Raw genomic sequence first — 57,671 nt, forward strand, 5'->3', positions numbered from 1 at the left:
GGAAGCGGTGATCGTTTCGGCTGTGCGCACAGCCGTCGGCAAGGCTCCCAAGGGGACGCTCAGGCATACGCGGCCCGATGAGATGGGCGCGGCGGTGATTCGCGAGAGCATCGCGCGCGTGCCCAATCTTCAACCATCGGACATCGAAGATGTGATCATGGGTTGCGCGATGCCGGAAGCCGAGCAGGGGATGAACGTCGCGCGCGTGGCGGCGATTCGCGCCGGGCTTCCCGTGGAAGTGAGCGCGATGACGATTAATCGTTTTTGCTCTTCGGGGCTGCAAGCGATCGCCATCGCCGCCGACCGGATCAGGACGGGGCAGGCCGAATGCATCGTCGCCGGTGGGCTGGAGACGATGTCCATGATCCCGATGGGCGGCCACATCATCCGCCCAAACCCTTATTTGGTCGAGCACTACCCGGACTTTTACTTGAACATGGGGCTGGCGACGGAGAACGTGGCGCGCAAGTATGAGATCTCGCGCGAAGATCAAGATCGCTTCGCGCTTCGCTCGCACGAACGGGCCGCGCGCGCACAAGACGAAGGCAAATTCAAGGACGAGATCGTGCCGCTCAACGTCACGCTCGAAGAGCTGGACGAACGCGGAAAGAAGCAACGGCGCGAGATCATCTTCGACACGGATGAAGGCGTAAGGCGCGATACTTCCATGGAAGCGCTGGCGAAGTTGAAGCCCGCTTTTCACGCCAACGGCACGATCACAGCGGGCAACTCCTCGCAGATGTCCGACGGCGCGGCTGCCGTGGTCGTCATGTCCGCCGAAAGGGCCGAACAACTGGGCGCGCGTCCCTTGGCGCGCTTCGTCGCCTATGCGGTCGCCGGTTGCCCGCCCGAAGAGATGGGCATCGGTCCGGTCTATGCGATTCCGAAGGCGTTGAAGCTTGCCGGATTGAGGCTGGACCAGATAGATCTCATCGAGCTTAACGAAGCCTTCGCCGCGCAGAGTCTGGCCGTCATCCGAATGCTCGAGCTCGATCCCGAACGGGTCAACGTCAATGGCGGAGCCATCGCGCTTGGTCATCCATTGGGTTGCACGGGCGCGAAGCTGACGGCGACCATTTTGCGCGAGCTTGAGCGGCGCGGCGGGCGCTACGGGATGGTGACGATGTGCGTCGGCGGCGGCATGGGCGCCGCGGGGATTTTCGAAAGGATCGCATAAGCCGGCCACGAGGATGATAAGCATCGTTCAGTTGCTAATGGTGAAGAAGATGGAGTTCCGAATCGCAAGAAAGGAGCGAGCTTATGTCAGCCGTATTGGAGCATAAAGACCTGATCGCGGGTGGAAGCTTCTTGATCGAAGAGCGTGCGCCCGAGGAGATATTGACGCCGGAAGATTTCACCGAAGAGCAGCGGATGATCGCCGACACGACGCGCCAGTTCGTCGATTCGGAAGTACGTCCGGCGATCCCGCAACTCGAACGGCACGATTGGGATCTAGCGCGCGCGTTGCTGCGCAAAGCGGGCGAACTCGGCCTGCTCGGTGCCAACGTGCCCGAAGAGTATGGCGGCCTCGGGCTGGACCAGACGAGCGGCACGCTGATCTCCGAGAACGTCGGACGGTCGGCGTCATTCGCCGTCACCTTCGGCGCGCAGACCGGGATCGGCATGTTGCCCATCCTCTACTTCGGCACCGAAGAGGCCAAGCGCAAATATCTGCCGCGACTGGTGACGGGCGAACTTGTCGCCGCTTACGCGCTGACCGAAGCCGGCTCCGGCTCCGACGCGCTCGCCGCGAAAACTACCGCGCGACTGAGCGAAGACGGGCGCCACTACATCTTGAACGGCGAGAAGATGTGGATCAGCAACGGCGGTTTCGCCGACGTTTTCGTCGTCTTCGCCAAGGTGGACGGCGAAAAGTTTAGCGGCTTCATCGTCGAACGCGGACCGGGGCTGACTAACGGGGCCGAAGAGCATAAGATGGGGATCAAAGGCTCTTCGACGACGGCGCTCATCCTGTCGGATGTCAAAACGCCAGTGGAGAATCTGCTCGGCGAAGTCGGCAAGGGGCATAAGATCGCCTTCAACATCCTCAACATCGGGCGCTTCAAGTTGGGGGCTTCGTGCTTGGGCGGCATGAAGCTGATGCTTCACGAATCGATCCGCTACGCAAACGAACGGCATCAATTCGGGCGCCCCATCTCCTCTTTCGGCGCGATCAAGTCGAAGCTCGCGGAGATGGCGATCAAGACGTGGGTCGGCGAATCGGTCGTCTATCGCACAGTCGGATTGATCGAAGCGGCGATCAAGGCGACGGCGCATGATGCTGAATCGAAGCTCCGCGCCATCGAGGAATACGCCGCCGAATGCTCGATCATCAAGGTGATGCTTTCCGAGTATTGTGATGAGGTCGCCGACGAGATGGTCCAGATCTACGGCGGTTACGGCTACTCGGCTGATTACCCGGCGGAAAGAGCCTACCGCGATTCGCGCATCAACCGCATCTTCGAGGGCACGAATGAGATCAACCGTATGCTCATCCCCGGAATGCTCATGAAGCGCGCGATGCAAGGGCGGCTCGCGCTCCTTCCGGCGGCGCAACGGTTGATGGATGAAGTTCTGCAACCGGCACCCGCTTCCTTCGACGAAGAGGATGGATTGCTCGTCGCAGAACATAAACTCGCGCAAAATGCGAAGAAGATCGCCCTGATGACGCTCGGCACAGCGGTGCAGAAATACATGCAGGCGCTCGAAGATCAGCAAGAGATCCTGATGAGCGTTGCCGACATCATCATGGACGCATACGCGATGGAGACGGCTATCTTGCGCGCGCGCCGGATCGCCACGCGGGATGGCGAAGAGGCGGCTGCGCGCTACGTCGCGATGGCGCGCGTCTTCTGCCACGACGCCATCGAGCGCGTCGAGACGAACGCTCGGGTGGCGCTTGCCGCCATGAGCGAAGGCGATGAGTTGCGCACGTTGCTCGCCGCACTGCGGCGATTCGCAAAGCGCACACCGGCGAACGCGGTCGCTGCGCGACGGCGCATCGCTGACGCTTTCATCGAGGCGAATCGTTACCTCGATTAATGATCCGCGTCCGCGCGCCCGGCAAACGAGCGGTCAGTTATTGTCGCAACGTGGCTTTGCGCGTCGATTAGAGGCGACGGCGCGTGAGCAGGCTGATGAACGCGACAAACAGCGCCGCACCGATGATCGACCAGATCAAAGGGAAGCGCGTCCCGCCGATATCGATGATGAAGAGCTCAGGCAAACGGAGCATACGCGCGATCCAGAGCCCAATCAATGCGCCGATGAAACCGAGCGCGATTGAAACCAAGCAACCGCCGCGCGATGAACCGCTGATCGCTTGTCCGAGCGCGCCACATAACCCGGCGATGAGAAACAAAATGAGCAGATCGGTGAGCGTCATAAACACCCCAAGTTGAAAGAATAATCAAAGAGGGATACCTAAAGGAGGATCAAAGGACGGCCTCAGTTTGCTATCGTCGCTGTTTAAGATCAAGCGCCCGTACCACATAAGGCGCGAAGGAGCGTCTCTCGCTCTTAGCTTCGAAGGGATTCGCCTTCACCGAAGACGAATCCCTTCGAACTTCCCCGCGCATCTTTCAAGCCGCGTGTCCACCCGATGCTTCAAGCACTCGTTCGGCTGGTTGTGCGGCATCATGCGGCGGCTTGCCGGTTTCGATGAAGGTCTTCATTCGGATGAGATCATCATCCATTTCGCTCTTCGGATCGACGCCCAGAATCTCCGCGATAGCGTGACCGATGAGTCCAGCCGGCGGATTGTAGCTCAATTTTATATCGACGCTCGTCGTGCCATCGGCATTCCCGCTGAAATGGACCATTCCAGCTTGTCGGATGGTGGAGCCAGGCAGGCTCTTCCACGCGATCAGTTTGTTCGGTTCGTATCTGGTGACCATCGTTTCCCACTCGACCGGCACGCCGGCTGGACCATCCACCGTCCACCGGTAACGACCATCGCCGATCTTCCTCACTTCGCGCACGTGCTTCATGAAGTGCGGGAAATTCTCCGGATGCTCCCAGAACTGGAAGACCTTCTCGAGCGGCGCGGCGACGTTGATCGTCTTCTGGATATCGACGCCGCGGCGTCCGCCGCCAACCCCTAATAAGCGCGCGAAATCTTTATTCGTCACGGCGCGAGCAAGCAACCCCAAACCGACCACCCCCATCGCTGGACCATACGCGCCATTCCGGCGTAGACCATAGAACGCAGCCGCCCCACCAACCAGACCGGCCACCAAGCGCGCCGTCGGCGACCAGTTCTCCTGAAGCAAAGCGAAGCGCTGACCGGACCGCGCGCGCCCGCCTTGTAGGGCGGGGATATCTTGCTTTTCATGGATCTCCAAGCGGTTTTCGACCTCTTTCACCCCGCGCACCGCGGAGACTTGATCGAGCAACCTTTCGACCTCGTGGGCGAGTATCGGCCCTTCGAGAGTCACGCGACCGTCCTGCGCGTGAACCCTAATGGCATGTGGATGTGAGACCACCCGACCGAGTTTGGAACGAATGCGCGCCACCAGCACCTCATCCGATACGCGCTCTTCGTGAAGCAAGGACTCCGTTTCGGCGATCAGACCGCGCGTTCGATTCGCCACGTCGCGTGCCGTCTTATCCAAAGCCTGTCCGACCTCGTGCCAAGCATGCACCGCTTTGTCGCGCAACAGCGCGCGACGACGACGTCCGCGGTCGGGATCGAACAGATACATCAGTCCTGCTCCCAAACCCGCCACACACAAGATTTTCGCTCCGTCGTTCATACCGCCTCCTTTCCGCCGGCGCTCGAGGCGCCGACATCTTAACTTTAGAGAGGTGATCCGAGCGGAGGTTCAAAGAGTCTTCAAACGCCCGTTCGGGCTACGCTCGAAAAGGGGAAGATCGAATTGAGATTCTAACAGATGCGCCTTCAAGGTCAACTCGCGCGCCCGCCTCTCAACCGCCGGACGACGCTTCATCTAACGCCTGCGAGATCAAGGCAAACGACCGGTTGTAACGATAGCTCACGTTGAAATGACCGTCATCGAACTCCTCGTGAATGAATTCGATCCCGAACTGGCGCAGACGCGAAGCGAGTATCCGCGTGCCCAGATCGATGGCGAATTCATCTCGCGTGCCCGCGTCAAGATAGATCATCTTGAGTCGGCGCAAGTCTTCGACGTGCCGCTCGATCAAACGCACCGGATCGTGTTCGCGCCAGCGTTGCCAAACATCTTCGATCAGCTCGCCGGTCTGCAGATCGAAGGGCAAGCGGTAGCCGAGCGCCGTATCGGGATCGGGCGAGTAGCAAGCGCTCATGGCGATGATGTTGAGCGCCGCAAAATCATCTTTTCCCCTCTTCTCATCGCGCCAGAAGCGCTCGAGGAAAGAGGCGGGATCGCCTTTGATCGCGCGGAAAGCTTTGACGAAATCCGGCAAGTAACAATATTCGAAATAGCAATCGGCGCTGTGCGCGGCGACGACGCTAAAGACATCCGGATGGCGCATCGCTTGCACGAGCGCGCCGTAACCACCGGACGATTTGCCCATGATGGCGCGTCCAGCAGGCGCGGCGCGCGTGCGAAAATGGGCATCGACGAAGGGAACGATCTCATCGATCAGATAATCTTCGTAACGCCCAGTAGCCGTCGAATTGATATATTGCGAGCCGCCGAGCCGAGTAAAACAATCCGGCATGACGAGGATCACTTCGCCCACTTCACCACCGGCGATGAGCCGGTCCAGGCGTTCAACGATATTGGGAGCGAATGGATGGACGTTTAAAAGCGTTTCGCCGCGACCAGCGAAGCCTGCAAGCACATAAACTGTAGGATAACGGCGCGCAGGATCCCGATCATAGCTGGGCGGAAGATAGATGTAAAGATCGCGTTCCGCGGGATCCCCAAGCGGATTGCCGCGCAACAGATCGCTCGCTAACCGTTCGGCGACGATGCGCCCTTGTAATTCCATCTTTCTCCACCATCGACACGGATCGCGCGACTCTGCTATGGATGCGCGATCGCTTGAACCGTTCATCAACCTATCCGCAGCGGCGAGCCACGGGGCGGTTGACCTGCCGATCGCCAGCCCGAGATGATCGATTCGCCGGATCCGAGATTGTATGCTAAGCCCGGAGAGAGGCGAAGGGCGCAGGGCAGATTTCGCGATGGCGCGCCACTCATGCTATCGTTTCTTTCGCTTCCTCTTCGACGGGAAGTCAAACCGAATACCCTTCGAGCTTTATGCCGAACCATGCATGACGTTGGAACGACCGAAAACAAGGGGACGAGCGGCGAGATCGAAGAGAGGGCGAAAGAGGATTGGCGGACGCGCCTCATTCAATTCATCGCTGGCGCGATCGCCATCGCCTTCACCTTCTTCTATCTACAATTCCGCACGCAAGCGATCCTCGATGTCGATGGCTATTACCACATCAAGTGGAGCCGGTTGATCTGGGAAGGATTGCGACAGGGCCACTTCCCGCCCCCTTTTCCATATCTACCGCTGACGACGCTCAACCCGCAAAGCTACGTGGACCATCACCTGCTCTTTCACATCCTGCTGATCCCTTTCACGCTCTTCGGCGACATGCGCATCGGCGCGAAGATCGCGGCGGCGCTGTTCGGATCGCTGGCCGTCATCTCCTGCTACTGGCTCATCTTTCGCTACCGGATCAAATATCCGCTCGTCTGGCTGGTGGCGTTGCTCGCTTGCTCGGCGCCTTTCCTTTATCGTCTGAGCATGACGCGCGCGCAGAGCGTCTCGATCATCTTCATGGTGGTCGGGATCTACCTCCTTTTCGAACGCCGCTACCGATGGTTGGCGCCGCTGGCTTTCCTTTACGTTTGGACTTACAGTCTCTTCGTCACGCTGATCGCGGCGGCGGCGATCTGGGTTGCCGTCGTCTGGTGGAGCGAGCGGAGGTTTGAGTGGCGCGCTTTTCTGTGGACGATCATCGGGACGGTGGTCGGATTCGTCCTCAACCCCTATTTTCCGAAGAACATCTCGCTCTTCATCGAACATCTGTTGATGAAGTTGACGGCGAAGGATTTTGCCACGAGCGTCGGAGCGGAATGGTATCCTTATGAGAGTTGGTATCTGTTCTACAGCTCGCTCGTCGCTTTCACGGCGATGGTCGTCGGCTATGTCGCCACGGGACGGAGCGAACGCTCACAAGCCGCGCGTCCGGCTTTCTTCCTGCTCTTTTCGACCCTGCTTTTGATCATCACGGCAAGGTCCCGTCGGTTTGTCGAATACTGGCCGCCTTTCGCCATCCTTTTCGCCGCGTTCGCGCTCCAACCGCTCTTCGAACGAGCGCGTCACGCTTTCGGTTCGCTGCCCGCCGACGTGCTCGCCGATCTACAACCGCTGCTCGATCAACAGGCTGGCGACAAGAAGCGTCGTTTTCGTGAAGAGATCGCGCCGGGCCTTTTATGCGTCCTGCTCCTCATCCCGCTTGGATTCAACGTCTACGGCACGGCGCAGACTATCGCCGAAGACGAAAACCCATTCGCCTATCGCGGCGGGATGGAATGGATCAAACAGCATGTCCCGCCCGGTGAAATCATCTTCAACACGGATTGGGATGATTTTCCGAAACTCTTCTTTTACGATTCAATCCACCGATACGTCTCGGGTCTGGATCCAACCTATCTGCTCGACAAAGATCCGGAATTATCGCGCCTTTACGAAAACATCACGCTCGGGCGTGAACCGAATCCCGCGCCGCTGATCCGCGAGCGCTTTGGAGCCCGTTACATCTTCACAGACAATCAGGAAGTCCACGACGCATTCTATGACAACATCATCAACAGCGGCTGGGCGGAAGAGGTCTACTCCGACGATAACTGCACCGTGCTGCGCATCCTGGATGAACGACGCGAACCACCGCCGACCGAAGATGAACAACCGGATGAACCGACCGATGATGAGCCGCAGAATTAGAGGCATGATGATCGCCGCCTTCGTGTCGCTGCTCCTCTTCGGCTGCAGCGCGGAGCGTCGCAACAGGACTCAGACGATGGCTCAACCGACGCCGCGCACGCAATTCGAACAAGATCTAGATTACGTGCGCAAAGGCCAATTCATTCACATCTACGTCATCTCGCGTCTCGACGGAGAACCGTTCGATTCGAACGACATCGCTTATCTCAAAGCGAACGCGCATCCCGAGACGAACATGTGGGTGATGACCGATGATGGGCGGCGCGTGATCGCGGGGACCAATTTCGATTGGACGCGAGAGAATTTCGTGGCGCTCAGCAAGCGTTTCAAAATCGAGGATCGCACTGAAAGATGATCGCCAGACGCCCGAGCCGCATTCGCCAAAGAGGAGCCGCGATGAAGATGCTCGGATCGAAACGGATCGCTGCGCTGCTCGCCTTGACGTTGGCGCTTTCCTGCGCAAAGCATCAGACCGAACCTCGCGCCGAGAGAGCGGAGCTCTCGCCTTCGCTGGAGAATGCTTCATCGGCATCGAGAGAGTCGAACGGCGACGATTCGACGGCGAGCATCCCACCGCTTCCAACTGACGATATCCGTCGCATCACCGTCGCCGATCTTCGCGAGAGTTTGCGTCGCGGCGAGGCGATCGTCGTTGATGTGCGCAGCGAAGCGCAATATCGCGCAGGTCATATCAGCGGCGCGCGCTCGATCCCGACGAGCGAGTTGGCGAAACGCGCACGCCGCGAATTGCCGAAGAACCGCTTGATCGTCACCTACTGCTCTTGCCCGGCAGAACACACCAGCGCCCGCGCGGCGTCGGAATTGAAACGGTTGGGCTTCAAAGATGTGGCGGCGCTCCGCGGAGGTTACGAAGCATGGAAGCAGGCAGGGATGCCAACGAAGGAGGGCATGGAAGATCGCGCCTCGATCTCGCACCGTTGATCCGCCTGCGCTCAATCGCGGGCGCCTCACGCGAGAAGGCAACGCCGTCAACGGCGCGCCCCGAACGATCCGGATTTAGCCGCCTTTAACAGTAAAGCCTTATCATAATCCGCAGGAGGGATCATCCTGATGGCTCTTGGATCAAGCGAATCGTCAAAGGAGTTGGCTCAAGACAAACCGGCCATCGCGCTCGTCGCCCATGATGCGTGCAAAAAGGATCTCGTCGAATGGGCCCGTTTCAACCGCGGCACGCTCTCAGCCTTCACGCTTTACGCGACCGGGACCACCGGCGCGCGTTTGGAAGCCGAAACGGGATTGAAGGTGCGACGGCTGCTCAGCGGGCCTTACGGCGGCGACGCGCAGATCGGCGCGCTGGTATCGGAAAAGCGCGTATGCTGTCTGATCTTCTTCTGGGATCCGCTCACCCCTCAACCGCACGATGTGGATGTCAAGGCGCTGCTTCGCCTCGCCGTACTGCACAATATCCCGACGGCCTGTAATCGCGCGACGGCCGATTTTCTGATCTCCTCGCCGCTTTTGAAGCGACTCATCGCCGATCCTAACGGATGAGGCTGCCCGCTTTTCGCCGACGGCGCAAGCTCGCGCTTCAGCCGGGAAGAACTTCCGAGGACGGCCACTGAACACAACAAAGCCCGGAGGCTTAAGGCTTTAAGCCACCGGGCTTTGAGACAGATCGTCGCGCCTTCACTGCCGCGAGCCCTCGAGGAAGGCCTTCAGCTTACGCGAGCGCGACGGGTGGCGCAGCTTGCGCAGCGCCTTGGCTTCGATCTGACGGATACGCTCGCGCGTGACGGCGAAATGCTGGCCCACCTCTTCGAGCGTGTGCTCAGAACCGTTCGGCCCGAGCCCGAAGCGCATCTTGATGACTTTCTCCTCGCGCGGCGTGAGCGTCTTCAGAACCTCGTCGGTGATCTCGCGCAAGTTAGCGGCGACCACCGCATCCGCCGGATTTTGGATGGACTTATCCTCGATGAAATCGCCCAGATGCGAATCCTCCTCTTCGCCGATCGGCGTTTCGAGCGAGATCGGCTCTTGCGCGATCTTAAGCACTTTGCGCACCTTGGAGACAGGGATGTCCATCTTCTTGGCGATCTCTTCCGAGGTCGGTTCGCGCCCCAACTCCTGGACCAGCGCGCGGCTCGTGCGGATCAGCTTATTTATCGTCTCGATCATGTGGACCGGGATGCGGATCGTGCGCGCCTGATCGGCGATCGCGCGCGTGATCGCCTGTCGGATCCACCATGTCGCGTAAGTCGAGAACTTGTAGCCGCGGCGCCACTCGAATTTGTCCACGGCCTTCATCAAACCGATGTTCCCCTCCTGAATCAGATCGAGGAACTGGAGGCCGCGGTTCGTATACTTCTTGGCGATGGAGACAACCAAGCGCAAGTTGGCTTCGATCAACTCTTTCTTGGCCTGCGCCGTCTCCTGCTCGCCTGTGGTGATCGCCTGATACGAGCGCTTGATTTCGACCGGCGAGACGTAATGTTCGGCTTCGATCTGCTGCAGCCGTCGTTTCGCCGCGTTGATGTGGCGCCTGTACTCTTTCTCCTCTTCAGGTTTGAGCCGCTTCTTATTCAGCTTCTCGGTGTACTCTTCGATCTCCTGCTCGGCAGCACGCACTTCGTCGTGGACCTTACGGATCGCTTCGATCAAACGCTGCTTGGCCTTTTCGGTCAGATTGAGCTGTTTGATCTCTTGGGCGATTTCGAGCCGGATGCGCGCCACCTTCCGTCGCAGGCGAAGGAGTTTCTTAGTCTTCTTGCCGCGCGATACTTTCTGTTCGGCCCGCAGCTTCTCCCACTCCTTCAACCCCTGCTTGAAGAGCTTGCGGATGTTTTCGATCCCTTCGAGCGTCCACTGCAAGTATTCGTCGACTTTATCCACCTCTTGACCGGTGAACTCCGCCTGTTCGGCGAAGTTTACCACGTCACGAATATGGAGCGAACCGGCTTCGAGCTCTTCGCCGATCTTGAGCAATTCCTTGACGGCGATCGGCGAACGAGCAATCGCTTTCTGTGTCTTGATCTGCCCGCGCTCGATGCGCTTGGCGATAGCAACCTCGCCCTCACGGGTCAGAAGAGGCACCACCCCCATCTCGCGCAAGTAAAGACGAACCGGGTCGTTCGTCTTATCGAGCGCGCCCGCCGACAAATCGAGCTCGAGATCCTCTTCGATCGGCTCTTCCGTATCGTCGACTGTGGCGATCGCTGCTGCTTGTTCGAGCAGTCGCTCGTCGTCCGAGACGGCGATGTTTGACCCTTCGAGCTTCTGCAAAACGTCTTCGATATCATCCGGAGATACGATGCTATCCGGCAATTCGCGGTTCAGATCGTCGAAGGTCAAATATTTCTTCTCGCCGCCCAGTTCGAGCAAGCGCTGCATGACATCGTCCTGATCTTTATCGTGAATAGCCAATTTCATTCACCTCCCAATCGGCTGCTCCGATCTCAAAAATCGCTTCACAAGCAACCGCGCAACTTCATCTCCAGCGCGGCGAAGCGGCCTTAAGATAGAGCGCATTTCTTCGCCGCTGTAGATCCAAGTACTCGAGCGTGAGCTGGTCGCGCGCGTCCGAATCGCCGATCCGTTCGGCCCGCGCGATCTCGTTCTTCAACTCCCGTATGCGCCGCTCCAGATTCATGCGTCGCAGAGCGAGCAAGCAGTTCTCCGCCTCGGCGATCAGCTCTTCCGGAGACTCGCCTGCGCCGAGCTCGATTCCGCTCGCTGCAACGAGCGGCACGATCTTCTGGGCCACCGGATCGTCCGCGAGCAGGTCGGCCACCGCCGCCGCCTCGATCGTCTCTCCGCGCGCGAGGCGCTCCGATAGCGCGCGAAAGATCGGCGCGGTCGCTAACGCCTCATAATCGCTCGACTCTATCTGCGCGAGGATCGCGCGACCGACTTCTGGGACGGCGAAGATCAACTCGAGCAAGCGTCGCTCGGCCAATGTGACCGGTTGCTGTGCGGCGCGCTCGAATTGAACCTTCATCTCCGACGCATCTAATCGCGCCCCCGCGCGCATCGTTCCCCACAACTCGCGGCGGAGCGAGTCTTCGACTCGCAACACATCCATCGCGTGGTCGAAATACTCGCGCCGAAGCACGCCGTTGCGAACGACACGCAGCGACGTGAGAACGTCGTTGACGGCCGCCGCTTTGTCTTCCGGGCGAGCCAGATCGCGCTCTCGCGTCGCTTCTTCAAGCACAAACTGTAAGTGGGAAAGTGCCGCCCCCCGCCGCCGGTTGTACTCCTCAATGCCGAAACGTTTGATGAATTCATCAGGGTCAGCGTTGTCCGGCAACACCAGCACTTTCACCTCAAACCCTTCTGCCAAAAGGATTTCGATGGCCCGCCGAGCCGCTTCCCGACCCGCCTCGTCACCGTCATAATTTACCACAACTTTACGCGCAAAGCGCCCTAAGAGTTTCGCCTGTTCGCCGGTCAAAGCCGTCCCAAGGCTGGCCACGACATTGCGAATGCCGGCTTGATAAAGCGCGATCAGATCCAGATAGCCTTCGACTAGGATGGCAAATCCGCGCCGCCTGATCTGTTCACGCGTCAAATTGAGGCCAAATAGATGGCGTCCCTTTGAATAGACGGGCGTTTCCGGCGAGTTCAAATATTTCGGTTCGCCGTCGGGCGCAAGCGTCCGCCCGCCGAAGGCGATCGGGCGCCCCTGCAGATCTAAGACCGGGAAGATCAAACGCCCGCGGAAACGATCGTAACTGCCGCCCGTCTCCTTTTTGACGACGAGACCGCTTCGCTCGATCTCGGCCATCGTCGCCCCGCGCTCTTTCAGATGCGAGATCAACCCATCCCAGCCGTCCGGCGCATAGCCGAGTCGAAAAGCTCGCCGCGTCTCGTCGGTGATGCCCCTTTGCAGAAGATAGCGCAGCGCCTCGGGTCTGCTTTCGAGCTGCGCTTCCCACCACTCGAGCGCCCAGAGGTTGAGCGCGATGATCCGCTCGCGCTCGCGCCGTCGCAACATCTCTTCGCGCTCGTCTCGGGGCGAAGGCAGCGGCACGCCCGCCTTTTCGGCGACTAAGCGCACGGCCTCAGGGAAAGAGAGGTGCTCCATCTCCATGATGAAAGTGAAGACGCTCCCACCTTTCCCGCAGCCGAAGCAGTAGAAGATGTTCTTCGCTGGGCTGACGGAAAATGACGGGGTCTTCTCTTCATGGAACGGGCAACGGGCCATCCAATTCGCGCCGCGTTTCTTGAGCGGCACGTACTCGGAGATGATGCGGACGATGTCGGCCCGCTGTCGCAGATCGTCGATGAAGTTTTGCGGGAATTTAGCCATCTCTCGGCCCCCAAAGATGCCCTCGCCAAAGATCCGGCTCACGAGAGGCTCATCGCTTCGGCTCGACGATCGTCGCGATGACGAATTCGATGATTCGCTTTAGATGCAAAAGTCTCATCGCTTCAGCTCGACGATCGTCGCCCCGGCCCCACCCTCTTCAGGCGGAGCAAGCGAGAAGCGCGCGACATGCGGGTGGAATTGCAAAACCGCCGCCACCGCGCGGCGTAACGCGCCCGTCCCATGTCCATGGATGATCCGCACGCGATCCAAATCGTTCAAATAAGCCTCATCGAGGAATCTGTCCAATTCTTCGGCCACCTCATCAGTCGTGCGCCCGATCAAATTCAATTCTTCGCGCAACTGCCTGTCTGCGGCCCGCAACTTGAACTCCGTTCCGATCGAAGGGGCGTGCGGCTGCTCCTCGGCACCTTCGATGAGCTCTAGGTTCGCGACCTTTTCGCGAAAGCGCAAAGCGCCCGTGCGCACTTCGGCCTGTTCGCCGCTGAGGCTTTCGACAATTCCCACGGCTCCCCCCAACGCCACCAAACGCACGCGATCGCCGACGGCGATCGGTCGAGCTGGCGCGATCGCCCGCTCTTTGCGCCCGCGTCGAACGACGCGCACCTTGGTTTTGGCGCCCACCGCTTCCGTTTGAACCTCGCGTTGCGCTTCAACCGCGCGCGCCGTGCGACGCAGCTCGGCGGCGCGTTTTTCGGCTTCGCGCGCGGCGCGTTCGCGCGTTATGCGGTCTTCGATCTTAGCCACCAACGCGCGCGCGCGCCCTTCGAAATCGGCGACGACGCGCCGCAACTCGGCGGCGAACTCCTGCTGTCGTTCCCTCTCGCGTCGCTCGAACTCCGCTTCGAGGGCGTGATATTTCGCGGCGACCGCCTCGCGCTCCTCCTCCAACGCGCGGCGCAAATCCACGATCAACTCGGTCTCGCTCCTAAGATGCCGCAGGTATTCGCCGATGGCACGAGACTCCTCGCTGACGCGCCGCCGCGCCGCCTCGATCACGCCTTCAGGAAGGCCGAACCGGCGCGCGATCTCCAATCCGGCTGAAGCCCCTGGCAGGCCGATGATCAGACGATAAGTCGGCTGCAAAGTCTTCTCGTCGAATTCGACGCTGGCGTTTATGACGCCCGGTTCGCTCGCAGCATAGATCTTCAACCCGCTGTAGTGCGTCGTCGCGATCACGTGCGCGCCACAGACGCGCCGGAAATGGTCCACGATGGCGACACCCAAGGCGGAGCCTTCCTCCGGGTCAGTCCCGGTCCCAACCTCATCGAGCAAGACGAGCGCTGGCGCCTGACAGGACTCAATCATGTGACTGATGTTGGCGATGTGGGAAGTGAAGGTCGAAAGGTTCGCAGTGAGCGATTGTTGATCGCCGATGTCCGCAAGGATCGATCGGTAAAGCGGAAGATGCGCACGACGCGCCGGCACGTGAATGCCGCTCAAAGCCATGAGCGCAAGCAAGCCAGCCGTTTTAAGGACCACGGTCTTCCCGCCCGCATTGGCGCCCGAAATGATCATGACCGGATGTGCGGCATCGAGCTTAAACGAGACGGGGACGATCCGCCGCTCGCCCGCGCGCCGCAACTCTTCTTCAAGGAGCGGATGCCGCGCTTCGATGAGCTCCAGCGGCCCATCAGCTTCGACTACAGGTTCGATCGCGTCGAACTGTTCGGCAAAGAGCGCCTTGGCGCGCACGAGATCGAGTTCGGCCACCGCCTCGACCGCCTGTTCGAGCGCGATAAGGTGTCCGCGCAACTCATCGCTCAAAGCGAGCAGAATGCGCCCCTTCTCGCGTTCTTCCTCTTCGCGCAAAGCCTGCAGCTCATTGTTCGGCTCGACCGCTTCCAACGGTTCGAGGAAGACGGTCGCACCCGATGAGGAGAAACCGTGCGCGACGCCAGCGATCCGCCCCCGATGATCGACGCGAATGGGGATGACGAAACGGTCGTTGCGAACGGTGACAATCGCATCCTGCACCGCCTCGGGGAAGCGGCGGAGAACCCCTTCGAGCATGCGCGTAAGGCTGGACCGCACATGGTTGAGCCGCGCGCGAATGCGCGCAAGCTCGGGGCTCGCCCGATCATCGAGTTCACCGCTCGGCAAGATCTTCGCCGTGATCTGCGCAGCGATGGACGCAAGCGCTGGCGAGATCGCTGCCGCGATCTGCCATAACGTGGGACAAAGCTCGCGTTCGGCTTGCATGGCGGCCCGCACATCCAAGGCGCGCGCGCAAAGGTGCGCGAGATTGAGCAATGAGGCCGGATCGAGCGCCGTCCCTTCGACGCGCAAGCGAGCGAGCGCTTCCGTCGGATCGGCAAGATCGGCGAAGGACCACCGCACGCCACGCCCATGCAGGGCGCGACACTCGGAGACCGCGCGCAACGCGCAGCGCACCGTCTCCAGATCCGCGAGCGGGGCGAGCCGATCCACCAGCGATCGCCCCAGCGCCGTTTGCGCATGCTGCCGCACGAGCGCACGCAATCCGTCGTATTCAAGCGCAGCAAAAGACCGCTCGTTCATAAACAGATGAAGCGAAGAACAGGCCGCTCATCTCGGATCGCCGATCCTTTAAAAATTACCGCCTATTTGCACCGCATCACCAATTCGAGGAATGCGCGCCATGTCAACATCGCCGATTAAAATTACCACCTATTTGCACAGAAGCGAAAGCGTCGTGACGATGGATAGAAGATCCAGCTCAGCGGAAGCTAGCCCAGCCTCGGCGACGGCGCGCGGCATGCCCCAGATCAAGGCCGACTCCTTCGACTCGACGATAACCGTGCCGCCGCGCGCGCGTATCGCGTGCGCCCCTTTCACTCCATCCTGCCCCATCCCGGTCACCACCACCCCCAAGGCCTTCTCGCCACACGCTTCGGCCAGCGATTGGAGCAGTAGATCCGCCGACGGAGCGAACCTATCCTCCGTCCGCGCATGTTTGACTCGCAGAATGAGATCGCCCTCTTTATCGAGAGCGACGGTCGTCTGCCATCCGCCCGGCGCGACATAGATGCGCGAAGCGACGATCTTCTCGCCATCTTTGGCTTCGCCCGCCTCGACGCGCCCGATCCGTTTTAACCGTTCCGCGAAAGAGCGGGTGAACCCGGCAGGCATATGAAGCGCGATGATCACGGGCGTGCGGAAAGAGGCGGGAAGCGCCGAGATGATGCGCGAGACGGCGGTCGGTCCGCCAGCCGAACCGACGATCCCCACGATGCGCGTATCAGCTAGATGCGTGCGCGCAAGTTGCGCCGCGGCGACGATCGCCTGACTGTCGCGCCTGACCTTCGCTGAAGGCAAGCGCGCCTGCGCCGCTGCTTCCATCCGTTGCCTTAGATTCGTAGCGAACTGCTCGGATCGCACCGCATGACGCAACTCCGGCTTGGCCACGAAATCGACGGCGCCGATCTCGAGAGCTTGGAAGACGGTCTCGCTCGTCCCGCGCCCACTGCAGATGATGACGGGAACTGGCGCATATCGCATCGTCCAGCGAAGCACGCTCATCCCATCCAACCCGGGCATCTCCAAATCCAAAATGATGAGATCGGGATGGCGCTCGCCGATCAATCGAATCGCTTCGCGCCCATCGCCCGCGATGCCGACAAGCTGTAACTGGTCCGACGCCGAGACGACTTGCGCCAATCGCAAACGGTAAAAAGGCGAATCATCGACGATGAGCACGCGATATGGCATCACCCGCCTCTCTCTCTAACGGGATTTTGGCTGAGACGGCGCTCTCTCCCGCTCATCACGCAAGCAAAATCGCAAATCCACTCGGTTTCCAGCATCCGTTCAATTTGATCGCTTCGATCCCTCTTTGAGGTTAACAGAAGGGTTTCGCGCCCGCCGTTTGCGATCAGCGAGGATACGCGCTTGCTTCGATCCCCTTTGAGGTTAACAGAAGGGTTTCGCGTCCGCCAATCGCACGCGCCGTGCGAGAATCCGGACCTCCTCCGGATCTTTTCGCACGACGCAAGCCCGCAACTTCCGGTCCACTGGCGCCACATCAAATCGCCACCCGGCCTCTTTGCACGGCGCGAACCGCTCGATCCGCACCACCGCTTTTCACCTCAATGCGACCGCCTTCCCGCTCCACGGCTGAATGATCCAAGCTACGCTTCGGCGGGATCGCCGAACAGCACTTCAGCGACCGCTACGATTCACTGAATCGCGCGCCAGCTCGAGATCGCCCCGCAGCATGATGCCTGCAATCGGACTGTCGAAGGACGTAACGCATGATCGAATGGGTTCTGCGCCCGCTCCGCAATCTTGGAGGCGAATGAAACTATCGTACAAGGGGCGAAGATCGCTCGTCGCCACTTGATTCCGAGAACCTCTTGATGTTAAGAGATGCAAAGAGGTTTTTCGTGAGCGAAGGAAGACGAAATTTAAGACAAGGGGGCGACGGGCGAAAACAACATCCCGTCGAATGAAGGCTGTGGATTCGACGCCATTATCGACGATCACTGTCGCCGAGCGCGAAGTGCACGCTGCGGCTGAAAGATTGCGCACACAAATAGAAGAATCTTTGGCAGCAGTCGCTAATCACTCACAAGCTGACGTGGAAGATTTGGAGGTATACGCAGATCGCCTGGAACGTCTGGCGCGCGACCTAGCCGTCGCGTTGCGCGAACTGGCGCGCGAACGACGAAAGGAAGACCAAAGTTAGTCACCTCCCTTATGTGGGCGCAATCCAGAGGGTTTCGATTGCGCCCACCTTTTGTTCTCAGCGACAACATATTCGAAGGATCACTATGCGCGAACAAGGTCATAAACGCACTCATTACGGCCTCGAACATCACGGCATCACCAGCGAAACGGGTACGATCTACTGGAACTTGACGACGCCTGAGCTATACGAAGAGATCATCAGGCGTCGCGAAGGTGTCCTCAGCGAGCGCGGCGCGCTCATCGTCGATACGGGCGAGCATACTGGACGCGCGGCGCAAGACAAGGCGATCGTGCGCGAACCTTCGAGCGAGGATAAGATCTGGTGGAGTGAAATCAATCGTCCCTTCCCGCAGGAGCGTTTCAACGCGCTGCGCGATCGGATGATCGAATACATGCGCACGCGAGACATCTTCGTGCAAGATGTCTTCGCTGGCGCCGATCCGCGTTATCGTCTTTCGGTGCGCGTCATCACGGAACTGGCGTGGCATTCTCTCTTCGCTCGCACGCTCTTCATCGTCGAACGTCAGCATGGCTTCGTGCCCGACTTTACGATCATCAATCTTCCCGGATTCCGCGCCATCCCGGAACGCGATGGGACGCGCACGGGAACCTTCATCCTGCTCGATTTCGGTCAGCGCCTCGTATTGATCGGCGGGACATCATACGCCGGCGAGACGAAGAAGAGCATCTTCACCGTCCTCAACTACCTTCTCCCGCCGCGCGGCGTGCTCAGCATGCACTGCTCAGCTAACGTCGGCGAGCGAGGCGACGTCTCGCTCTTCTTCGGTCTTTCAGGCACGGGGAAGACCACACTCTCAGCCGATCCGAATCGTCGCCTCATAGGCGATGATGAACACGGCTGGAGCGACGATGGTATCTTCAACTTCGAGGGCGGATGCTATGCGAAAGTGATCCGTCTGAATCCGCAAGCCGAGCCGGACATCTACCGCGCGGCGCAGAGCTTCGGGACCATCCTAGAGAACGTGATCTACAATCGCGAAACGCGCGCGCTCGATTTCGATGACGCCTCGAAGACGGAGAACACGCGCGCCGCCTATCCTTTGAGCTGCCTTCCCAAGATCGTCACTGAGGGGATGGCTGGGCATCCGAACAACATCATCATGCTCACCGCCGATGCTTTCGGCGTCCTGCCGCCGGTCGCGCGCCTTACGCAAGAACAAGCGATGTACCATTTCCTTTCCGGCTACACGGCTAAGGTCGCCGGCACGGAGAAAGGCGTCCGCGAACCGCAGGCGACTTTCTCGACCTGCTTCGGCGCGCCTTTCCTCGTCCTGCCTCCAGCCGTGTATGCCGAGATGCTGGGCCAGCGGATGAAGAGGCACGGCACCGATTGTTGGCTCGTGAATACGGGCTGGAGCGGGGGGCCATATGGCGAAGGGGAGCGGATTAAAATCGCTTATACGCGCGCGATCATCCGCGCCATCCAATCCGGCGCGCTGGCGCAGGTCGCGTTGCGACCCGATCCGATCTTCGGCATCCTCGTCCCGCGCTCCTGCCCGGATGTCCCGACGGAAATCCTCGACCCGCGCAACACATGGCGCGACAAGGAAGCATATGATCGCAAAGCGCGCGAATTGGCGCGTCGCTTCAATCAAAATTTCGAGAAGTACGCACGCGAAGTATCAGCCGACGTGCGCGCCACCGCTCCCGTGGCGGATTGATGGCGCACTCAAAAGAAGCGCCGGAGCAGATTGAACAAGAAGCTCAGCAGCAGCGAGATGATGAGCATCGAGGCGAGCGGGAAATAGAAGCGCACGTTCTCACCCTCATAACGGAAATCCCCCGGCAACCGCCCGAACCAGGAGAAGGCGCCGAGCCAGATTAACGCTCCGAGCACGACGATGATGAGACCTATAAGGATGACGATGAGTCCGGTCGCTCTCATACGACCTCAAACAAAGGGGTTGGCGTCGATGTCACGCGCGTGGAAAGGTTCCGAATCCGACCGCGCGGCCTTCAAGTATCCCTCTTGCCGTACCGCTTCGCAAGTTCCGAGCGCAGCTCATCAGCGGACAAGTGCACCAGTCGCCCGCCAGCGAAGATCTCCTCGCCGCTCACTTCCAGAGTCGCGAAAGCAGGCGGGCGGAAGGAGATCATCTCTTCATCTGTCGCGAATCGGACCTTCGCTAGAATCAATCCAAGCAATGGACCGAGGAAAAAATCTATCTCGTACTGCCGCCCCTCGTGCTCATAGGGATAACGGTTCTTGCGTATCTCATCGCCCTCGAAGATCTTAAAAACCTCGTACTCTTCCGCCGAAAGCTCGATCTCAGCGAACGCGAAACGCCTAAGCTCGCCCGAGGTGAGCTGAATCTTCTGTTGCAGCCACCGCCTCCGTTCATCGGTCGCCGGAACGCGCAATCTCCGCAAACGCAATCGCGTGCCAGCGATGTAGTTATCCTTCAACTGCACGTGATAGTGATGGCGCAACAAGCCGGGCGGTAATTCATTGAGCAGGAAGCGGCGCTCGCGTAACACGCAACTGCCAGTCCCTCGACCGATCCCCAATCCGCTCACCATCTGCCACCTCTTCCAATATGCGACATTCTAACGCGCAAATGGCCCATCTTTCATGCCGCGATCGGATCCTCTTCTCCTCTCAACAAGAACTCGTCGGGGGCGACGATCTTTCCGGCGATCGCCGATGCGGCGACGACGTAGGGCGAGGCCAGATAGACCTTGCCCGGGCCGCTTCTGCCCGGAAAGTTGCGATTCTGCGCGCTGACCGTAACCTTGTCGGGTGAATCCGAAGCGCCTGGTCCGGCATTGATGCACGCGCCGCAACTTGGATCGATCAAGCGCGCGCCGACCCGCTCGAAGATTTCGATATAGCCTTTGCGCCGCGCGTACTCTTTGATCTTCTGCGAACCGAACTGCAAATAGAGTTCAACGCCCGGCGCGACGCGCCTGCCTTGTTCAAGCGCGCGCCGCAACACGGCAGCGTACATATCCATATCGGCCATCTTGCCGCCCGTGCACGATCCGCCATAGGCGATGTCGATCTTGACTTCGCCGGGCAATTGATCGATCGGGATGCCGTTGCGCGGATCGCCCGGAGTCGCCACCATCGGCTTGATCTGCGCTAGATCGATCTCGAAGGTGGCCGCATACTCCGCATCCGGGTCGCTGAAGACGAACATCTCGCGCACGCGCTCGGCAGGCAGCCCGCGCATCTTGACGAGATATTCGAGCGTCACCTCATCTGGTTCGATGATGCCCGTAAAGCCGCCCGCTTCGACCGCCATGTTCGTCAACGTCGCGCGCTCGTCCATGGACCAGTCGCGCAAACCTTCGCCCGCAAATTCGAGCACCTGTCCGATGCCTTTGCCCTGCTTCATGTAGTCCATGGCGAGAATGAACAACATCACGTCTTTGGCCGTCACGTCGGGCCGCTTCTTGCCCTTGAGGACGAAACGGACCGTCTCCGGCACGCGCAGGCGAACGTCCTTGGTGTACCATGCATTGGCCATGTCGGTCGCGCCGACGCCGAAAGCGAAGCAACCGAGCACGCCAGCCATGCACGTATGCGAATCGGTCCCGATGACGATCTGCCCCGGCAGCGCGATGTCTTCGACCACGGCGTTGTGGCAGATGGCCTCGGATCCGCCCTCGGGGGTTTCGCCGTAATACTTGATCCCTTGCCGTTCGGCGAACTGCCGCTGCGTGACGGCCAGGCCCTCGGCCCGCTCGAGCAGGCCCATCTCGCGCTGCTTGCGCGGCATGATCTGCCCGAGGAAGGTCAGGTGATCGCGGAAGGCGAAAACGGATTGCGGTTCGGTGACGCGCGCTTCCGGCCCAAGCGCTTGACGGAAGAGCGCTTCGGCCATCGGCGTGACGTATTCGTGCGAGAAGCGAACGTCGGCGACGGCAAACAGCGCGTCGCCCGGCTTGACGGCCTCGACGCCGATTTTGCCCGCGGTGACGAAGGCGTGGCGCGCGATGATCTTTTCGACGATGTTCATTGGGCGCGGCGGAGTTGCGATCGGCGGCGGCGAAATCTCGCCCGCCAGTCGCGCCTTGTTGTAATTGAACAGCCCGCCGTACTCGACGATCGCTTTTGAGATCGCATCGAGCCCGCGCGTGAACTCCTCGAGCGGAATCTCCTCGCCGCGCGCGATGCGTTCAATTAAACCGAAATCGGTCGAGGTGAGAAGCCCGATGTTCTGCGCGTTCTGCCCGTAGATCTTCTCGATCGTTTTGGCGATGACGAGTTCGATCCCGGCTGCCTTTTCGGCAAACGGCGCCGTTTCGCGCGAAGAACCACAACCTTTGGAAAGTCCCGACACGACCACCGAAAAGCCGCCGTTCTTCACCTCGTCCGGTTGCACGGCGTTTTCGCGCATGCCGACGTAAACGTAGCGCCCGAGCGTCTCGTCGTAATAAAAACAGACCCACGCCGGCGTGATCTCATCAGTCGAGATGTTATCCATCAACGGCAACTCAGGATCGTAGGGCAAATCCTCGCCTGCCAATTGACGCCGAATGAGCGAAACATCTTTCGTCAGGAAGAGGATTCGCCCTGTGAAACGGATCTTATCCGGTCGCTTGCCGCCTTCAGCCATCTCTCCGCCCCTTAACAAATGATTCTGGGGAAGAACCCTAATCAGATTATAAACTGAATTGATGAGGACTCACACTCCCTAACGGAAGCGTCGCAGATCGTCTGTGGCCAGCCTCATCGCCGCGGGCACATCGATCAGAAGCGCTCGCGCCTGCCTTCACCACCGCTCCGCCTCGCGTTAACGAGACGAAACCCGAGTTATGCCTCTTTTTTTGCAAGGCCCGATCACGCTTGGCGCTTTAGCTAGAGGCAAAGGGACGAAACGCGGCGGGCCTCATCGATGGCGCAGAAGCGTCAATGCATCAAGGCTTCAGCCAAACCGGCGTATCGCGCGACACCGCAAGTTGCTCTACCAAGGCGTCAATGCATCAAGGCTTCAGTCAAACGCGCGATAGCATCGAGCAGCGTTCGCCCAGCCTTATCGAAATCCCCGGCGGCGACTTGCTCTTCGGCCAGCGCAGCTCGATCGGCGACGCCCACGATCCGTGTGAAAAGTGGCATCGTCGCCCCGGAAGAGCGCAGATCGGTCTCCAACTTATCTAAACCTTCGCGGATGTTCTTAAGCGTCGTTTGTAAGGTCGCCTTCGAATTGGCGATGGATGCCGGATCGAGCGTCGCGTTGCCACGCCGCGCTTGATCCTCGGCCATCTCGATCTCGCTCGAAACGCGACCGTAAACGTAAAGGTATTGGGCCAGAATTTTGATCTGATCGCCGATGCGCCTGCGCCCCGCCTCGATCGTTGCTTCGGTTGAGGCTCTAGCCGACGTCGCGGCCCGCCTCGTCGCCCTGCTGCTTCTACGCTGGCGCGTTTGCGCTGCGCCGTCGCTCGAAAGAAGAAGACCACCGAGGCACAAGGCGCAAACGAAGATCGAAGTGCGCTTTAACATCTCCCCCTCGCTTTCATAGATGCGACCGACTCAACCCTTACTTTTGATCGACTCCGAGAATCGAGAGACAGCATATGCGATTAGGCTAACGAGGAAGAAGATCAAAAGCAACCACGCCGCGCTCTGCAAGGTTCCGATGACGGTCCGGTAAACTTCCAACACCCAACGTTCCGGCGTCAATTGAAGCGCTTCTGAGCGCGGCGACTGTCCCGTGATGTACCTTTCAAGCTCCCAAACGCGCACTCCGCCGGAGATGCAGACGACATAGATGGCGAACTTCACGTATCTCGCCCAAGCTTGGCTGATATCATCGGCGATGATTCGCGCCAGTATTTTTTCGATCGAACTAGAGAACACGCGCACCACGATGACAGCGACGGCGAGAGCGACGAGGAAGGTGACGGCGAGCAGCAGAATAAACACACGGCCTCCGATGAAGGGCGGTCTTTAAAGAGCTCTCCGCGCAAAGTATCCGATCATTGTGGTCACCGACGGCGAAACACCATGGCCGTCTTTAAAGAGCTCTCCGTGCAAAGTATCCCCCGCTTCGAAACCAAGTCAAGATTCAAATCGCAAAGCGGCGCTTTGCCATCGATCCGCCAGCCAATCGGATCACGTTAGGATAGAGTTTCAATGACTAGCTCAGCATTTCGAAGTTGGGTAGCGATCGGCGCGCGCCATTGGTAGAATGGCGGAGAGGCTATGATGAGACGCAGGCTTTTGCGCGTTCAACGACTAGGAAGGCTCGATTACGCAACCGCGCTGCGCGTGCAGAAAGAGACAGAGAGAAGGGTCTTGCATGGTGAGCAGCCCGACACGCTCTTGCTCGTCGAACATCCACATGTGATCACGCTCGGACGGCGCGCGACTCAATCGGCGATCCTTGCCGCGCCGGAGCTTCTGCGCGCTCGCGGTGTGGAGATCTTCGAAACGGATCGCGGTGGCAAAGCGACTTATCACGGACTGGGCCAACTCGTCGGTTATCCGATCATCAATCTACGCCCAGATCGTCAGGATGTTCACGCCTATGTCCGCGATCTGGAAGAGGTGTTGATCCGCGCGCTCGCCGATTTTGACATCGAAGCCTTCCGCATCAAAGGCTTCACGGGCGTACACACGACGCGCGGCAAAGTCGCGGCGATCGGCGTGCATATCGCGCGTTGGGTGACGACGCACGGTTTTGCGCTCAACGTCAATACGGATCTAAGCTACTTCGATCTGATCGTCGCCTGCGAAGGCGAGCCGGTCAGCTCGATGAAGGAGATCTTGGGGCGCGAGCTATCGCTGCGCGAAGTCGAAGATCGCATCATCATGCGCTTTGCCGAAGTCTTCGGAATGGCATTGTCCGAAGGGAGTCTTGCCTCCAGCGCCTGATTCGACCGCGTCAAAGGCGCAAAGGGTAGCTACGTTCGCTTCAGCTTCGATTTGTGTGAGGCGATCTTTATGCTGACGATGGAGCTTATCCGCCAAGCGCGAGAGCATATCTCACCTTTCATCAATCGCACGCCGATTGCCACTTCACGTTCATTCAACCGGGCAGCCGGGCGCGAAGTCTTCTTCAAATGCGAGAACCTGCAACGCGCCGGCGCGTTCAAGTTTCGCGGCGCGATGAACAAGATCGGGTCCTTGAGCGCGGAAGAGAAGGCGCGCGGCGTCGTCGCCTTCTCTTCGGGCAACCATGCGCAGGCCGTCGCCCTCGCATCGCGCGAACTCGGCGTGCGAGCGACAGTGGTCATGCCGAACGACGCGCCGCAGTCGAAGATCGCTGCGACGCGCGATTACGGGGCGAGGATAATCTTCTACGACCGTCATCGAGATGACCGCGAAGCGCTCGCACACGAGATCGCGCAAAAAGAAGGCTTGGCGCTCATCCCACCCTATGATGATTACCTGATCATGGCCGGGCAAGGGACGTGCGCGGTGGAGCTATTGGAGGATGTGCCCGATTTGGACGCTCTGATCGTGCCGTGTGGCGGCGGTGGGTTGTTCGCTGGAGCGAGCACTGCGGCCAAAGCCATTCTGCCTTCGATTCGCTGCTTCGCCATTGAACCGGCGACGGCCAACGATACGCAGCTCTCATTCCGCCGCGGCGAGAGGATCACGATCCCACCGCCGCAGACCATCGCCGATGGCGCGCGCCCGCAAACTCCCGGCGCTTTGACGTTTCCCATCCTGCAACGTAACGCTGAAGATGTTTTGACCGTCACGGACGATGAGATCAAAGCGGCGATGCGTTTTCTCCTCTTTCGCATGAAGCTTCTGGTTGAGCCAACCGGCGCACTCACTGCGGCAGCCGTTCTGTTTGGGAAATTGCCGGTAAACGTTCGTCGCGTCGGCGCAATCCTTTCAGGCGGAAACGTCGATGCGGCGGTGCTGGTCGATGTCATTTCCGACGATGGACCAGATTTCAGGCGAGGCGACAAAGCTTCGCCGAGATGATACAATTTAAGATCTGGAGAGTCGAATGAGTCGCGAACTTCCCGTCATCAATGCCACCGCGCCGCAGACTTTTCGGCGGCGTCGCGATCGCCTGCCGAAGCCCGATTGGCTGAAGATCAGGCTCGGCGATCCGACGATGCAAAACCGCGTTCTGCGTCTGATTCAAGGGTTGAATCTTCACACCGTATGCCAGGAAGCGCGTTGCCCGAACATCTTCGAATGCTGGTCGGATGGGACGGCGACGTTCATGATCTGCGGCGACACTTGCACACGACACTGCGGATTCTGCGCCGTCAATAAGGGCAAACCCGGCGAACTCGATCCGGAAGAACCGCGTCATGTCGCCGAAGCGGTGCGCCATCTCGGGCTCGCTCACGCTGTGATCACCTCAGTCAACCGCGACGACTTGCCTGATGGAGGCGCAGCGCACTGGGCGGAGACCATCCGCTGGGTCCGCCGTCTCAACCCGGACTGCAAGATCGAAGTCCTGATCCCAGATTTCAACGGCGATGAGGCGGCGCTGAATACCGTGCTCGACGCGCAACCCGATGTGCTCAATCACAACATGGAGACGATCGCGCGGCTTTATCGGCGCGTGCGTCCGGATGCGAACTATCAGCAATCGCTGACGCTGCTGCGCCGCGCCGCGGAACGCCGCGATCGCGAAGGGCGCGGGATGCTCACCAAGAGCGGCATCATGGTCGGATTGGGCGAGACTTTCGATGAAGTCGTCGAGCTGATGAAAGATCTGCGCGCAGTCTCCTGCGACATCATGACGATCGGGCAATACTTACAACCGCACGAGCGGCGGCTTCCCGTCGAACGGTATGTAACGCCGGAAGAGTTCGCGCGGTGGCGCGAAATAGGGCTGCAGCTCGGCTTCCGTCACGTCGAGTCCGGTCCGCTGGTCCGGTCCTCCTATCATGCACGCCGGCAGGCGGAAAATTCGCGCGAAGGGATTTCAACAGCCGTTCATGAGGTCATCGGATGAGCCATGTCGGTTCAAATCATCAGAGTGCGCTCGCGCGAACGCGAGCAGTTCATCGACATCACGGATGAAGTCGAGCGCCGTTTACGCGAGGCTGGCGCGCGCGAAGGCATCTGCTACCTTTACGTGCAACACACGACGGCGGGGCTGACGATCAACGAGAGCGCCGATCCGGATGTCGCGCGCGATATGCTCTACGCGCTGCGCCGGCTAGCGCCGCAACACGACGCGAACTACCGTCACGGTGAAGGCAATACCGACGCGCATATCAAAAGCAGCCTCATGGGAACGAGCGTCAGCGTGCCTTTCAGCGACGGGCGGTTGCTGCTCGGTCGCTGGCAGGGCATCTTCCTTTGCGAATTCGATGGGCCGCGCGAGCGTCAAATCATCATGATGATCCGTTGATGATCACGCTTCACGCGTAGGTCAACTGCGTGGGAGCGTTCCCGAATAGATCAGAAAGACGGCCTGAAGCCCGTTGAAAACCAGATGGATGAAGTAACAGGGCAATAATCTCCCGGTCCAAGCGCGCACGAAGGTGAGCGCGAAACTGAGCAGAGCGATGGTGAGAAGGACTCCCCAGTTGTCGCTGTATTGAGCGAAATGGATCGAGGCGAATAGCGTTGACACTAACACCACTGCGCCTGCCCTTCCGATCATGCGCCGCAAAGCCGGATAGAGCACGCCGCGATAGACTATCTCTTCGACCAACGGAGCCGTCACGGTCGCCAAAACGGCGACGGTGATGCGCGCGGCGAGAGAACTGGCGATGATCTTATCTAACTCCGTCGTTCGATCTCCGAGCAGATTGCTCAACACACCGCCGACGATCAACAAAACGACAGCCAATGCCGCGCTGGACCACGGTCCCATTCGCGCTGGCCACTCCCATCCGAGCGCGCGCCAGAACGAGCGCTCCCCGACATCTGTGACGATCGCCCAAGCGACCAGAAGCGTCAACAGATGGGCCGGAATGACGGCGATGAGCGAAGCGAGGATGACGATCGGATCTTCTTTTAACGCCCGATTCAGAACGTGCGTCGTCAGGTTCCCATAACGCGCGAAGACGTAGAGGCCGATCGCCAAACTCTGACCGATGAAGAGACAGAGAACGCTTACAAGCCATACCGAGAGCGCCGCCACCAAACTCCACGGCGGGTTATCGGCTGAAGTCCGATCTTGCTCAAGTGGAGGTAGGGATTCCGCCGGCACGCTCACAACGCAGATGAGTGTAAGGAAGCGGGGCGCAACTGGTCAAATCCTTCAAGCGCATGTTTTTCAGGCGAGAACTAAAAGTTTCGCGATTGAACTGCGCAACTGGCCAAATCCTTCAAGCGCATGCCCCATGAATAGGCTTAGGCGAGAGGCTGCGCCCTACGGCGATCTGATCACATCAATCCGACCTTCGGCGCGCTTGAAATGGGCGAGCATCCTAGCTCGCACCGTCTCCATCAACTCCGGCAGATCCTCATCGGTCAAGCCGGACGTTTCGATCGGGTCATCGATATACATCCAGACCGGGCCAGGACGGAAGATGATCGAATCGCGCGGCAGAAGCTGTCGCGTTCCGATGATCGTAATGGGGATGATCGGTAGTCGCGCTTGCAGCGCTAATTTGAATCCCCCCTTCTTGAAAGGTTGAAGTCGCCCATCGCGCGAGCGCGTGCCTTCGGGGAAGATATAAGCACAGATGCCATCGCGTATGGTGTCGGTAGCGCGTTGCAAAGTCGCTACCGCATCAGCCGTCGAGCTTCGGTCAATGGGGATGTGACCGGCGCGACGCAAGTGCCAGCCGAGAAAGGGGAGGCGGAAAAGCTCCTTCTTTGCGGCGATGCGCAGTTGCGCGGGCAAGTAGCCGAGCATCACAGGGATGTCCATGTAACTTTGGTGCGTCGAGAGGAAGACGTAGGAGCGACCGCGCTCGATCTTCTCAAGGCCGTAAACGTGGACTTTGCGCCGACGGTGCGCGCGATCATGCGGCTCCACCTTTGCGCGCACCAGTGTTGCTTTCTCCCGCAAGGATCGCGCAGAGAGACGAGCAACGAGAGGCTACCCATCACGATCGTGTAAAGGTATATGAGCGGGATGGCGATGGCCGAATGGATGTAGTTCAGCAGAGATGGCGCGCGCGGTTCCGGCGTGCGCGGTTCTCGATCGGCAAGCGATTCCGTGCGATGAACGATTTCGGATGAAACCGCGCCCATGGCGGAAGAACTCCCGTTAGCGCTCTCTGTAGCTAAAGGGCCCTCCATCGAGAGAATGAAGGGAGACGGCGACGTGGCAACCGATGGCGTGCCGTGTCGCCTCTCGGCGCGGCGGATTGGACCAGAAGGCGCTCCGGCGCGCCCTCGAGATCCCACATCCGCCGGCCTCAGGCTTTGAAACGCGAGAGCATGGAGCTTACGCCTTCAGCCCCATATGCGCCGTCCGCCAGCTCAGGCTTCGAAACCCTCTTCCCGGTCGCGCAAGAGTTTATATGCGGCGATGGCGACCAGCGCGCCGATGGCTGCGCCGATCAAAGTTAACCAGAGATCAGGCCGCAGATCAGCTAACACGAGGTTGGCATCGGCCCCTTTATACCGCCAACCATAACGTGTCTCGTAAATGCGGCCAAACTGGAGCAAGATCGAAGAACCAACGCCGAAAGCCAAAGCCGCGATCACGCCGACGATGACTAATCTGCCGCGGCTGAGCTTTTCGCTTTCGATCATGTAACGTTTGGAGATCAGACCCGCGATGATGCCGATGATGATGTAAGCGAGCCAGTATTCGATACGAACCGCCATCTCTCTCTCCCTGCCCATTGAGGATCGAAAACACCCGCTGATTTAAGAGCTTAGATTAGACAATCCGCGGCGCGCGGCTGTCAACAGCAACCCGATGATTGTCTTAGCATCTTCTATCTCTCCGGTGAAGATCATGTCGAGCGCGCGGTTGAGCGGAAGACGAACCATCTCTAACGTTTCGTCATCTTCCAACCTCTGCTGCGTCTGTCGCAATCCGGTGGCGAGATAGACCCACATCTTCTCGGTGCAGAAACCGGGAGAGACGAAGAACTCCGCCAGCTTCTCCCATCGCTCGGCGACCAATCCCAACTCTTCTTCCAACTCTCGCGCGGCGCATTCTTCCGGCGTCTCTTCCCTATCTCGACTTCCCGCTGGGACTTCGAGCAGATACTTGACCGCGGGATGACGATACTGCCGGATGAGCGCGACCGTGTCATCATCGAAGAGCGCGACGATCGCCGCGCTCCCCGGATGCCGCACGATTTCGCGTGCGTGCGTGCGCTCGCCCTCGCGCACCATATCGATCGTCACATCGAAGATGCGCCCGTTGTAAATCTTTTCGCTTGACAAGACCTCGGGAGATCCCATCAGTTCAGGCTCCTTCCGCTAATGGCGCGCTTGCGTTGCCGCGTCGCAAAGCATTGATTGAGATTATAGAAGATCCGAGCGAAATCGACGAAGAAACAGGTGACGACGCGGTCTTCGCCTCCGCCGACCGCTAATCATCCCAAGCGGACGATCAAATAGCGGTCGCTGGACCGAGCGCCGCCTTCGTTTCGCCGATCAAGTAGAGCGATCCCGTCACGCAAATCAACCCATCGTCCGGAGTCAAATCGCGCGCGCGCGCCAACGCCTCGGCGACCGATCCCGCCGTTTTGATCTTGCGGCGATCGAAATCGCGCGGCGCAGCCTCGACGAGCGTGGCGATCGTCGCCGCGCGTTCGTTCGCCACGCGCGTCAAGATCAACTCTCGCGCCGCGGGGAAAAGGATGCGCGCGATCTCGGTCAAATCCTTATCGCGCATCGCGCCGAAGATGAGCGTGATCGGGGATCTGACGAACTCGTCGAGAAACTCGCGCAAAGCGCGCGCGCTTGCCGCGTTGTGCGCGCCATCCAACAGCATCTTCGGGCGCGTTTCGAGCAATTCGAGTCGCCCGGCGTGCTCAACCGTCTCCAACCCCTCGATGATCGCTTCGCGCGAGATCGCGAATCCGTCCTCACGCAAAGTTTCGGCGAGCGCGATCGCCACAGCCGCGTTCACCGCCTGATGCCGCCCGCGCAGATTCAGCCGCACGTTCTCGTAGCGATCCTCTTCGGTCGCGAAATCGAGGCGCAAGCGGCCCAGATCGGAAGAGCCCCTGATCTCGAAATTCGGATAGACGATGCGCGGCGTAACCTCGCACTCGCGGCAGCGACGTTCGATCACCCGCCTCGCTTCGGGATGTTGCGGGGCGATCACAGCGCGCGTCCCGGGGCGGATGATCGCCGCCTTCTCCGCCGCGATCGCTGCGAGGGTCGAGCCGAGATATTCCTGATGATCGAAATCTATGGGCGTGATCGCCACCGTTCGAGCTCGGGCTGCGGTCGTCGCATCGAGCCTTCCGCCCAAACCGGTTTCGAGGATGGCTAGCTCGATCTGCGCATCGGCGAAAGCGAGGAGCGCCGTCGCCGTCACCTGTTCGAAGAAGGTCGGCCAGGCTCCCGTCTCGCGCTCGATCATTTCCGCTTCGGTTCGCACGCGCGAAGCGTGCCGGGCGAAATCTTCCTGTGCGATCTCTCTTCCGCCGATGCGGATGCGCTCGGTGATCGAAACAAGATGGGGCGAAGTGTAAAGCCCGGTTCTGATTCCAGCGGCGCGACAGATGGCGTCGAGCATCACGGCGACGGAACCTTTACCGTTCGTGCCGGCGATTTGAACGGATGGGAACTTCTCGTGCGGCTTGCCGAGCTCATCAAGCAGTCGCTCGATGTTCTCTAGGCCGAGCTTCATGGCCAACGTTTCGTGGCCCAGTCCGTAAAGGTAACGAACCGCTTCGGCGAAGTCCATAAAGGTTGGGAAAGCGCCCTCGGCTCAAGGGGGCGCTCTTTTCAGTCGGTCGCGTGAAGGGCGGAAGCGCGCGGCAACTCCTCCGCCTTCTCTTCGCGCGCAGTCTGCACCGCCGGATTCATCATGAAGTTCAGGAGCCTGATGATGAACGACCGCATCTCGCGCCGATCGACCACCGCATCGATCATCCCATGTTCGAGCAAGAATTCAGCGCGCTGGAAGTCCTTGGGCAGTTTCTGCCGGATCGTCTGCTCGATCACGCGCGGGCCAGCAAAACCGATGAGCGCGCGCGGTTCGGCAATGATCACATCGCCCAACATGGCGAAGCTCGCCGTCACGCCGCCCGTGGTCGGATCGGTCAGAATCGAGATGAAAGGCAATCGCTCATCGTCAAGGCGCGCTAACGCGGCAGACACTTTCGCCATCTGCATGAGCGAGAGCGCTCCCTCTTGCATGCGCGCGCCGCCCGAAGCGGCGATGGTGATGACGGCAGCGCGCTCGCGTATGGCGCGTTCGATCAAGCGCGTGACCTTCTCGCCGACGGCAGAGCCCATCGAACCGCCCAAGAAGTTGAAATCCATCGCGCCCGTAAAAACCAGATGGCCGCCGATCATGCCGCGCGCGTTGATGATCGCTTCGGGCAGGCCCGAAGTTCTGCGCGCCTGCTCCAATCTTTCGCGATACGGTTTGGTGTCGACGAAGTTGAGCGGATCGGTCGAAATTACTCCGGCATCCAACTCTTCATAGATTCCTTCGTCGTAGAGCATCGCCAAACGCGCGCGCGCATCGAGGCGAAAATGGTAACCGCAATGCGTACAGACCTGAAATGACTCTTCCAGTTCGCGACGGAAGAGCGCAGCATCGCATGACGGACATTTGACGAAGATGCCTTCGGTCCGCACGTGACGTTTGTCTTGTGGGACGACCTCGATCTTACGGCTCTTTTTGCGAAACCAAGACATATAGATTCATCCCAACGCGGAATTTCGGCCCCGCATCGACTTGGGGTCCAAAGCGTAACATGACACTGGATCGGCCCTTCGCTTGCTGCCGCTCGATGAAAGATTCAAGCCACCTCTTCGGGCAGCGCCTCTTGATCATCGAAGATGAGCAGCGGGCGACGCGGCGTGTCTTCGGCTTCGCGCTCGACCGCTTCGATGAGCGCCTGCACGATCGTGCGCTCGATCTCTTCCCAACCGCCGCGCAACGTACACCCAGCTGCATTGCGATGTCCGCCGCCGCCGAAGCGCTCGGCGACGCGCGCGACGTTGACGTTGCCCTTCGAACGCAAGCTCGCGCGGTAAACCCCGGGCGCGCACTCTTTGAGAAACGCAACCGCTTCGACGCATCCGACGCTCAATGGATAGTTGACGAACCCGTCGCCATCTTCTTCGAACGCTCCGGCGCTCTCCTTCATCTCAAGCGTCTGGCGCATCCACGCGACGCGCCCCGACGGATCACGCTTGAGCGTGGAGAGGACTTGCGTGAGCAGGTCCAGCTTGCTCCACGGATGGCTATTGAAGACGTTCTCGGCGACCTTGGCCGGTTTGACTCCGGCGCGCACCAGTTCCGAAGCGATCTTGAAGGTGCGCTCGGTCGTGTTCGAATAGTGAAATGAGCCCGTGTCGGTGACGAGCGCCGTGTAGATGCACTCGGCGATCTCGCGCGTGACGCGCACGCCGATCGCTTTACAGAGATTGTAGATCATCTCACCGACCGCCGAAGCGGTCGAATCGATCCAGTTGACGGTGCCGAAGAGCGCGGTCGTCGAATGGTGATCGATGTTGACGACGAATTGCTTATCTAGGCCTTTGAGTCCGGGCCGCTCGATGTCCGAACATTCGATGACGAAGACGGCATCGTAATCGCGATCGACAGCCGGCGTGATGCGCACGTCTGCGGCGCCGGGCAGTTTGCTGTAGGCGTGCGGGACCGGATCGCGCATGATCACCTCAACCTCTTTGCCGAGCGCGCGCAGCAACCAGTAGAGGCCGAGCGAGGAACCGAGGCTGTCGCCATCCGGGCGGATGTGAGAGGTGATGGCAAAACGGCGCTTCGTTTCGATGAGTTCGATGACTTGGCTCAACATGCTAGCTTACCGCGTGCGCTCATCGCTTGCGGAGCGAGGAGCATCTTCCTCCATGTCATCCGACTTTTCAACACGTCGTTCCGTTTCAAGCTGATAGAGCAGCGTGCCGACACGCTCGGCGCGTTCGCCTTCGGTGTCGCGCACAAAATGCAGATGCGGCACTCGACGCAGGCTCAATTCCAGCGCGATCTGTTGCCGGATGTAGGGCGCCGCTTCGCGCAGCGCGGCCAGAGCGAGGCGCGCTTCGCGCTCCGTGCCGGCGATCGTCACATAGACGCTCGCATCGCGCAGATCGCTCGAGACGCGCACGTCGGTGACGGTGACCATCTCGACGCGCGGATCGTCGAGCTCATAACCGACGATCTGCATGACCTCTTCGCGGACCAACTCGGCGACTCTCTCGGGACGATGTAATCTCATAAGATCGAGCGGAAGCTGGCACGCTCCAAACCGAATCTGCGCTCCGCTTGAAACGTGGCGCGCTTCCACTCCCTCCTTTCGGCCCGAATTTTAAAGTTCCGTCGCGGCGACCTTCTCGATCGTGAAGACTTCGATCTGATCGCCGACTTTGATGTCGTTGAAGTTCTCGAGTCCAACGCCGCACTCGAACCCTTCGCGCACCTCGGCGACGTCCTCCTTGAATCGCCGCAAGCTGGCGATGTTGCCTTCCCAGATGACGATGCCATCGCGAACGAGGCGCGCGCGTGCGCTGCGGCGCACCACGCCTTCCGTCACCATGCATCCGGCGACGTTGCCGACGCGCGGCACGCGGAAGACCTCGCGTATCTCGGCGCGGCCAAGCACGCGCTCGCGTTCGACCGCTTCGAGCATGCCGAGCATGGCGGCGCGAATCTCCTCTTCGACCTTGTAGATGATCGAATGGAGACGTATATCCACGCCCTCCTGTTTGGCGAGTTCAGCCGCGCGCGCTTCGGGTCGCACGTTGAAACCGATGATGACGACGGCCGTATTTTTGGCTCCAGCTTGCGTCGCCGAAGCGAGCAACACGTCCGATTCGGTGATCGCGCCGACGCCGCTGCGGATCACCTTGACCTTGATCTTATCGGTGGAGAGTTTCTGCAGCGTGCTCTTCAGCACTTCGACCGAACCTTGCACATCGGCTTTGAGCACGACGAGAAGTTCTTTGACCTCCTTTTCGCCGAGCGCTTCGATGCCGCGTTTGACCGTCTGCACGAGCGCGCTTTGACGCGCGAGCATCTGCCGGTGTTGGGCGATCTGCTGCGCGCGCGCTATATCGGTGACCACTTGGAACTGGTCGCCCGCTTGCGGCACGCCCTGCAGGCCAAGCACCTCGACGGGCGTCGCCGGTCCGGCCTCTTGAACCGGCTCGCCGCGGTCGCTATAAAGAGCGCGCACTTTGCCATAAACTTGGCCGACGATGAACGGATCGCCGATGCGGAGCGTCCCTTGCTGGACCAGCACGGTGGCGACCGGACCGCGACCGCGATCGAGCTTCGCTTCGAGCACGACGCCCGAAGCGAGCCGCGTGGGGCTCGCGCGCAAGTTCAGCAGGTCCGCCGTGAGCAGGATGGTTTCGAGCAGCACGTCCAGATTCTGCCGTTTCTTCGCCGAGACGAGCACCATCTCGGTATCGCCGCCCCATTCGACGGGCGTCAAGCCCTGCTGCGCCAGTTCCGTTTTGACGCGCTCGGGATTCGCCTCCGGCTTGTCGATCTTGTTGATGGCGACGATGATCGGCACGCCCGCGGCGCGCGCATGCTCGATCGCTTCGATCGTTTGCGGCATCACCCCATCATCGGCGGCAACGACCAACACGACGATGTCGGTGACTTTGGCCCCGCGCGCGCGCATCATGGTGAAAGCTTCGTGACCGGGCGTGTCGAGGAAGACGACGCGCCGCATCTCGGATGGATTATCCGGATTGGGCACGTGGACGCTGTAAGCGCCGATGTGCTGCGTGATGCCGCCCGCTTCGTGCGCGGCCACATCCGTAGCGCGGATCGCATCGAGCAATGAGGTCTTGCCGTGATCGACGTGGCCCATCACGGTGATGACCGGCGCGCGCGGCACTTCGACATCATCCGCGCCCGTTTCGATCAGATCTTCGAACTCTTCCTCAGCAACCATCTCTTCGAACGGCACGAACTTCACTTCGTAACCGAAGCGCCGTCCGAGCTCGATGGCCGCTTCGTTGCTGATCGTTTGATTGATCGTCGCGAGCACGCCGCGCTGCAAGAGAAGAGCCACGACATCTTTCGGCTTGAGGCCGATCTTTTCGGCGAAATCTTTGACGGTCGCCCCCTCAACCAAGCGAATGGGTTTCAGTTCGCCAGAAGCGACGTTGACTGCGCTCATCAACCTCTCTTCGAGCGAACGGGGCCGCGGCGGAGGCAGCACATCGCGTTCGACGATCTTCTCTTTGCGCGCATGCCGCGTCCGCGCCCCGCGACGCCGCGCATCCGGCGGCGGGATATAGGTCGTTTGCGGGACGCGCGTCTCTTCGGGCTGTTCGTGCAGTTCTTGGGTTCGCGCCCGTTCCGCCCGCGCCGCGCTTTCACGCTCTGGGCGCGTCGGCTTCGCCGGTTCGGTTGGCCGAGGGATCCCGCCCACCGGCGGAGTCAAACGGATGACCTTCACCTGCGGCTGCCCGGCCTTCGGCTTCGGCGCTTCGACTGGGGCTTGGGCCTCGGGTGGGGTCTGCTTCTGCGCAGGAGCGGTCGGCTGAACCGATTTCTCCGCTTCGACTTGAGCGGGCGGCTCCTGAGTCGGCTCCGCCGCAGCTTCGGCAGGTTGCGCGCTCTCCACAGAAGGAGGGGCCCCCTGTTCGATCGGAGGCGGCGCGATCCTCCTGAGCACGCGCCTTACGGCTGCTGGTTGCGCCTGTTTTTGTGTCTCGCCGGTCGGCGGCGAAGGAGCGGGCGCCGGGGCGATCTCAACCTGTTCCGGCACAGGCGAAGCGGCGGCCTCGGTCCTCGTTTCTTCCGGCGCCGGGCGCACCGCCTTCTTGACGACGCGCACAGCGCGCGGCGCGATCGCCTCTTGCTTGGGGAAGTATTTGTTCCGGATCTTGTTCGCGATATCCTCAGGGATGGTGTTCGAAGGCACGCTGACATCGTGCCCCTCGCGCCGCGCATCCTCGATGATGCGTTTGTTGTCGAGCTTCAGCTCTTTCGCTAGATCGTAGATCCTAACCTTCTTTGACTTGTTGGAAGCGGCCATGAACTCCTTCTCGACGCTTTAAGCGAAGTTACGAGCGTCGTGCGCTCGGAAAACGGTTAATGACTCCGCTCTCGGCCTTGAGGGGCGCGGAGCCATCTTCCGCTCCGCAGCCTCAAGGGAAGCGGCGCGCGCCGTAGCGCGCAGGCGAAAACTCACTCGTCAGCGCTGCGCGAAAGTTCATCCTTCGATCCCTCAACTTGAGCTTCGCGAGCAGCGCGTTCTTCTTCGACCGCCGCGGCCTGCCGTTCGATCACGGCAGCTTCGGACGAGGTGATATCTGGCGTCGGCACGATCACATCCGGGCGAAGATCACGCCCGGCGTCCATCTCTTGCAACACTAACTCGTCGACCGTCATCGGATCGGCTTCGGTGAGCGCCACCGGATCGGCTGAGTCTTCCGCGCGGATCTTCTCCTCGGCGATGAAGGGCGGGCGCGTCTGCACAGCTTCATCGTAACCGCGCGCGGTCGGATCCTCTCCTTCCCGCTCCTCCGCCGGACCGCTCGCGGACGCCCCGCTCTCTTCAGCGCTCGGCTGAGCCGTCGCGCCCTCATTGCGCGCGGCGATGATGTTACGCGCCGAATCGATCAACGCCTGCGCCTCGTCGAAGCTGATATCGAGGTATTCGGAGATCTCATCGACCGAGGTCGCCGCCAACGTCTCCAGATCCTTGATCCCGCGCTCGGCCAAAATATTGGCGATGGCCGGCGTCACGCCTTCGAGCGAAGTCAACGGCACCTCGGCGCCAGCTAACATCGCGGCGCCCATCTGCCGCGCGATCTCGCGCTTGATCTCCGCCTCGCTCTTGATATCGATGTCCCATCCAACCAACTGCGCTGCAAGGCGCACGTTCTGTCCGCGTTTGCCGATCGCCAAGCTCAACTGATCCTCATCGACGATCACTTCAATCTTCTTCCGCTCGATGTCCGTGATGCGGACTTGATTGACCTTGGCCGGCGAAAGGGCGTTGGCGGCGAAGATCGAAGGCTCTTCGGACCACTCGATGATGTCGATCTTTTCGCCGCGCAACTCGCGGATTATCGCTTGCACGCGCGATCCCTTCATCCCGACGCACGCGCCGACGGGATCGACATCGCGCTCGTTCGACGCGACGGCGACCTTCGAGCGCTCGCCCGGCTCGCGCACGATCCCTTTGATCACCACCGTCTCATCGTATATCTCCGGCACCTCCATCTCGAACAGGCGGCGCAACAGCTCCGTCGAAGTGCGCGATAGCTCGACCTGCGGCCCCTTAGCCTCCTTGGGCGAGTAGACCTTATGGATGACGGCGCGAATGCGTTCGCCTTGAGTCCACTGTTCGGTGCGCACCTGCTGGCTGCGCGGCAAAATGGCTTCCACGTTCCCCAGATCGACGATGATGTCGCCGCGCTCGAACCGTTTGACGTAGCCGCTGACGAGCTCGCCGACGCGATCGATGTACTGCTCATAGATGTTCTGGCGAACGGCATCGCGCACCTTCTGCAACAAGACCTGTTTGGCCGTCTGCGCCGCAATCCTACCGAGCTCTTCGGGTACGATCGGCACCTGAATCAGATCGCCGACGTTCACCCCCCCGCCGGCGATCCGTCGCGCCTGCTCCAAACTGATCTCCGAATCGCGGCGCGCGACTCTTTCGACGACCTTCTTCGTCGTCGAAAGAGGGATCTGCAGCTCATCGCCGATCTCGACCTCATCGCCCGCCAATTGACGCGCCTCCTCGAGCGAGATCTCCGTCGCCGGACGCGTCACCCGCTCGACGACTCTTTTGGTCGAGAAGATCTCGATCCCCGTCTCTGGGCTCCATTCGACGTTCAGATCCTCGCCCGATTTGAAATGCTTGCGCGCGGCGGCGCGCACTGCATCCTTGACCGCCTCGATGACGAGTTCGCGGTCGATCCCATGCTCTTTGCAAAGTGCATCTATGCTCTGCGCAATTGTGGCGCTCATGGTCTCCTAACGACTCTTCACGAAATTAGATTCACTTCCACCGGCCAAGTCGAACTGCCCGCTGGCGCGCCGCACTCTTACACGAAATCTCAGATCCCTTTCACCCTTCACCTTCCGTCTGAACTCGCCGAGCCGCGGCCAACTCTTCGGCCCGTTTGAACTCCTCCGCCAGATCGATCTCCAAATTGGCTTTGACGATCAGACCGAACGGGATGCTGATTTGGCCGCGCACCCGATCGTCGAAGGTGACGGCATCGCCTTCGACGCCGACGATTCGACCGCGAAAGTTTCGCTGCCCTTCGATCGCCTCGCGCGTTCGCACTCGCGCGGCGCGCCCGGCGAATCGCACATAATCTTCGCGCTTGTAAAGCCCCCGTTCAAGTCCGGGCGAGGAGACTTCGAGCACGTAAGAAGAGGGGATGAAATCCTCAACGTCGAGTATCGTCCCGACGTGCTCGCTCACCACAGAACAATCTTCGTGCGTGACGCCTTCCGGCTTATCGATGAAGATGCGCACAAGGCGCCGTCGCGCGCCGACGACCTCGACGTGAACCAACTCAAGCCCGTAATCGGCGACGACGTGCTCGGCGATGGCGCGGACCCTTTCTTCGATCGTCAGATTGCTCATGGATCATCCCCGCTTGTACAAAAGAAAAAGTGGGTGCGAACCCACCGGACGAAACCGCCACGCTGCGAGCAAGCAGAAAATTATACGGGAAAGTCCGAAGGCAAGCAAGATGCGAAATGGGGCGGGCGATGCGCGATCTTCGCCTCGCCTCTCGCCCGATTTGATGCTAACTTTTTTAGTCTCGATCGTCGAGGAAGCGACCGATGCACGAGGAACTTTTAGAAAGAGAGAATAAAAGCGCTGAATTGATCGTGCGTTCACTCGATCCGCTTAACGCGGAACCTCCGCTCGATCTATTGCGTCGTTCTCACATCACCGCGAATCGGCTCTTCTTCGTGCGCAACCACGCGCCCGTGCCGCAGATCGATCCGCGCTCTTACCGTTTACACGTCAACGGCCTAGTGCGACGCGAGCTACAGCTTTCGCTCGATGAATTGCGCCGCGAATTTCCCATCCGAACGATCGTCGCGACGCTGCAATGCGCCGGCAATCGAAGGCAAGAGTTGATGCGCTTCAAACCGATCCCTGATGAGATCGAGTGGCATGCCGGAGCTATCGGGACGGCTGAATGGCGCGGCGTCAGTTTGCGCGATGTCTTACGCGCAGCCGAAGTCCTAGACGAAGCTCAGCACGTCGCCTTCCTCGGACTCGATCGTGTGCGCAAAAAAGATCTCGAGTTCGGTTTCGGTGGTTCGATTCCGCTCGAAAAAGCGCTCAGCCCAGAGGTCATCCTCGCCTTCGAGATGAACGGCGAACCGCTGCCGCCAGCACACGGTTTTCCGCTGCGCGTCGTCGTCCCCGGATACATCGGCGCGCGCAGCGTCAAGTGGCTGGGCCAGATCACGCTGCAAAAGACTCCGTCGGAAAACTATTTCCAGGCCCGCGCCTACAAGATCTTCGCACCTCACGTCACCGCCGAGACGGCCGATTGGGATCGGGGATTGACGCTTGGCGAACTTCCCATAAGCTCCGTCATCTGCTCGCCGCAAGATGGCAGTGAGGTGGAAGCTGGGCCACTGTCGATCAAAGGCTACGCGCTATCGAGCGGCGGACGGAGCATCGAGCGCGTCGAAGTTTCGCTCGACGGCGGCGAATCGTGGACCATCGCCGAACTGGAGCCGGAACGCGGGCGTTGGGCCTGGCGCTTCTGGGAAGCGACGCTCGTCGTCGACCGCGGCGAACGCGAAATCGTCGCCCGCGCTTGGGATTCCGCCGCCAATACGCAACCCGAAGAGGCGCGCCGCATCTGGAACTTCAAAGGTTATGTGAACAACGCTTGGCACCGCATTTGGGTCAAAGTGAAATAACGGTTCGGCGCAGCGCGCGCCGTTCGATCGCTGCGTTTCAAGCGAAGGGGACGCTTCGGCCCAGGCCATCGAACGCGCGCCCGAAACGGCCCGCAACTGCTACAACCCGACGATAAGGGCCGCCGCTTCTTCGATCCTTCGCGGATCGATCGCCGTCTTGAACGAAACGACGTTCGGCGGCAGCGCCGGCTGATCGCGACTTCCGCGAAGCTCCTCGCTCAGCGCGACGAGGAAATCTTTGAATCCGCACCGCGCATACTCTTCGAGGCGTGAAAGCAGCGCGCGTGGCGTCCAAAAGCCCAACACTTCGAGATAAACGCGCCGCCCGCTCCCGTGCTTCAGGATGAAATCGGGCGCGAAGATCGCTTCGCCGACGTGGATCAATTCGGCAGTTGGTTCCAAGAACCAGTCTCGCTCGACTTTGGCCCAATCTGCGACCAACCGTTCTTTCAACTCATCGCCGAAACTCATCTCCGGCACGTAGTGCGAACGCAACCGATGCCGCGCGCCATCGAGTTCGTAGAAAGCGCGCCCACCTTCTTTGAGTTCGATCTCCGCGCTCATGCGCCACCCTTTGTGAAGAAGCAACGCGGGCAAGAAAGCGGCCATTTGCACGCCGTATTTCTGCGAACGATGGAAGAGCGAGACCGGTCCGTCCAGAACGATTTCGTATCCGCGTTCGGCATCGCCGCTGAGGCGATGGATCAGGCGATAGGCTTTGATCGTCCTGAAGAGCTCGCGATAGACGCTTGGGTCCTGCGCTTCGAGCGTCAAACGCATACGGACGCATCGATAGAGCAACGCTTGCGCCTGCGCCAGATTGTAGCGATCCCACAGTTCTCGCGGAGTTGGCTCATCGAAAGCCACCAGTCGCTGCCTTCCCTCCAAATCGGCATACAACCCTTCGCTCAACTCTTGCGCCGATCGTCCGATCGCGCGCGCGACCTCTCCGATGATCGCTTCGCGCGACTCTTCATCGAGCGCCGGCTGGCGCGCTCGCAGGAAGATCATCTGGCGCAATTGCGTGGGTTCGCAAGGGGCGCTCGTTTCAAAACGGCACCGGTCCAGAAGCAATTTCACCAGACCGCGCAAGATCCTGTAATGCGGCCCCGCCCCAACATACTCCTCAGCAGCTCGCTCGAGCTCCTCGCGCGTTCGCCCTTCGTGCGCGCGAAAGATCGCAATTAGGTGCGAGGCCTCCGCGATGCGCTCAGGATCATCCGGCTTGATGTACCATGGGATCACCTTGTCGCCGCGCCGCCAGCTCAGGGCGAGATCAGCAGTCAACATATCTTCAGCTCCGCAAAAAAGAGCGCGCTCATCGCGAGGTCGAAATTCACTGATCCTTTTGCGGTCCAGCGCCGCCGACGAGAAGGCCCGGATCGGAACGAACCCGCCAGCGATCCTAACGCCCCGGCAGCCAATCGGCCCGCCAATCGTCATCTCGATGCCCCTGACGACGGCGGCTGATACTCTCTTCGGCGGTATCGCGCGAGACTACTTCATAAAGCACGGCCTCCTTGCCCGGACGCGGACGCAGTATCCGCCCGAGACGTTGAATGTGTTCGCGCGACGACCCGGAACCGGAGAGGACGATGGCGACCGATGCATCCGGGATGTTAACGCCTTCGTTCAAGACCTTCGAAGTCGCGATCGCCGTCACGTCGCCGCGATTGAAGGCTTCGATCCACAACCGACGCTCTTTGACCGGCGTTTCATGCGTGATCGCCGGGATCAAGAAGCGCTCCGCGATGCGATAGACCATCTCATTCTCCGCCGTGAAGATGAGCACGCGATCGTTTCGGTGACGCCGAAGCAACTCGACCAAAGCGCGCAATTTGGCCTCCGTCCCCAACGCGATGCGCTTCGCCTCACGATAGGCAAGCATGGCGCGCCGTCCCCGCTCGCTGCGCGCGCTGGCGGCGACGAAACGATGCCAGCCTTCCAAACTCCCGAAGGCGATCCCTTCGCTCTCGAGGAATCCGCGCAGAATGGCGCGCTCGCGTTCATACTGCGCGCGCTCTTCCGCCGTCAGTTCGACATCGACGCGCACCAAACGATAATCCGCCAGATATTCGCCCGCGAGATGGCGCGCCTCTCGACGAAAAACCGTCGGACCGATCAACCGGGCCAAAAGGCGTTCGGCCCCGTCGGATCTTTCGGGCGTCGCCGTCAAGCCCAAGCGGAACGGCGCGATCGCCATCTCCGCCGCATGGCGATACGCGCTCCCGGGCAGGTGATGACATTCATCGAAGATGAGAAAGCCGAAGCGATTGCCAAGCCGCTCCATGTGGCGGAAGGCTGAAGCGTAAGTCGTCACCGTCAGAGCGCCGACTTCGAAATAGCCGCCGCCGAGCAGCCCGATCTCCGCAGCGAAACTAGACGAAAGGATGTCGTACCACTGATTCATCAGATCTATCGTCGGGACGACGATGAGCGTCGAACGGCAAACGTCGGCGATGGCCAATTGCGCGACTAAACTCTTGCCGGCCCCCGTCGGCAACACGATCACGCCACGCCGCCCGGCCCGCTTCCAAGCCGCGATGGCCTCGCGCTGATAGGGACGCGGTTCGACCGAGCTTTTCAATTCGAAGTTGAACTCGTCATAGGCGCGCGCCCGATCCAAGAACGGGACCTGTTGCCGATGCAGCTCCGTGATCGCTTCGCGATAAGCGAGCGCAGGGGCGCGCCAACGCGCCACACGCCGATCCCAAACGAATGCCGAAGGGATCGCCGCATCGGCGGCTGCGCCATCGAGCAGAAGCGTCCCCGCCTCAAATCGGACGACGAGCGTCGCGCGCCGCGAATCGCCATACTTTGTCGTCATAAGTTTTTTCGCTAGCTTTGCTTCTGCTATATTAGCAACGAGTGTCGATCAGCGGTAACAACGCGCGAATCCTAAGGATCGCATCGAATGGGCCGAAGCTTCCAAAGGCATTTCGCTTTTTCTCATTCTCCTATGACTCATCGACCGCTCAGCCTATCGCTCCTGATCCTCGTCGCAAGTTGTATCACACTGGCTCAGTCTGGCCGCAAGATCGCGGCTCAACAGCCAGAACAGAGATTCACCGTATGCTTTCTCAACAACGGCGATCGGATCACAGGCCACGCCATTTCCGTCTCAGCTGAACATGTGGCGATCGTGACCGAATACGCCGACACGGTCATCCTGCGCTCATCTTCCATCGCGCGCTGCGAAACTTCCGATGAGGGTCTGCGCGCGCAATTGATCGCGGCCAAAATCCTCTCTCCGCCGAACGGGAAAGAGGCGGTGAAAGCGCCGCCCAAAGCGATGCCGACGCCACAGCAAGCGGCGAACAGACCGAACAATTCGCCGCGATTCGGTTGGAAGAGATCGCTCGCCTTCAACTACACGCTCGCGCGCGGCAATGCGAACATCAGCGATCTTAACTTTTCCGGCAATTTCACCCGCACGGAGCGCGATAATCGCTTGATCTTCAGCGGCTTTCTGCGGCGCGGCGTCAAAAACGGGGCCGATTTCGCCAATCTCTTCACCTCGACGATACGCTACGAACGCAATCTCGATCTGAATTCGATGCCGCTTCGCCAACTCTCCTTCTTCACCGAGACGGGCTACGAGCATGACGAGATGAGGCGACTGAACCATCGCATCGTTTGGAACGGCGGCCTGCTGGTCCCGATCGTGAAGACCGAGGCCGAGGAACTTGGCCTCGATCTGGGCGGCGGCATCACCCACGAAGAGTACATGACGGGGCTCAAACGCACGCTCGGCGAAGGGGTCTTCAGGCTGACGAGCGAGCAGAAGGTGTTAGGCAACGCTCGGTTTCGTCAGCAACTTTCCGCCTTCCCCGATTTCGCTGAACTCGGGCGCTACCGCTTCCAAGTTGACCTTTCGCTGCGCGCGCCGCTCTCGCGGATCCTCTCGCTCCGCATCGGCGCGCTCAATCGCTTCGATAATCGCCCGCAAGAGCAGAACGTCAAGCGCAACGATTTTTCGCTCATGAGCGGGCTGGCCGTCGAGTTCTAGCGACCGACGCCGGAGCCGATCGGCGCCGCCCCCGATAATTTTCCATCGCCACAGCGAACAACGCCCGCCCTCGGAACGTACATCGAAGTAGTGCTTCACACGCTGGACGAAAGGGGCAAGGAGATGGCAACCTACCGCAACCCGACCCGCATCGCTCCGCTCGAGGTCATCGAGCGCTTGCTCGAGCTTCGCGCTGAATCCGGCTCCCGGCCCATGCTCTTTATTCACTCTCCGACGGATCTAGCGATCACGCTTGACATCTACGGATTCGACGGCTATGCGCTAGAGCGCGAAACCGATTTCAATTGCGGCGGCTATCGCGCCCTGCTCATGCGGCGCGGCGCGCGTCTCGGCGATTTCGAAGCGACCCATTGAACGGGGAGAGTTCGATCTCATTGACCTTATCGCCACAGACTCGATGAGAAAGCTCTTAGCGTTACCGCCCCGCGTTCGGTTTGATCTCATTGACCTTATCGCCACAGACGGCATAGTATCGGGAGAGATCGGTCTTTAGATCTTCGAAAGGGGAGTGGGCTCGAACTTGATCGCTTCCGCTGCCAATAGCTCATCAGAATTCAACAATTCGAAGCTGATACCGCTCTTCTCCGCCGAACAGATCCAAAATCGCATTCAGGAGATGGGAGCCGAGATCACGCGCGATTATGCTGGGCGCGAACCGCTGCTCGTCGGCGTTCTGAAAGGCGCCTGCGTCTTCATCAGCGATCTGATGCGCGCCATCGATCTGCCGCTGGCGGTCGATTTTATGGCCATCTCAAGCTACGGGAGCCAGATGCGCACTTCGGGCGAGGTGCGCATCATCAAGGATCTCGACACGCCGGTCGAAGGGCGCGACATCCTCGTCGTCGAGGATATCGTGGACACGGGTCTGACGCTCTCCTATCTGCTCGCCAGCCTTCACGCGCGCGGCGCGCGAAGCGTTAAACTGGCCGCACTGCTCGACAAATGGGAGAGGCGCGAGCGGCCCGTGCAGATCGATTATCTCGGTTTCAAGATCCCGGACGCTTTCGTCGTCGGCTACGGGCTCGATTACGCCGAACGTTACCGCAATCTGCCCTACATCGCCGTGTTGAAAGAGGATTGAGAAGGAGTCTATCCATCCTGCGCCGAGACCGTGAGCTTGACAGCGCCTGCAGATCCAAGGTATAAGCCACGTTTGACACGTGGTGATTTATGGCGACTTGCGGCCACGTAAAATAAGCGGCTAAACAGCTCGGTGAAGCGCTCACCGTGAAACCATCGAAGTTTCATCGTGAAAGTCCCGCGTTGTTTAGCGCGGGATTTTCAGTTTTAAAGAGCGCTTCGGAGCGATGAAGAGGTGAGCATGGAAGCCATCCGCGAATTGATCGAAAGCGACCGCGTGACCATCTTCGATGGCGCGATGGGGACGATGCTCTATTCGAAAGGCATCTACATCAACCGCTGCTACGATGAACTCAACCTCAGCCATCCCGATCTCGTGCGCGAGATCCATGCCGAATATGTGCGCGCCGGAGCCGAGATCCTCGAAACCAACACGTTCGGCGCAAACCCCTATAAGCTCCAACAATTCGGCCTTGAAGGCAGCTTGCGTTTGATCAACATCGCCGCCGTCCGTCTCGCGCGCGAGGCGGCGGGCGATCGTTGTTACGTCGCCGGCGCGATCGGCCCACTAGGCCTGCGTATCGAACCATACGGGCCGACCTCATTCGATGAGGCCAAGGAGATGTTCAAGGAGCAGGCTTCGGCTCTGCTCGAAGGCGGCGTCGATCTATTTGTTCTTGAAACTTTCTCCGACATCTCCGAACTGCGGCAAGCGATTCGCGCTGTGCGCGAGCTGTGCGATCTGCCGATCGTCGCGCAGATGACCATCCTTCCCGATGGCAACACGAGTTTCGGGACGACGCCGGAGATCTTCGCCGCCCGACTTGATGAATGGGGAGCAGATGTCATCGGGTTGAACTGCGGCGTTGGACCAGCCATCGTCCTAGCGGCCATCGAGAAGATGCGCGGTGTAACCAACAAGCCGCTTTCTGCACAACCGAACGCGGGATTGCCGCGCGACGTGCAAGGGCGTCAGTTCTACATGTGCTCGCCTGAATACATGGCGAAATATGCCAAACGCCTGATTCAGGCCGGAGCGCGTTTTATCGGCGGATGTTGCGGGACGACTCCGGCGCACATCAAGCAGATCGCCGATGCCGTGCGGGCCATCTCGCCGCGCCGCCAATACGTCGTCGTCCAAGACAAACCTAAACGGATCGAAGAACTGACGCCGGCTGATATCCGCGTCGTGCCGCCCGAAGAGAGGTCGCGATGGTCGCGCAAGATCACGCGCGGAGAGTTCGTTACGACCGTCGAGGTGCTTCCACCGAAAGGCTGCGACGCGAGCCAAACGCTCGAACAGATCAGACTGCTGAAAGCGGCGGGCGTCGATGCGGTCAACATCCCCGATGGACCGCGCGCACAAACGCGCATGAGCGCGATGGCGACCGCCCTGCTGGTCGAACGCGAGATCGGATTAGAGACCGTCTTGCACTATTGCTGCCGCGATCGCAACCTTCTCGGCATGATGTCGGATCTACTGGGAGCCGCCGCGCTCGGTTTGCGCAACCTCCTGCTGATCACGGGCGATCCGCCGAAGATGGGCCCCTATCCGGATGCGACGGCGGTCTTCGACATCGACTCGATCGGCTTGACCAACATGGTCAACAAGCTCAATCACGGCCTCGATCTCGGCAACAATCCGATCGGGCAGCCGACCGCATTCTGCATCGGCGTCGGCGTCAATCCGGGCGCGCTCAACCTCGAGCATGAGATCAGGCGCTTCGAGTGGAAAGTCGAGGCCGGAGCGCAATTCGCCATCACGCAGCCCGTTTTCGACGTGGACCAGTTGTATGAATTCCTGCGCCGCATAGAACACGTGCGCATCCCGATCATCGCAGGCATCTGGCCGCTCGTCTCCTACCGCAACGCCGAATTCCTCCACAACGAAGTGCCCGGCGTGCGCGTCACTCCTGAGATCATGGAGCGCATGCGCAAAGCCTCGGAGAAGGGCAAGGAAGCGGCGCGCGAAGAGGGTCTCAAGATCGCGCAGGAGTCGCTGCGCGAAATACGCGACATCGTTCAAGGCGTTCAGGTCTCGGCGCCTTTCGGCAACGTGCGATACGCGCTCGAAGTCTTCAGCGTCCTGCCCGAGTTCGCCCGCGCGACAGAACGGATCGCGCTCGGCGAAAGGGCTTAGCGGAAAGTGAAAGCGGATCTCGCTTCACCTGGCCGCACGCCCCCAACTCACATGATGTCTGGCCGTAAGCGCCAATCCCAAACTGACGACCAGCAACCCCGCCACGATCAATGGCCACACTACCGGCAGCGATAAAGCGACGGCCCAAAAGATCGCCCCAAGCAACAGAGCGACCGACTCCGATCTCGCCTTTTCGCCGAAAAGGACGCGCTGCAACCAACGCCCCGTTTCGACATGGATCACCGTGCGCCCGAAAAGATAAGAGAAGATGATGAGCAGGAGCGCCATCACACCGACAAAAGCCCCCAAGGCAGACGGTAGAAAGCGCAGAGCTATCGGCACGCCTAACGAAAGCGCGCCAGCGCTTATCGCTCCGATGAGCGCAACCCGCAGGGTCGCCAACTTCAATCTCGTAACGGCGCGACCGATGACGCCCGGCATCATCAACGAGAGCGCTAGCGAAACGATGAACCAAAAGAGGACCGATAGCAATCGCTGGCCGAAATAGGCGAGCGACCAACGCGGCGTCAGGAAAGATGCGGGATTACGCCCCAATTCGCGCAACTCCTGCTCGTATCCGGCATACATGACGGTGACGCTCGCGGGATTTCGCCCCGGCGCGGTCTTACCGTGATGGTACGTCCCGCCGATGATGATGCAATCGCCGCCGATGTATGAGCCTTCGCGTTGTATGATAGAGCCCCCGATCACCGCCACGTCGCCTTCGACGCGACCCTCGACGATGATATCGCCGCCGAAAGCCAGAACCCCGTGGTCCACCAGGCCGCGCACGATGATCGGGCGACCGAAAGCGAAGACATCGCTCGTCCTGACGCCTTCGATGATCAGCGGCTCGCTCTCCGCCATCACAGTGGCGCCGAACGATTGAACCGCCGAAAGACAGGCCAAGATCCCGATGAGGAGGCAGATCGCGGCCGATTTTTTGCCCTTCGAAGGCACGGGATCTACTCGCCGTCGTTGCGTTCGCCAAATGGCTCTCGAACCATCGGGCCACCCCACAGATCCTTCGGCCTCCTCCCGAAGAGGTAGACGACGATCGCCCCGATCAAACCGACCACCGCCAAGAGCCATAAGATACCAGGCAACACAACGATCATGCTCTGTCCCACGATGCGCCCGATCACGACGATGCTTCTCCCTACATCGAAGAGCGCGTGAAGCATCAGCCGCGCAACTGAGGCGCAAGCATGCGCTATGAGCTGGACCGGCGCCAGCGCCTCTTTCGCCGAAGCCGTCCCACCGATCAGAGCGAAGGAGATGAAGGCCAAAGCAAGAATGAACAATGCGGCGCGCCGCCGCTCGTGGCGCGAACGGACGCGCCCGACATCGGCGCGCGCGTTGACCGTTACGACCGAAGCGAAATCGGCTGGCAGCTCAACCGCCATTCGACTGAGAGAAGCATCGAGCACGCAGAGCAAGCTCTTCTGTTCGTTGAGATACGCGGCGCACGAACGACACGCCGCCAAGTGCCCCTCAAACTCCTGCGCCGCCACCGGTTCGAGTTCGCCGTCGAGATAGGCGGCGATCTCGCGCTGCCAATGACAAACGCGCTCGCGTCTCACTTCCATCTGAGTTGACCGCTCCTCAAAAACCCGTGATCCCCTGCTCGATCAACATCCGCCGCATCATCTCCCGCGCGCGGAAGATGCGGTTCTTGACCGTCCCCAGCGGCAGGCCGGTCACTTCGACGATCTCTTCGTAAGAGAGATCGTGCCCGTGTCGCAAAACGATCAACTCGCGATAAGCGGTCGGCAAGCGATCGACGATCGCCTCGATCTGCGTCCGCCGTTCATCGCGTTCCTGCTCTTGTTCGGGACTCGGCGCCATGCTGATGGCCAGCCGCTCACGCCTTTCATCTCGCGGCTTTAAAGCCATCTCGTCGCGCGCCGCCGCTCGTCGCAGATGATCGATGGCGACGTTATGTGCGATCCGATAGATCCAGGTCGAGAATTTGTACTCCGCGCGATAGCGCGCCAAAGAACCATAGACTTTGATGAACACCTCTTGCGTCAAATCGAGCGCCGCATCGTAATCGTTCACGATCCGGTAGATATAGGCTGCGATTGGCCGTTGATAGCGGCGCACGAGCGCTTCGAACCCATCCTCGCTGCCGGCGATCGCGCGCGCAACTAAATCCACATCCGCCAAACTATCCGGATGCGCCGCATCAATTGCCTTCCCCATATGCCCTCGCCTTGAGTGTTTACGCGCATGATGCGCATAAAGTTTCAACGACACAACTCGCCAATTCCACGAAACCGATAATCTACCGCTTCACAGATAAAAACTTTCCATACGACGCGCGAGATACCACGAAACCGATAATCTACCGCTTCACAGAATGGATTCAAATCCGACTTGCGGTCGAGGGGTGATTGACTTGACGACCGATTCGGACCTCAAATCCGCGCTGCAATCTCACCGCGGTCGTTCGCCCCGAACCCGCATTGGCGTCAGCCTTACCGCCGATCGCCGTGCCGCTAATTGAATTGATCAACCTGAAACCGCATTTCAGCCTCATCCCCAAGCGAGCGAGGCGAGGGCGGCGGGCGCAGCTAAGCGCCGGAAACCGATCTCCATCGCCGGGAAGATCAGGCCCAAATCTTCCGGACCGACGATGCGCGGCATATGCTCCAAAGCCTCTTCGATGACCTTCTCTTCGTCCTTCCAATCATCGCCGACGAGCAATAGCCGCGCGATTCCCGATCCATCTTTCGCCACGCGATCACGGTAAAAGAGCAGAAAACGATAGAGCTCATCGGCACGTTCGTCCAGCTCGCACACGATATCGCGGACGATCAAAGGCTCGCCAGCGCGCACCAAAACGTTCGTCACACCGCGCTCATGCAGACTGACGAGCAGAGAATCGCCTTCCGCCCCTCGATCGCGCCACAACCACCACGCTTCGCACAGATGACGCGGCAAGATCAGCCCGGCTCGCCAACCGAGCGCAGCGAAAGCTGCCTCATACTCGGACAGCACCGAAAGCCTCGCTCCCGTTACAAGGTAACGCGCCCGCCCCGCTGGATCGGGACGTAAAGCGCGGCGCGAAACGCGCAACTCCTTCGGGTCCACGCCGAAGGCGCGTTCGACCTTCCAATTGAACATCTCCTCAAACTCTTGGCGCGAGGCGGGCGCGCTCTCTAACGTCAAAATCGCCACGCGCGCCACCGCATCGGGTAAAGCGATGGACCAGCGCGTCTGTTTGTCCAATCCGGTTCTCGACGCGAGATCGGCCAGCGCGGCGGTGAACTCTCCGGGATCGAAGATGTTCACGTCGTCGAACTTCGGGCGAAAGACCGTCTCATCGAACGCCACATATCCCGCGCGCCGAAGGACCAACCTTCCCCTCCGCTTCTCCAAAGAGACGATCCCCGCCCCTCCCCTCTCCAATCCGATGGCGGCGGCGGGGAAACGCGGTCGTAAGATTCTATTGACTATGCCCATCTCGACGGTCGGCTTTGTGCTTGGCGGATTTTAACTCGAAGGCGGTCGCGCCCCTACCATTCGCTGTAGGGAGTTCCCTCTGATGAAATATCGCTCGATGCGCTATGGACATCTATCACGCCCTGTTCGTCGCCCAAAGAGTTAGGGTCGGTTCCCATGACCACCTGCCAATCGCGTTCGCCGGTGATCGGATCGATCGGTATCTCGCGTAAGTATCCCGCCCGCACCAGATCGTCGAGCGATTGCGGCAGTTGCCCTTTGTCGGCCGCATACTGATCGATCACCTTGCGCATCTGGAAGAGATCATCGCGCAATGCCGCTTCGCGCGCGCGCTGCACGGTCCGCTGATACTGCGGTAGCGCGATGGCCGCTAAGATGACGATGATCGAGATGACGATCATCAACTCGAGAAGCGTAAAGCCGCGCGCGCTCAGAAAGCGCCCATCCGCCTGAAGGGGTTCCACACACCTCGGCCCAAAGAGGGGGTCGGTCACGTTGGCGGATCGCTCATTCTCTCGAAGGGCCTTCATTTTACCACTCGCTATAACGCTCCTTGCCGTTCAGCGCGAGCTCCTTCGATCTTGAGTGCACATCGAAGACGTTTTCGCCTCCCCAACTGGTCGCGTCCGGCGGATCATACGAAGAGCGCAACTCCCAATCGGCGCGCCCGGTCATCGGATCGATGGGGATGGCGCGCAGATAGATCTTCTTCTTCGCGACCACTTGTCCAACTTCGGTGGCACTTCGATTCGAATTCATATTGCCCACGTTGCCGCCTTGTAGCATAGCTGCGCGCGGGACGACGCTCACTCCGCGAACGAGGGTTTCCAGATCCGGGGGGTAGCGATCTGGATTGTCCGGCGTGAAGATCGTGCAATCGCTGATCATGACGCGACTTCGCGGATCGACGTACAGTTGTTGCGGGCCGACTGGCGTGCAGATGCCGATCGCGTCGCGGTGAAATTCATCGATCGCGGCGCGTATCTCGCGCAAAGCTTCGCGCAACCTCTCCTCGCGTTGCCGTCGCACGCTCATCTTGACGAGCGGGATGACGCCCAAAGACAGGATCGTCAAGATCGTGATCGTAATCAGCAGCTCGAGCAGCGTCCAACCTGTTTCGCGCGATCGTTTCCTTCGCTCCCTCGCCATCTCACATCCCCCACACGATCTTCGGCCCGATTTTCACTGCATGATCTGACATTTGATCGCCGGCACGAGCTGCGGCACGATGCGTCGTCCATCGATCGCCACTAGATGCGTGCGCTCATCGTCGAAATCGATTCCAGCTTCACCCTTTCCGATCGCTTCCACCTCGATGTAGACGAGCGTCCCTGTGCCGCTCAGGCTTTTGCCCACTTCCGGAGCGAAGGAGAGGACGAGACGGCCCATCGGGTCAAGCGTGTTCGTCATGTGCGCCCCGCCTCCCAAGAAGTTCTCACCAGGCGCGACGGCGCGCACGGCCAAGACTTTAGGATCGAAACGAAGCGTCACCATCGCCAATCCGACAGGCGCTTTGCTCTTCAGAAGAAGGGCAATGCGCCGCCGCTCACCGACGCGCATGGTCGCTCCACCATCCGACTTTAACTCCAATCCGACCACGCTGGGATCAGACTGCCCGCTTAGGCTCACAGGCTGCGTTGACACAGAGGTTCGGCGCGGGGGATCGCCATCGTTGCCCAGCAAGATCTTCGGCGCGGGGATGAACTGTGGGGTCTGAATTTCGACCGGGCCAGTTCTTAAGGCGTTCGTCTGCACGAGATGCGCCGTTTGCGCTCCGGTCGAGGTCGCCGCGGCAGTCGCGGCGTCATTGCGCTTCGCCTGCGCCGCGGCCAACTCCTCGCGCTCGATCTCTTGCACCAGAGAGGCGAGCGATTCGGTCATCGGCATCATCTGCGTTCCGCTCGGACGCAACTCTTCATCGCGCGGCGTCACTTGCGGAGCGCGCAGCACGTGCGGGGTGACGGCGATGACGATATCCGTTTGCACATCGTCGCGCCGTGGCGCGGTGAAGAAGCGCCCAAGCACCGGGATCAGCCCGAGCAACGGAAGCCCCTGCCGCCCATTCGACTGCCTGTCCTGCGCGATGCTCGCCAACATCATCGTGCGATTGTTCTGGATGCGCGCCGTTCCCTTAATCGAGCGCTCCGTGAAGGTGGGCGTCAGCGTGCCGGGGTTGAGCACATCCTTCGACTCGATCGTCATCTTCACCTGCACGTCCATGTTCGGGAAGACTTGCGGCGTGAATTTGAGCGTCAAACCTGTCGGCTCGAAATTGATGACCGGATAGCCGCCCGGGAAGAGCCCGGGGTTGACGATGCCACCCGGTTGCGACGTCTGATTCGAGGTCGGCGCGCCGTAATAGTAGTAGGGCACTTGCGCCGTCTGAACGGGCACGCGCTGCCCGATGCGCGTCTCCGACTCCTCGCCATCGAAAGCGTGGACCTGCGTCGAGGCGAGCAAGCGCGTGTGAGCTTTGCTCTGCAAAGCGGCGATCGCCGAGGCCGGGACGATCAACGCGGCCCCGAGCGCCGTCGGCACGTTGCTGAGGCTTTGCGTCACAACCTCACGACTTCCGCCGACGACCGTCAGCCCGCGTTGAATGCCGCCCAGATTGACGAGCGTCGTATCGGTGCCGAGCTGATTGCCGAGCTGCAGAAGATCGCTTTGTGAGACCTCATAGATGTTGACATCCATGACAACCTCGGCGCGATCCTTATCGATGCTCTCGATGATCTGACTGATCAGGCGAATGTTCTCCGGCGTGTCGCGCACGGTGAGGCTATTGGTCGATTGACTAGGCGCGATGGCCATCACGGGACGTCCGGGTTGCGGCGGAAGCGCCGCTTGAATGACCGCGCGCGCATCTTCCGGTTTGATGTTGCGCAAGTAGAAGGTGCGGATGACCAGCTGTTGATACTGGTTCCGTTTATTCTGATCGGCGACGAGGATCGTTCGCCGGTCCAGCTTCTGGAAGAAGAGCCCCTGCGAGAGGAAGATGTAATCGAGCGCTTGCGCCGCCGTCACGTTGCGCAGGTTATTGATGTTGATCGTGCGCCGCTGGTTCTGCAGATCGCGGTCGAAGATCACGTTCAGATTGATCTCGTCGGCGAGGCTGCGGATCAGCTCCAAAAGGTCGCCGTTGAAATTGATCACGCGCAGCTGTTCGGAACGCAACGGAATCGACGGCTCCTGCGAAGACGCGCCCCTCGCCCGCTGCCCATTCGAGTCGCCTTGATAGACCGCAGGCGACGTTTGAACGCCACCCTCTTTCCCCTCCTTGGGCTCCATCCCGGTCTTTTCGCGTTGCAACCGGAGCATCCGATCCATCTCGGATTTCGCCAGCTCATTCGCCGGATCATATCCGTAGGCTTGACGGAAAGCGTTATACGCGCCGACGTAATCGCCGCGCTCGGCCAACGCGCGCCCGCGCTGCATGTAGACTTGTGATGCGTTGAAGAGCGCGCGCCGATAGTGGAGCTGATACTCGATGTTGGATGGGTCAGCCGCGACGGCTAGAGCGAACTCCTGTGCGGCTTGCTCCCACTGTTGGGCGGCTTCGTACTGCAGCCCGCGTTTGTAGTTCTTCTCGCCCTTCTTCGCGAGCGCGGAGATGGGCGCAAAGAGCAGACAGAAGATCATCAGAAGCGCGGCAAAAGATCGTGCGTGCAGCGTGCTTTTCATCGTTACGTCCTCCCCGGCTTAAGCCTTTTTCGCTTCGCCCTGATGGTCGCGATCAGTTCAACTTCACATCCTCGACGAAGGTGACGCGATTGATCTCATGTAGACTGGAAATGCCAGCGAAAACCTTACGCAGCGCCGACTCGCGCAAACTGCGCAGCCCCTCAGCCTCAGCCGCACGACGGATCTCCGAACCAGGACGCCGCGCGATGATCATCTCGCGGATGTTGTCCGATAGATCGAGCAGTTCATGGATCGCCGTGCGCCCGCGATACCCCGTATGGTTGCAAGCATCACAACCGACGCTGCGATAGAAGATGCGATCGCGATGCTCCTCGGGCCGCAAACCCGATTCGATCAACTCTTCATCGGAAGGGCGATATGGCCGCTTGCAGACCGTGCACAGGACGCGGATCAACCGCTGCGCTAGAACGCAATTGAGGCAAGAGACGAAGTTGTATGGCTCGACGCCCATGTTCAGGAAGCGCCCGATCACGTCGATCACGTTGTTGGCGTGAACCGTTGTGAAGACGAGATGCCCGGTGAGCGCCGATTGGATCGCGATCTGCGCCGTCTCGGGGTCGCGGATCTCGCCGACCATGATCTTATCCGGATCATGGCGCAAGATCGAGCGCAACCCACGCGCAAACGTCAATCCCTTCTTCTCGTTGACCGGGATCTGCGTGATCCCTTGAATCTGATATTCGACCGGATCCTCGATCGTGATGATCTTATCCTCCTCGTTCTTGATCTCGTTCAACGCCGCGTACAGCGTCGTCGTCTTGCCCGAACCGGTCGGTCCAGTCACCAGAACCATGCCGTAAGGTTCAGCGATATAACGACGGAACTTGCGCAGATCCTCTTCGGAGAATCCGATGACATCGAGCGTCAGGTGACGAAAGGCTTCGTTGATCTGCTCCTTGTCGAGGATGCGGATCACGGCATCTTCGCCATGGATCGTCGGCATGATCGAGACGCGGAAATCGACCGTCCGCCCCTTGTAGCGCGCGCGGAAGCGCCCATCCTGCGGGATGCGCCGCTCGGCGATGTCAAGTTCGGACATCACCTTGATGCGCGAAATCAGCGTCTGATGATAGGCTAGGTCGATCGGATCGAGTTTGGGATAGAGCGCGCCGTCGATGCGGTATTTCACCTGCACGCCATAATCGCGCGTCTCGATGTGAATGTCGGAAGCGCGCGATTCCAAAGCGTTGAAGATGATCGTATCGACCAGCTTGATGATGGGCGACATCTCGGAATCGGTCGCGAGCCGATCAAGATCGAGCACTTCCTCGCCTTGCTCCGTCTCGCGCACCAACGAGATGCGAAAACCGGAGGCCGCCTCCTGCAACACGCGCTGCGTCGCATCGCCCTTGCGCAACACGGCGTCGATCGCGCCCGCCGTCGCGACCGAAAGCTCCAGTTTTTCGCGCAACGCGGCGGCCAACTCGTCCAAACGTTCCAGATCCGTCGGATCGGCGACCGCAATGTGGAGCCTGCCGTTCTCGCGCCGGAGCGGCACGAACTGATAGCGCACCATCAGTTCAACAGGCACCTCCGCCAGCAGCGAGAAATCTATCGGCGAGTCGCCCGCAGGCGGCAACAGATCGACGTAAGGCAGACGATAGCGGCGCGCGAGCTGTTTCGCCTCGCGCACTTCCGGCGGATCCTCGACCTGCGCCCAAGTCTCGCGCGCTACAAACTCTTCTCTCGAGGCTGAATTTCCCAGCAGATCTTCCGCCATTTGATTCATGATCGTTCCACGCGAAAGTCGTCCGTCGTCGGGGGCGCTGATCTTTAACGTCCAGCGGCGTTCGAGATGGATTGAATGATCGGGAGATAGATGGCGAGCAGGATCGTGGCCACCACGCCACCCATGACTAAAAGAATGGCAGGTTCCAGCGTGCTCGTCAACTGTTCTAGTCGCACTTCGGCCTCGGCATCGTAGAAGTTCGCCACCTCTTCCAACATCTCCCGCAAACTGCCGGAGCGCTCGCCGATCCCGATCATATCGAGCGCCAGCTCCGGCACCCATCCTGCCGACGCCAGACTGTCCGTGAAAGACCTCCCCTCACGGATCAGTGGCAGCACGGTCGCGCTGCGTCGTCGCAACTCGCGATTGGTGATCACCTCGACAGCGATCTCCCAAGATTCAACCAACGTGATGCCGCCGGCAAGCAAGGTGGCGAGTCCGCGTGCCACTTGCGCAATCGCCAATTGGCGAAGGAGCGCTCCGAGCAAAGGGATGCGTAATAAGAGAGCGTCCAATTTAAGCCTTCCCTGCGCCGTGCGCGCCCAAAAGTAGAAGCCCACGGCTGCCGCCAAGACGAGTGGACCGAGCCACCAAATGTTCGTCGCCAACCATGTGGAAAGGCCAACGACGAAGAGCGTCACGGTCGGCAACTCCGTGTTGAACCCGGCAAACAGACCGGACATCCGCGGCACGACATACATGACCAAAAACGAGACCATCGCCACCGACGCGATAAGCAGAAGCGTTGGATA

General features: G+C 60.1%; 51 protein-coding genes and 1 riboswitch (2 of these 52 only partly in view). Of the genes, 17 read left to right on the plus strand and 34 right to left on the minus strand.

All coding sequences use genetic code 11. The annotated features are described in order from the left end of the window. Positions 1 to 1,177: the 3' portion of a thiolase family protein gene (locus PYK22_RS12235; protein ID WP_041977683.1), read on the plus strand. The gene continues 5 nt to the left of window position 1, outside the view; 1,177 of the gene's 1,182 nt are visible here — the last part of the coding sequence; its start codon lies off the left edge, out of view; the stop codon is at positions 1,175 to 1,177. 83 nt (positions 1,178 to 1,260) lie between these two features. After that, positions 1,261 to 3,042: an acyl-CoA dehydrogenase family protein gene (locus tag PYK22_RS12240; protein ID WP_041977686.1), complete on the plus strand. Its 1,782-nt coding sequence runs from the start codon at positions 1,261 to 1,263 to the stop codon at positions 3,040 to 3,042. 67 nt (positions 3,043 to 3,109) lie between these two features. On the opposite strand, the gene PYK22_RS12245 is transcribed toward PYK22_RS12240, so the two are convergent. The 3 genes from PYK22_RS12245 to PYK22_RS12255 form a co-directional block, all read right to left on the minus strand. Beyond that, positions 3,110 to 3,385 carry a GlsB/YeaQ/YmgE family stress response membrane protein gene (locus PYK22_RS12245; protein ID WP_041977689.1) on the minus strand — a complete coding sequence of 92 codons (276 nt, stop codon included), beginning with the start codon at positions 3,383 to 3,385 and terminating at the stop codon, positions 3,110 to 3,112. A gap of 196 nt (positions 3,386 to 3,581) precedes the next feature. After that, positions 3,582 to 4,754, minus strand: a complete 1,173-nt coding sequence (locus PYK22_RS12250; RefSeq protein ID WP_041977691.1) for an SRPBCC family protein — start codon at positions 4,752 to 4,754, stop codon at positions 3,582 to 3,584. A 172-nt stretch (positions 4,755 to 4,926) separates the two neighbouring features. Beyond that, positions 4,927 to 5,940 carry an alpha/beta hydrolase gene (locus PYK22_RS12255; RefSeq protein WP_041978886.1) on the minus strand — a complete coding sequence of 338 codons (1,014 nt, stop codon included), beginning with the start codon at positions 5,938 to 5,940 and terminating at the stop codon, positions 4,927 to 4,929. Positions 5,941 to 6,222: 282 nt separating this feature from the next. Between PYK22_RS12255 and PYK22_RS12260 the strand changes: the two genes are divergently transcribed. The 4 genes from PYK22_RS12260 to PYK22_RS12275 all read left to right on the plus strand — a co-directional run bounded on the left by PYK22_RS12260 (position 6,223) and on the right by PYK22_RS12275 (position 9,426). Continuing rightward, a complete protein-coding gene (locus tag PYK22_RS12260) occupies positions 6,223 to 7,914 on the plus strand; it encodes a hypothetical protein (protein ID WP_041977693.1) in 1,692 nt (563 codons plus the stop codon). Then, on the plus strand, positions 7,898 to 8,269 hold the full coding sequence (locus PYK22_RS12265; protein WP_162199848.1) for a hypothetical protein: 372 nt from the start codon (positions 7,898 to 7,900) through the stop codon (positions 8,267 to 8,269). Before PYK22_RS12260 ends, PYK22_RS12265 begins: the two co-directional genes overlap by 17 nt. Before the next feature lie 41 nt (positions 8,270 to 8,310). Beyond that, on the plus strand, positions 8,311 to 8,856 hold the full coding sequence (locus PYK22_RS16840) for a rhodanese-like domain-containing protein (RefSeq protein ID WP_157770854.1): 546 nt from the start codon (positions 8,311 to 8,313) through the stop codon (positions 8,854 to 8,856). A gap of 129 nt (positions 8,857 to 8,985) precedes the next feature. Beyond that, positions 8,986 to 9,426: a methylglyoxal synthase gene (locus PYK22_RS12275; RefSeq protein ID WP_041977697.1), complete on the plus strand. Its 441-nt coding sequence runs from the start codon at positions 8,986 to 8,988 to the stop codon at positions 9,424 to 9,426. A gap of 135 nt (positions 9,427 to 9,561) precedes the next feature. Here PYK22_RS12275 and rpoD read toward each other — a convergent pair whose 3' ends face one another. From rpoD to cheB, 4 genes are all read right to left on the minus strand, one after another. Beyond that, complete coding sequence (gene rpoD, locus PYK22_RS18245) at positions 9,562 to 11,301, minus strand: RNA polymerase sigma factor RpoD (protein ID WP_041977700.1); 1,740 nt, start codon at positions 11,299 to 11,301, stop codon at positions 9,562 to 9,564. Positions 11,302 to 11,359: 58 nt separating this feature from the next. After that, a complete protein-coding gene (gene dnaG, locus PYK22_RS12285; protein WP_060635637.1) occupies positions 11,360 to 13,183 on the minus strand; it encodes a DNA primase in 1,824 nt (607 codons plus the stop codon). 114 nt (positions 13,184 to 13,297) lie between these two features. After that, positions 13,298 to 15,721 carry an endonuclease MutS2 gene (locus PYK22_RS12290; RefSeq protein ID WP_041977701.1) on the minus strand — a complete coding sequence of 808 codons (2,424 nt, stop codon included), beginning with the start codon at positions 15,719 to 15,721 and terminating at the stop codon, positions 13,298 to 13,300. Positions 15,722 to 15,850: 129 nt separating this feature from the next. Next, the gene (gene cheB / locus PYK22_RS12295) at positions 15,851 to 16,891 is read right to left on the minus strand and encodes a chemotaxis-specific protein-glutamate methyltransferase CheB (protein ID WP_041977702.1); all 1,041 of its coding nucleotides are present in this window, start codon (positions 16,889 to 16,891) and stop codon (positions 15,851 to 15,853) included. 736 nt (positions 16,892 to 17,627) lie between these two features. Here cheB and PYK22_RS12300 point away from each other — a divergent pair. Both PYK22_RS12300 and pckA read left to right on the plus strand, forming a co-directional pair. Further along, positions 17,628 to 17,867 (plus strand): hypothetical protein, encoded by a 240-nt coding sequence (locus tag PYK22_RS12300; RefSeq protein WP_041977704.1) that lies wholly within the window; start codon positions 17,628 to 17,630, stop codon positions 17,865 to 17,867. Positions 17,868 to 17,952: 85 nt separating this feature from the next. Continuing rightward, positions 17,953 to 19,551 (plus strand): phosphoenolpyruvate carboxykinase (ATP), encoded by a 1,599-nt coding sequence (gene pckA, locus PYK22_RS12305; RefSeq protein ID WP_041977706.1) that lies wholly within the window; start codon positions 17,953 to 17,955, stop codon positions 19,549 to 19,551. A gap of 8 nt (positions 19,552 to 19,559) precedes the next feature. Here the strand turns inward: pckA and PYK22_RS12310 are convergent, their stop codons facing one another. From PYK22_RS12310 to PYK22_RS12330, 5 genes are all read right to left on the minus strand, one after another. Then, positions 19,560 to 19,775 carry a DUF2905 domain-containing protein gene (locus PYK22_RS12310; protein WP_041977708.1) on the minus strand — a complete coding sequence of 72 codons (216 nt, stop codon included), beginning with the start codon at positions 19,773 to 19,775 and terminating at the stop codon, positions 19,560 to 19,562. Between the two features lie 71 nt (positions 19,776 to 19,846). Continuing rightward, positions 19,847 to 20,410 (minus strand): CYTH domain-containing protein, encoded by a 564-nt coding sequence (locus PYK22_RS16845; protein WP_060635638.1) that lies wholly within the window; start codon positions 20,408 to 20,410, stop codon positions 19,847 to 19,849. A 50-nt stretch (positions 20,411 to 20,460) separates the two neighbouring features. Beyond that, positions 20,461 to 22,452 (minus strand): aconitase family protein, encoded by a 1,992-nt coding sequence (locus PYK22_RS12320; RefSeq protein ID WP_041977709.1) that lies wholly within the window; start codon positions 22,450 to 22,452, stop codon positions 20,461 to 20,463. A gap of 359 nt (positions 22,453 to 22,811) precedes the next feature. Continuing rightward, positions 22,812 to 23,339: a hypothetical protein gene (locus PYK22_RS12325; protein ID WP_041977712.1), complete on the minus strand. Its 528-nt coding sequence runs from the start codon at positions 23,337 to 23,339 to the stop codon at positions 22,812 to 22,814. 30 nt (positions 23,340 to 23,369) lie between these two features. Then, positions 23,370 to 23,762: a hypothetical protein gene (locus tag PYK22_RS12330; RefSeq protein WP_041977714.1), complete on the minus strand. Its 393-nt coding sequence runs from the start codon at positions 23,760 to 23,762 to the stop codon at positions 23,370 to 23,372. A 282-nt stretch (positions 23,763 to 24,044) separates the two neighbouring features. On the opposite strand from PYK22_RS12330, the gene lipB reads away from it, so the two are divergent. The 4 genes from lipB to PYK22_RS12350 all read left to right on the plus strand — a co-directional run bounded on the left by lipB (position 24,045) and on the right by PYK22_RS12350 (position 27,171). Next, complete coding sequence (lipB, locus tag PYK22_RS12335) at positions 24,045 to 24,713, plus strand: lipoyl(octanoyl) transferase LipB (RefSeq protein WP_060635780.1); 669 nt, start codon at positions 24,045 to 24,047, stop codon at positions 24,711 to 24,713. A gap of 69 nt (positions 24,714 to 24,782) precedes the next feature. Beyond that, a complete protein-coding gene (locus tag PYK22_RS12340; protein ID WP_041977718.1) occupies positions 24,783 to 25,778 on the plus strand; it encodes a threonine/serine dehydratase in 996 nt (331 codons plus the stop codon). Between the two features lie 25 nt (positions 25,779 to 25,803). Then, on the plus strand, positions 25,804 to 26,769 hold the full coding sequence (gene lipA / locus PYK22_RS12345) for a lipoyl synthase (protein WP_041977720.1): 966 nt from the start codon (positions 25,804 to 25,806) through the stop codon (positions 26,767 to 26,769). 3 nt (positions 26,770 to 26,772) lie between these two features. Further along, on the plus strand, positions 26,773 to 27,171 hold the full coding sequence (locus PYK22_RS12350) for a secondary thiamine-phosphate synthase enzyme YjbQ (protein WP_041977722.1): 399 nt from the start codon (positions 26,773 to 26,775) through the stop codon (positions 27,169 to 27,171). A 21-nt stretch (positions 27,172 to 27,192) separates the two neighbouring features. On the opposite strand, the gene PYK22_RS12355 is transcribed toward PYK22_RS12350, so the two are convergent. The 11 genes from PYK22_RS12355 to PYK22_RS12405 all read right to left on the minus strand — a co-directional run bounded on the left by PYK22_RS12355 (position 27,193) and on the right by PYK22_RS12405 (position 39,463). Beyond that, positions 27,193 to 27,909: a CPBP family intramembrane glutamic endopeptidase gene (locus tag PYK22_RS12355; protein WP_041977725.1), complete on the minus strand. Its 717-nt coding sequence runs from the start codon at positions 27,907 to 27,909 to the stop codon at positions 27,193 to 27,195. Positions 27,910 to 28,140: 231 nt separating this feature from the next. Further along, positions 28,141 to 28,764, minus strand: a complete 624-nt coding sequence (locus PYK22_RS12360; protein WP_060635639.1) for a lysophospholipid acyltransferase family protein — start codon at positions 28,762 to 28,764, stop codon at positions 28,141 to 28,143. A gap of 437 nt (positions 28,765 to 29,201) precedes the next feature. Then, positions 29,202 to 29,552 carry a hypothetical protein gene (locus PYK22_RS12365; protein ID WP_041977728.1) on the minus strand — a complete coding sequence of 117 codons (351 nt, stop codon included), beginning with the start codon at positions 29,550 to 29,552 and terminating at the stop codon, positions 29,202 to 29,204. Between the two features lie 42 nt (positions 29,553 to 29,594). Further along, entirely contained in the window at positions 29,595 to 30,140 is a 546-nt protein-coding gene (locus PYK22_RS12370) for an NUDIX hydrolase (protein WP_041977729.1), read from the minus strand. A gap of 151 nt (positions 30,141 to 30,291) precedes the next feature. Further along, complete coding sequence (locus PYK22_RS12375) at positions 30,292 to 31,599, minus strand: bifunctional folylpolyglutamate synthase/dihydrofolate synthase (RefSeq protein WP_041977731.1); 1,308 nt, start codon at positions 31,597 to 31,599, stop codon at positions 30,292 to 30,294. A gap of 41 nt (positions 31,600 to 31,640) precedes the next feature. Beyond that, the gene (gene accD / locus PYK22_RS12380; RefSeq protein ID WP_041977733.1) at positions 31,641 to 32,561 is read right to left on the minus strand and encodes an acetyl-CoA carboxylase, carboxyltransferase subunit beta; all 921 of its coding nucleotides are present in this window, start codon (positions 32,559 to 32,561) and stop codon (positions 31,641 to 31,643) included. Positions 32,562 to 32,665: 104 nt separating this feature from the next. Beyond that, complete coding sequence (locus PYK22_RS12385; protein WP_060635640.1) at positions 32,666 to 33,688, minus strand: DHH family phosphoesterase; 1,023 nt, start codon at positions 33,686 to 33,688, stop codon at positions 32,666 to 32,668. 6 nt (positions 33,689 to 33,694) lie between these two features. Beyond that, positions 33,695 to 34,108, minus strand: a complete 414-nt coding sequence (gene rbfA, locus PYK22_RS12390; RefSeq protein ID WP_041978896.1) for a 30S ribosome-binding factor RbfA — start codon at positions 34,106 to 34,108, stop codon at positions 33,695 to 33,697. A gap of 90 nt (positions 34,109 to 34,198) precedes the next feature. After that, positions 34,199 to 36,889, minus strand: coding sequence for a translation initiation factor IF-2 (infB, locus tag PYK22_RS12395; protein WP_041977735.1), 2,691 nt, complete (start codon positions 36,887 to 36,889; stop codon positions 34,199 to 34,201). A gap of 152 nt (positions 36,890 to 37,041) precedes the next feature. After that, complete coding sequence (gene nusA, locus PYK22_RS12400; RefSeq protein WP_060635642.1) at positions 37,042 to 38,835, minus strand: transcription termination factor NusA; 1,794 nt, start codon at positions 38,833 to 38,835, stop codon at positions 37,042 to 37,044. A 100-nt stretch (positions 38,836 to 38,935) separates the two neighbouring features. After that, positions 38,936 to 39,463 carry a ribosome maturation factor RimP gene (locus PYK22_RS12405; protein ID WP_083437831.1) on the minus strand — a complete coding sequence of 176 codons (528 nt, stop codon included), beginning with the start codon at positions 39,461 to 39,463 and terminating at the stop codon, positions 38,936 to 38,938. 203 nt (positions 39,464 to 39,666) lie between these two features. Between PYK22_RS12405 and PYK22_RS12410 the strand changes: the two genes are divergently transcribed. After that, positions 39,667 to 40,770: a molybdopterin-dependent oxidoreductase gene (locus tag PYK22_RS12410; RefSeq protein ID WP_041977737.1), complete on the plus strand. Its 1,104-nt coding sequence runs from the start codon at positions 39,667 to 39,669 to the stop codon at positions 40,768 to 40,770. 99 nt (positions 40,771 to 40,869) lie between these two features. Here PYK22_RS12410 and PYK22_RS12415 read toward each other — a convergent pair whose 3' ends face one another. After that, on the minus strand, positions 40,870 to 42,060 hold the full coding sequence (locus PYK22_RS12415) for a DUF790 family protein (protein ID WP_157770855.1): 1,191 nt from the start codon (positions 42,058 to 42,060) through the stop codon (positions 40,870 to 40,872). 115 nt (positions 42,061 to 42,175) lie between these two features. Further along, positions 42,176 to 43,597 (minus strand): DEAD/DEAH box helicase, encoded by a 1,422-nt coding sequence (locus PYK22_RS12420; RefSeq protein ID WP_041977742.1) that lies wholly within the window; start codon positions 43,595 to 43,597, stop codon positions 42,176 to 42,178. A gap of 132 nt (positions 43,598 to 43,729) precedes the next feature. Here PYK22_RS12420 and PYK22_RS12425 point away from each other — a divergent pair, with 132 nt between their 5' ends. The 4 genes from PYK22_RS12425 (at position 43,730) to PYK22_RS12440 (ending at position 48,020) form a co-directional block, all read left to right on the plus strand. Next, positions 43,730 to 44,779: a DUF481 domain-containing protein gene (locus PYK22_RS12425; RefSeq protein WP_041977744.1), complete on the plus strand. Its 1,050-nt coding sequence runs from the start codon at positions 43,730 to 43,732 to the stop codon at positions 44,777 to 44,779. 123 nt (positions 44,780 to 44,902) lie between these two features. Beyond that, the gene (locus PYK22_RS12430; RefSeq protein ID WP_157770856.1) at positions 44,903 to 45,154 is read left to right on the plus strand and encodes a hypothetical protein; all 252 of its coding nucleotides are present in this window, start codon (positions 44,903 to 44,905) and stop codon (positions 45,152 to 45,154) included. 166 nt (positions 45,155 to 45,320) lie between these two features. Further along, positions 45,321 to 45,881: a hypoxanthine phosphoribosyltransferase gene (gene hpt / locus PYK22_RS12435; protein WP_328286925.1), complete on the plus strand. Its 561-nt coding sequence runs from the start codon at positions 45,321 to 45,323 to the stop codon at positions 45,879 to 45,881. A gap of 69 nt (positions 45,882 to 45,950) precedes the next feature. Continuing rightward, positions 45,951 to 46,026, plus strand: a riboswitch (SAM riboswitch). A 95-nt stretch (positions 46,027 to 46,121) separates the two neighbouring features. After that, positions 46,122 to 48,020, plus strand: coding sequence for a bifunctional homocysteine S-methyltransferase/methylenetetrahydrofolate reductase (locus tag PYK22_RS12440; RefSeq protein ID WP_041977747.1), 1,899 nt, complete (start codon positions 46,122 to 46,124; stop codon positions 48,018 to 48,020). A gap of 24 nt (positions 48,021 to 48,044) precedes the next feature. Here the strand turns inward: PYK22_RS12440 and PYK22_RS12445 are convergent, their stop codons facing one another. The 9 genes from PYK22_RS12445 to PYK22_RS12485 all read right to left on the minus strand — a co-directional run. Further along, a complete protein-coding gene (locus PYK22_RS12445) occupies positions 48,045 to 48,887 on the minus strand; it encodes a hypothetical protein (protein ID WP_157770857.1) in 843 nt (280 codons plus the stop codon). A gap of 98 nt (positions 48,888 to 48,985) precedes the next feature. Next, entirely contained in the window at positions 48,986 to 49,609 is a 624-nt protein-coding gene (locus tag PYK22_RS12450; RefSeq protein WP_041977751.1) for a zf-HC2 domain-containing protein, read from the minus strand. Positions 49,610 to 49,625: 16 nt separating this feature from the next. Beyond that, a complete protein-coding gene (locus PYK22_RS12455) occupies positions 49,626 to 50,225 on the minus strand; it encodes an RNA polymerase sigma factor (protein ID WP_041977753.1) in 600 nt (199 codons plus the stop codon). Positions 50,226 to 50,558: 333 nt separating this feature from the next. After that, positions 50,559 to 51,488 carry a type IV pilus biogenesis protein PilM gene (locus PYK22_RS12460; RefSeq protein ID WP_041977755.1) on the minus strand — a complete coding sequence of 310 codons (930 nt, stop codon included), beginning with the start codon at positions 51,486 to 51,488 and terminating at the stop codon, positions 50,559 to 50,561. A 53-nt stretch (positions 51,489 to 51,541) separates the two neighbouring features. Beyond that, the gene (locus tag PYK22_RS18250; protein WP_328286926.1) at positions 51,542 to 51,952 is read right to left on the minus strand and encodes a type IV pilin protein; all 411 of its coding nucleotides are present in this window, start codon (positions 51,950 to 51,952) and stop codon (positions 51,542 to 51,544) included. A gap of 67 nt (positions 51,953 to 52,019) precedes the next feature. Then, complete coding sequence (locus PYK22_RS12470; protein WP_041977757.1) at positions 52,020 to 52,637, minus strand: prepilin-type N-terminal cleavage/methylation domain-containing protein; 618 nt, start codon at positions 52,635 to 52,637, stop codon at positions 52,020 to 52,022. A gap of 33 nt (positions 52,638 to 52,670) precedes the next feature. Beyond that, a complete protein-coding gene (locus PYK22_RS12475) occupies positions 52,671 to 55,169 on the minus strand; it encodes a secretin N-terminal domain-containing protein (protein WP_041977760.1) in 2,499 nt (832 codons plus the stop codon). A gap of 52 nt (positions 55,170 to 55,221) precedes the next feature. Beyond that, on the minus strand, positions 55,222 to 56,919 hold the full coding sequence (locus PYK22_RS12480; RefSeq protein WP_211197697.1) for a GspE/PulE family protein: 1,698 nt from the start codon (positions 56,917 to 56,919) through the stop codon (positions 55,222 to 55,224). 44 nt (positions 56,920 to 56,963) lie between these two features. After that, a protein-coding gene (locus tag PYK22_RS12485; RefSeq protein WP_041977762.1) for a type II secretion system F family protein crosses the window boundary here: on the minus strand, positions 56,964 to 57,671 show its 3' portion. The gene runs 522 nt beyond the window's last position; 708 of the gene's 1,230 nt are visible here — the last part of the coding sequence; the start codon falls outside the window, past its right edge; the stop codon is at positions 56,964 to 56,966.

This window comes from Pyrinomonas methylaliphatogenes (assembly GCF_000820845.2).
GTDB classification, from domain to species: Bacteria; Acidobacteriota; Blastocatellia; order Pyrinomonadales; family Pyrinomonadaceae; genus Pyrinomonas; species Pyrinomonas methylaliphatogenes.

Coding starts and splice junctions, on each gene's coding strand:
- PYK22_RS12240 (WP_041977686.1), top strand. CDS start 1,261: ATGTCAGCCGTATTGGAGCATAAAGACCTGATCGCGGGTGGAAGCTTC.
- PYK22_RS12245 (WP_041977689.1), bottom strand. CDS start 3,385: ATGACGCTCACCGATCTGCTCATTTTGTTTCTCATCGCCGGGTTATGT.
- PYK22_RS12250 (WP_041977691.1), bottom strand. CDS start 4,754: ATGAACGACGGAGCGAAAATCTTGTGTGTGGCGGGTTTGGGAGCAGGA.
- PYK22_RS12255 (WP_041978886.1), bottom strand. CDS start 5,940: ATGGAATTACAAGGGCGCATCGTCGCCGAACGGTTAGCGAGCGATCTG.
- PYK22_RS12260 (WP_041977693.1), top strand. CDS start 6,223: ATGCATGACGTTGGAACGACCGAAAACAAGGGGACGAGCGGCGAGATC.
- PYK22_RS12265 (WP_162199848.1), top strand. CDS start 7,898: ATGAGCCGCAGAATTAGAGGCATGATGATCGCCGCCTTCGTGTCGCTG.
- PYK22_RS16840 (WP_157770854.1), top strand. CDS start 8,311: ATGAAGATGCTCGGATCGAAACGGATCGCTGCGCTGCTCGCCTTGACG.
- PYK22_RS12275 (WP_041977697.1), top strand. CDS start 8,986: ATGGCTCTTGGATCAAGCGAATCGTCAAAGGAGTTGGCTCAAGACAAA.
- rpoD (WP_041977700.1), bottom strand. CDS start 11,301: ATGAAATTGGCTATTCACGATAAAGATCAGGACGATGTCATGCAGCGC.
- dnaG (WP_060635637.1), bottom strand. CDS start 13,183: ATGGCTAAATTCCCGCAAAACTTCATCGACGATCTGCGACAGCGGGCC.
- PYK22_RS12290 (WP_041977701.1), bottom strand. CDS start 15,721: ATGAACGAGCGGTCTTTTGCTGCGCTTGAATACGACGGATTGCGTGCG.
- cheB (WP_041977702.1), bottom strand. CDS start 16,891: ATGCCATATCGCGTGCTCATCGTCGATGATTCGCCTTTTTACCGTTTG.
- PYK22_RS12300 (WP_041977704.1), top strand. CDS start 17,628: ATGAAGGCTGTGGATTCGACGCCATTATCGACGATCACTGTCGCCGAG.
- pckA (WP_041977706.1), top strand. CDS start 17,953: ATGCGCGAACAAGGTCATAAACGCACTCATTACGGCCTCGAACATCAC.
- PYK22_RS12310 (WP_041977708.1), bottom strand. CDS start 19,775: ATGAGAGCGACCGGACTCATCGTCATCCTTATAGGTCTCATCATCGTC.
- PYK22_RS16845 (WP_060635638.1), bottom strand. CDS start 20,410: ATGGTGAGCGGATTGGGGATCGGTCGAGGGACTGGCAGTTGCGTGTTA.
- PYK22_RS12320 (WP_041977709.1), bottom strand. CDS start 22,452: ATGGCTGAAGGCGGCAAGCGACCGGATAAGATCCGTTTCACAGGGCGA.
- PYK22_RS12325 (WP_041977712.1), bottom strand. CDS start 23,339: ATGTTAAAGCGCACTTCGATCTTCGTTTGCGCCTTGTGCCTCGGTGGT.
- lipB (WP_060635780.1), top strand. CDS start 24,045: ATGAGACGCAGGCTTTTGCGCGTTCAACGACTAGGAAGGCTCGATTAC.
- PYK22_RS12340 (WP_041977718.1), top strand. CDS start 24,783: ATGCTGACGATGGAGCTTATCCGCCAAGCGCGAGAGCATATCTCACCT.
- lipA (WP_041977720.1), top strand. CDS start 25,804: ATGAGTCGCGAACTTCCCGTCATCAATGCCACCGCGCCGCAGACTTTT.
- PYK22_RS12350 (WP_041977722.1), top strand. CDS start 26,773: ATGTCGGTTCAAATCATCAGAGTGCGCTCGCGCGAACGCGAGCAGTTC.
- PYK22_RS12365 (WP_041977728.1), bottom strand. CDS start 29,552: ATGGCGGTTCGTATCGAATACTGGCTCGCTTACATCATCATCGGCATC.
- PYK22_RS12370 (WP_041977729.1), bottom strand. CDS start 30,140: ATGGGATCTCCCGAGGTCTTGTCAAGCGAAAAGATTTACAACGGGCGC.
- PYK22_RS12375 (WP_041977731.1), bottom strand. CDS start 31,599: ATGGACTTCGCCGAAGCGGTTCGTTACCTTTACGGACTGGGCCACGAA.
- accD (WP_041977733.1), bottom strand. CDS start 32,561: ATGTCTTGGTTTCGCAAAAAGAGCCGTAAGATCGAGGTCGTCCCACAA.
- PYK22_RS12385 (WP_060635640.1), bottom strand. CDS start 33,688: ATGTTGAGCCAAGTCATCGAACTCATCGAAACGAAGCGCCGTTTTGCC.
- rbfA (WP_041978896.1), bottom strand. CDS start 34,108: ATGAGATTACATCGTCCCGAGAGAGTCGCCGAGTTGGTCCGCGAAGAG.
- infB (WP_041977735.1), bottom strand. CDS start 36,889: ATGGCCGCTTCCAACAAGTCAAAGAAGGTTAGGATCTACGATCTAGCG.
- nusA (WP_060635642.1), bottom strand. CDS start 38,835: ATGAGCGCCACAATTGCGCAGAGCATAGATGCACTTTGCAAAGAGCAT.
- PYK22_RS12405 (WP_083437831.1), bottom strand. CDS start 39,463: ATGAGCAATCTGACGATCGAAGAAAGGGTCCGCGCCATCGCCGAGCAC.
- PYK22_RS12410 (WP_041977737.1), top strand. CDS start 39,667: ATGCACGAGGAACTTTTAGAAAGAGAGAATAAAAGCGCTGAATTGATC.
- PYK22_RS12415 (WP_157770855.1), bottom strand. CDS start 42,060: ATGTTGACTGCTGATCTCGCCCTGAGCTGGCGGCGCGGCGACAAGGTG.
- PYK22_RS12420 (WP_041977742.1), bottom strand. CDS start 43,597: ATGACGACAAAGTATGGCGATTCGCGGCGCGCGACGCTCGTCGTCCGA.
- PYK22_RS12425 (WP_041977744.1), top strand. CDS start 43,730: ATGACTCATCGACCGCTCAGCCTATCGCTCCTGATCCTCGTCGCAAGT.
- PYK22_RS12430 (WP_157770856.1), top strand. CDS start 44,903: ATGGCAACCTACCGCAACCCGACCCGCATCGCTCCGCTCGAGGTCATC.
- PYK22_RS12440 (WP_041977747.1), top strand. CDS start 46,122: ATGGAAGCCATCCGCGAATTGATCGAAAGCGACCGCGTGACCATCTTC.
- PYK22_RS12445 (WP_157770857.1), bottom strand. CDS start 48,887: ATGGCGGAGAGCGAGCCGCTGATCATCGAAGGCGTCAGGACGAGCGAT.
- PYK22_RS12450 (WP_041977751.1), bottom strand. CDS start 49,609: ATGGAAGTGAGACGCGAGCGCGTTTGTCATTGGCAGCGCGAGATCGCC.
- PYK22_RS12455 (WP_041977753.1), bottom strand. CDS start 50,225: ATGGGGAAGGCAATTGATGCGGCGCATCCGGATAGTTTGGCGGATGTG.
- PYK22_RS12460 (WP_041977755.1), bottom strand. CDS start 51,488: ATGGGCATAGTCAATAGAATCTTACGACCGCGTTTCCCCGCCGCCGCC.
- PYK22_RS12470 (WP_041977757.1), bottom strand. CDS start 52,637: ATGGCGAGGGAGCGAAGGAAACGATCGCGCGAAACAGGTTGGACGCTG.
- PYK22_RS12475 (WP_041977760.1), bottom strand. CDS start 55,169: ATGAAAAGCACGCTGCACGCACGATCTTTTGCCGCGCTTCTGATGATC.
- PYK22_RS12480 (WP_211197697.1), bottom strand. CDS start 56,919: ATGAATCAAATGGCGGAAGATCTGCTGGGAAATTCAGCCTCGAGAGAA.